Below are 43718 nucleotides of genomic sequence, written 5' to 3'. Positions count from 1 at the left end.
CCGCGCGCGCCTCCGCCCGCGGGTGCGCCGCCGCCCGCCGGTGTGCCGTTCGGGGCGTCACCCCCCGTCGGCGGCGGGGACGCCGGCGGGTTGCTCGGCGGCGGCGATGCGGGCGGGCTGCTGGGCGGCACGTCCGGCACCGACACGGTGAGGTCGCCGTCGCTCGTGTCCTCGACCTGGGCGTGCGCGGACGGCGGGCCGGCGAACCACGCCAGGCCGGCGAGCAGCATCGCCGCGAGGCCCAGCGTGCGGGTGCGGGCAGTGATGGTCTTCATGTCTCGGTCTGCTCTCCACGTGGGGGTCGTGCGCTGGTCGCTCATGCTCGTCCTGCCGTGTCGCTGCGGGGTACGAAGCCCGCGCCGGCGGGTTCGGGTTGCGGGGCCGCCTGCCCGGCGAGGAGCTGGTCGGTGTACTCGGCGAGCTCGGCCGCCAGCCGGGCGCGGATGCGACGCCGCCGCCAGATCGTCAGCGCCACGAGCGCGGCGACGACGAGGATCACGGCGAGCCCGGTCCATGGCACCGCCCACGCGGTCAGCGACGCGCTCACCGCGGCGGGCAGGGGATCGTCGGCCGCGCTGCCGCCGGCCGGCGCCGCCGTGAGCGTGAGCTCGGCGGTGAGCAGCAGCAGCGGCGGCACCCCGGGCAGCTCGGCGGTCACGTGCGTGGTGGCGCCGGGCACGAGGTTCTCGATCTCGTCGAGCACGACCGTGCCCAGGTCGATCCCGAACGGGCCGGTCAGCCGCGCCTCCGGGATCACGTCGACGCGGGTGTTCCCCACGTTCACGACGTCGAACCCCGCGTACGCGGTGCCGGGGGCGAACGGCACCCACGAGGCGTCGAAGCCACCGGTCGCGCCGGTGATGCCCATGCCCGGCGAGAGCGGGCCGTCCACGCGCAGGTAGATGCGCGCCCCCACGCGGTCCTCGCGCCGCACGGTCTGCCCCTCCCCCGCGCCCTCGGTCACGTAGCCGGCGACGATACCGGCGGCGTGGTCGCCCGGGGCCGCGTCGTGCGGCACGGTGATGGTGAAGGGCAGGTCGGCGCGCGTGCCCGGCTCGAGGGTGATCGAGGTGCCCACCGCGATGGCGCACGCGGCCTCCGCGGCGTCGTTCGTGTCGTCACACGCGGCGGGAGCGCCGTCGACCGACGTCCACGCGCCCAGGTCGGTGGAGGCGATGTCGGCGCCGACGAGCGTGAAGGCGCCCGAGGCGTAGTCGGCGGTCGCGTCGGCGCCGTAGACCCGCACGGTCACGGGGGCGCTGCCGCGGTTGGTGACGGCCACCCAGTCCTCGATCACGCTGCCGGGCGCGACCTCGTACTCGAAGGACGTGCGCCCGTCGGGGCCGTCGGGCGTCGAGGGCTGCACGCCCCACGCGAGTGCGCCGTCGGCCGCCGACGCGGGGCCGGTGGCGGGAACGGCGAGCAGCGCCGCCAGGAGCGCGGCGCCGAGGAGCCCGATCACGGGCGTTCGCTTCGTCATGTGCTGTGTTCTCGTGGGCCGGGCAGGGTCCCGGCGTGATGGGCGGGCGTGCGTCGGCGGATGCCGACGCGGATGACGTCAGATGAGCGTCAGGGTGAGGGTGGAGGTGTAGTCGCCGCCCGGGGTGCCTGCGGGCACCTTGAGCGTGAGCCCGGCCTTCACCTCGGTCGTCACGTTCGCGTCGGCCGATGCTCTGCCCGATGCGAGCGGCTTCCCCGTGGAGAGACCGCCGTCGACGCCGGGGGTGACCGTGGCGCCGGCCGTGCCCGCACCGTCGACCTTCTCGGGCTGCCACCCGAGGTGGGTCGCCGCGATCGGATCGCCGCCGCCGTTCTTCGCGAACGGCGAGGCGCTGCCGGTGAGGCTCCATTCCTCGCCATCCGGGTCACGGCGGTCATCGTTCACGCGCACGTTGCCGAGCTCGCCCGTTGCCGTCCAGTCCTGGCCGGGCTGGCGCGTCGGCGTCTCGCCGGTGAGGGTGATCTTCGAAGCCGGGTCGAGGGCGATCGTCAGACCCGAGGGCTCCGAAGGCGCTTCCTCGTCGGGCACGCTGACCTCCAATTCCGGCTTCTTTTCGTCCGCCGGGGTAGCCGCGTTGGTCGGATCCGCCGAGGACTCCGCATAGACGTCGGCGTCGGCCGGCACGAAGCGCGCACCGAACCCATACTCCGTGGCCGGAGCCAGCCCGGTCACGTCGTACGTGGCCGTGCCGCCCACGACATTCACCAGGGCGCCGTCGATGTCGACCTCGTTCTGAGTGAACTGCACCTGGCCGGCCGCGTCTGCCGGCATCACGGTCGCGGTGAGCTTCACCGAGGTGGCCGAGGTCGCCTCCGCGGTGACGGTCGTCTCGGTCGGGGTCGCCTCTTCCACGGAGTCGTTGACCCACTTCCACGTCTGCGCCGTGGTGTCGAACTCGATCTCGGTGACGAAGTACTTCGAATCACCGATCGGGTTCGCGGAGCTGGCCGACGTGTACACGGCGTCGCACGTGATGACGAACTTGGCCGGCCCGCTGACGAACAGCGTGTACGCGTTCGACCAGGTGCTCGCGTAGTTGTTGGTGAGCGAGATCGGCGCGCCGGTCAGCCCGAAGTTCGCCACACTGACGTTGGAGCGGAGGAGCGCCGCCCCCACGCGCTCGCCGTTCGAAAGCAGCAGGACGGTGCGCGAGCTGGCGCGGAAGCCCTCCGGGCAGCCCTTGCTCACCGTGACCGTGGTGGGGCCCGTCCTGAGCGCGGTGGCTCCGCTGCGCTCCGCCGGGTCGAGGGTCATGGTGTAGCCGCCGTCGATCTCGTTGGCGGGGTTGAGCGTCTCGGTGGCGGCGTGGGCCGGCGCCGCGACGAGTGCGGCCGAGGCGGTTGCCGCGGCGAAGGTGATGGCCGCAGCGAGCGTGCGGAGGCGACGGTGCGTTCGGGTGACGCGACTCATGGGTGGGTTCCTTCTTCGGGTCGGATCGTGATGCGCACCGCGATCGACGCGCACGAGGGTGCCCGGGGCTGCGGCCGAGCGGTGGCGCCGCAGCCCCGGGACTTGGATGGTGCGATTACGGGTTGGCGCGGAGGCGGTTGCTGACCTCGCCCGCCGTGACGTCGGTGTAGAGCTGGCCGGCGATGACGAAGTCGGCACCGAACTCAAGGCTGCCGAACCCGAAGTCCTCGATCACCGAGATCGGGTTGGCGGGGTCGGGACGCAGCGCCTGGTACGCCTTGCCTCCGGTGCCCGCGAACGTGGCCGCGAGCTCCCGTCCGCGGATGCCGTCGTCGTTCAGCTCGGCGGCGTAGACCACGGTGAACACCGGCCGCGTCACCGCGAACTGAGTGTTCAGGGTGCCGTTGTTCGTGACCGGCTCCACGCTGTTGATCTCGCCGAGCGCCGCGCCGTGCAGGCGGTCCGCCACGGTGATGCCATAGACGTCGTAGTAGGCGTCGTTGACCGCGACCTTGCTCTGCGCGATGTGCTGCGCGACCGAGAACGGCACGATGGCACGCTGCGGCAGCGCCTCGAGCACCGCACCGTCGTGCTCCTGCACGCTGGCGTCGGAGGCACCGTAGACGTCGGAGACCTGGGCACCGAAGGCGATGCTGCTGCTTCCGGTGATCGTGGTCTGCCAGAACGAGCGGGTGCCCGAGCCGGCCTGCGGGATGAACGGCACGATCTGCGCCGAGGAGTCCTCGTTGCCGACCGTGCGCGCGATGCCGCCCGACTCCGCCGAGTACAGCGTGGCGATGCCGTTGCCCGTGATGCCGATGTTGCCGTAGATGTTCTTCAGCGTGAGCTTGAGCTGACCGGCGTTGGCGCCGGAGGCCCACCGCTCACCGACCGAGGCACCGAGCGGGAGGTCGTAGTTCCCCCCAGCGTCGGTGGGGATCACCGCGTTGCTGTCGTGCGCCGCGAAGCTCACGGCGTCGGCCGCGAGCGGGATGTAGTAGTAAGCCCCGTTCACGTCGAGGGCCGAGGCGCTCGGCGCGCTCGAAGAGCGGGCGAACTGCAGCGCGTCGTAGGGAAGGTTCACACCGTTCCAGAGGGTGGTGGTGTCCTTCGCCGACTTCAGCGCCGTCACGCCGTTGCCCGACCCGTTCGGGCGAGCGAACGGCCCCGTACCGGTGTCGATCGTTCCGCCACCGGTCGCGTCCCACGAGCCGACGATGAGCTCGTCGGCCGTGTTCACGTTGTCGTCGTGGTCACCCTCGATGACCGCGGCGAGGCCGTTGTTGACATCCTGGGAGGTGTCCGAGCCAGACCCGTTCAGCAGCCGGGGGCTGGTCGGATCCGCGTTCGCCGCGACGGACCCGCCGGCGGCGAGCGCGAGGCCCAGGATCGTTGCCGTGGCTCCGAGGAGCCACTTCTTGGTGGTGCTGTTTTGCATTACCGTACCCTTTCTGGGTATTGTTTCGGTTCGTTGCGCCTGCTGGCGCCCGGCCCCCTGCCCCCGTTCACAAGCCGAGGCGGGGGGCCTCCTCGTTCGGCCATCGGGACCGAGCGAGTGTCTGTGTGGAGTTGTCGGTGGCGACGACGTCGCCGTTTCGCCGATCAACTCATCCGCCCGCACCCCTTCGCCGCAGAAGGAGGAGGGAGGAGATGAGGGCGGCGAGGCTCGCCGCCAGCGCGGCGCCCACCGCGGCGCCGCCCGGCGCGGTCACGGCCGCGGTCAGCACCACGGCCTCCTCCACCGCGCCGGAGACCTGGGTCTGAGTCGCCGCGTCTTCGCCGGGGTTCGTCGGGGCACCGGCGGTCGCGGCGCCCCCCGGCCCCGTTGCCCCGGGAGCGCCGGCGGCGTCGCCACCGTTGTCGTTGCCGGCGTCATCGCCGGGGGTCGCGCTGGCGGGGGCGACCAGCTCCGCGGCCACCGCGCGAGTGACGGCACGCTGGGCATCGGTGAGTGGCGCGTAGCCGGCGGGGAGCTGCCCGCGCCCCTCGCCGGGCATCTGGCCGTCGCCGGCGGCGTACTCCAGCAGGCGGGCATACTCCTTCCGGGCCGTCTCGTCCAGCGCGGGCGCGTTCAGGTCCACCGCCCCGTACACGGTCGTCGTGAGCGGGTACGCGCCGTCGGGCAGGTCGCCGATGGCGGCGTCGGCGATGCCGGTCGCGGAGGGCTCGGGCTGCGCGGCGAGCGCCTGGGCCAGCGAGCTCGAATCGGGAGCGGCGAACGTGCGGGCAGTGGCGGCGTTCTCCTTTGTGGTGCGCTCCGAGAGCGGCAGGCCGAGCGCGACGGCGTCGAGGTCGTATCGCTCCGACGCCGCGAGGCTCGTCGGCCCCAGGATGAACTGCCCGCTGGCGAGCGACTGTACCCCGCGAGCCACGAAGTTGCCCGCCTCGAACGCGCTGTTCACGACGTACGGGTCCCAGTCGGCGGTGTACTTCGTGTCGCCGCGGAACACCCGCTGCGCGTTGGCTTCCAGGCTGATCGAGTAGGGCAACATCGTGATCGAGTCGATGGTCTGCCCCTTCCAGTTGACGTAGCTCAGCGTCTGCCCCTCGCCGGGCAGGACGGTCTGGTCGGCGCGCAGGAAGCTGTCGGGCGGTGTGGTGAGCAGGTCGATGCCGCCGCCGAGCGCGTCGCGGTGTCCGGGGGGAAGGTAGTAGGGGTTCACGGTCATCCCCCACGGGTCGGCGGTGCCCTGCAGGAACGCCACCGCGTCGGCGTCGGCGAGCACGTACTCCCACAGCAGCCGGATGGCGTCGTCGCCCTGCGGCCCGCTGACGACAAACTGCCCATCCGCCGAGACCGTGCCGGGCTGGATGGTCGGGTTGCCCAGCGCCGCCCATTCCGGGTCGGTGAAGACATGCTCCGGGCGGCCTGCCCGGTGCGGGGCCGTGACGCCGGAGTTGGGAATCGTGGGAATGAGAGTGAGATAGGACTGGGTGAGCAGCTTTGCGACCATCCGCGGGCTGAGCTTGACGTCGCGGATCCTGACGCTGCCGGCCGAGTGGTTGGCGACGAAGGAGATGGTGAGCGCCGTGTTCGCCAGGGGCGCGTAGCGCAGCCGGGCGCCCTGCAGGAGCGCCGGGTCGGCGGAGCCGATCGTGCCCTCGGTGAGCGGTTCGGAGACTGCGGCGAACGGGACCGTGCCGTCCAGCAGCTGGCTGCGGGTGAGGCCGCCGGAGTTGGTGGTCATGCTGAACGCCACCGGATCGGTCGCCGCGGTGCACAGCGCCGACTGCCACGAGCCGATGGCGTCGGCGATGAGCTCGCTGCCCGACACGCGGCGCTCCGCTCCGCCCGAGGTGCACGACTGGTAGGGATCGTCGAAGTCGAGGGGCACCACGATCCGGTTGCTCCAGGCCGTGCACGCGGGGTTGACGGGAGAGCCCTTCTGCGCCGAGGTGACACTGCCGTAGAAGTCCTCACGCCTATTGACGTTGGGGCCCACGCACGCGGCAGCGTCGCCCCCGTCCGGCACGTTGGAGTGGGCGCCGCGTGGGACGATCGCCAGCCAGCACCGCTCCCCGGCGCCGATCTCGGACGTGTCGCCGCACCCCAAGTGCGGTGCCGCGGCCGCCGATTGCACCTCGAAGGCGACCTCGGCGGTGCCGTCGGCGCTGATCGGCACCGCCACGAGCTCGTTCGTGGTGGCGTCGGTGAAGAACGACTGGGTGCCGTTCCACGTTCCGTATGCGTCGGTCTGGACCGGCTCGTTGTACTCGTTCCACACGGTCTGGAACCGCTGATCGAAGACGTTCTGGGAACGGTGGATCACGCTCGCGGCCACGAAATTGTCGTAGGATGCCATGCTCTTGCGCGCGCCCGCCTGGGACGAGAAGCCGCCGTACTGGCAGGTCTCCTGGAAGTCGTCCGAGAGCGGGTCGGGGCCCCAGCACTGGAACATCTGCAGGAAATTGCTCGCCAGGCCGTTGTCGGGTTTCACCGTGGGCGCCATGCCCGACGCGCGGACGGTGACGGCCTCGTCTCCCAGCCCTTGCGTTTTCGCCACGGTGACCTCGAGGTTCTTGAAGTCGTCCCAATGGCCGCCGCCCGCGTCGTTGCCGGCGCCGTCGCTGGTGAGCCCGGCGTGGTCCGGCTGGTACGGCTGGATCGCGGAATCGTTGCCGCCGGCCCACTTCACGGTCACGGCCGAGTCGGTGTCTTCGGCTGCCTGTGCGGGCGCCGACGACGCGGCGGCGATGAGCCCTGCCGCGAGCGCCGCGACGACGGCGAGCGCAGTCCAGCGACGCAGCGCGGGGGCTGCGGTGCGGGCGGGGAGTGCGATCACGGGGTGGTCCTTCTCAGCGGGTGCGCGGCGAACCGCGCGTGGGGGTGGGCAGGAGGGTCTTGCGCTGCCGACTGCCGAGCAGCGGCGGCATGATGGCGGCGAGGAGCAGGCCGGCGCCCGCCACGAGGATCGCGAGGGCAGGCAGCACCCCGGCTTGGGAGAGCGGCAGAGCCTGCGGGCTGCCGGCCACGACGATCGGGCCCGAGGATGCGCCGTCGACGCCGACCGTGTCGGCATCGAGCGCCTCAGCGCCAGCGGCGTCGACAGAGCCCTCGCCCACGGCACCTCCGCCCTCGGCGCCCTGGCCACCGCCGTTCTGCCCGCCGTTCTGGGCGCCGCCGGCGCCACTCGCGTCGGTGGCCGTGTCCTTGGCGCCACCGGTGCCGCGGGAGCACTGGACGGGCCCCTGGCGATCGCATTCCTCCGGGTACGGGGCGTTCTTCGCGAGCGCGTTGCCGTTCGGATCATTCGGGTCCAGCGTGGGGTTGTTGCAGGATCCCACCGAGAAGCCCGTCCGTGCGGGGTCACCTCCCGGCACCTTCTGGAGCTGCCGCTGGGCCCCGAGGACGAGGTTGACCGGGAGCGGCGAGTATCCCAGCACCTCCGCAGACTGCTGACCCTCACAGAGGAAGTACGAGCCGAAGGCCCCGAGGGTCAGCCCCTTGTTCTCGGTGAATCCGGACTCCAGCGCGGTGGGCAGGATGATGTAGCTGTACGAACTGAGCGGGTACGTACGAGGATCGCCGTTCGTGTAGACGTCGCGCAGGTCCTGCGTCAGGTAGTCCGGCGAGGACTGATCCTCGTTGATGTGCGCCTGCAGCAGGGCGACGGCCACGTTGCCCGCCGTCGGCTCGGTGTAGTAGCCGGCGCTGTTGAGCAGCTTCGCGACGGGGAACCCGGAATTGAGCGCGTAGCTGTACTCCACGAAGGTGATGGAACCGACCGCGTAGCTCTGCGCCACGTAGCCCGAGACGCCCTCGGAGCCCTTCTTCGAGATGAAGCCGCTGCCCGGCACGGCGGGATAGTTGCTGGTGACGCCGCAGTGGCCGTTGATCATCGGACGACCGACCTTGCCGCAGTACGCGTCCCACAGCGCCGTGTGCTCCTGCCGCATCCAGATCGACACCTGCGCGGTCGCGCCGGAGCCGTCGGAGCGCACGACCGGCACGATGGGGATGTCGGGCAGGGCGAGCTGCGGGTTGTCCGCCACGATCTGCGGGTCGTTCCAACGCGTGATCACGCCCGTGAAGATCTTCGCGACGGTGTCGCCCGACAGGCGCAGGTTGGTGACGCGCTTGCCGCCGATCTGCAGGTTGTACATGAACGCCGTGCCGCCGGCCACGATCGGCATGTAGGCGAACTGGCGCGCCGGGCGCTGGTCGGCCTCGTTGGAGTTGGCGATGCCGTAGGGGATCTCGCTGACGCCGAAGTCCTTGACGCCGTTGGCGAAGTCGGTGCGGCCCTGGGTGGAGCCGCCGCCGGAGTACTCGATCTTCCACTGGTAGTTGGCCCACACGTTTCGGATCCACGCGGCGAGGGCGTTCTCCGACCAGGTCGATCCCGACCCCGTGATGGGCACGTGCACCGTGCCCACCGCCTGCGCGGGCGTGACCGCGCCGAGCGAGCCGACGGCCACCATCAGCACGCCGAGCAGGATCGCGGCGATCCGGCCGGCGCCGAACCGTCGAGGGGCGGATGCGCGCATCATGCCGTCTCCCTCTCGCGCGTCTCCTCAGGCTCGTCGGCCGGAGTCGCTGTCTCGCCCGCGCCCTCGTCGGCGCGGAACTCGTCATCCATGTCTTCGTCCTCGTAATCCGGGAATGTGTCCTCCCAGTGGAGGGGTTGGACGGTGTCGGAGCCGATCCAGCTCGGAGGCAAGTTCGAAGGCAAGATCGGGTAGACCGGCGTGCCGCGATCGCTGGAGCGGTCGCGGCGCACCAGCGTCTGAACGCCCAGCACGATGCAGACGGTCACGAGGATGCCGTGGAGCACGGCCATCGCGGCGACGGCGAGCCTCACGCCGCGCCCCACACGGCGGATGCGCACGAGCACCATCATCGCTGCCCTCCCTCATCGCTCAGAGACTGTTGGAGTCGGTCCCCGCCGTATGCGACGGGATCGATCGTGCGTGCGGCGCGCCGGGCGTCGAAACGCTCGGCATCGTGGCGGCTGGCGCGCGCGGCACGCGCCAGCTGCCGCGGCGAGAGGATGCCGGCGCCCTTGCCGCCGATGATGCGGGCGAGCGCGAACAGGATGAACACGAGCACCATGAGCACGGCGGCGGCGCCGAACCCTCGGGCGATCTGCGTCTCCTCGGGGCTCTTCACCAGGGTGAACGTGGCGAACGGCAGCGTGACCATCGCCCCCTCGAACGGGTTGAGGTTGAAGAAGGTCGTCCAGCCGGCCGTCAGCAGCACCGGGCTGGTCTCGCCGATGCCGCGCGCCGTGCCCAGCACGATCGCCGTCATGAGGCCCGACTTGCTGGTGGGCAGCACCACGTGCCACACCGTGCGCCAATGGCTCGCGCCCGTGGCGAACGAGGCCTCCTTGAGCGTCTGCGGCACCAGGCGCAGCACCACGTCGGCCGAGCGGATGATGATCGGCAGGATCATGATCGTCACCGCCAGCGCTGCCGCGAAGCCCGACTGTGGCAGCCCGAACAGCAGGATGTAGGTGGCGTAGATGAACAGGCCGCACACGATCGAGGGCAGCGCCGTCATCGCCTCGGACACCGTGCGCACGACCCGCGTGAAGAGCGAGGGGAACTCCGCCATCATCACGGCCGTGAGCAGGCCCAGCGGGATGGCGATGGCGAGCGCGATGGAGATGACGATGAGCGTGCCGATGGCGGCGTGCGCCATCCCTCCCACCGTCACGGGGTCGAGAGGCCCGGCGAGCGAGAGGTCCTCGACCCAGAAGTTCGGCTGCAGGTAGGCCTCGGCCCCGCGGATGAGCGTGAACACCACGACGATCGCCAGCGCGAGGAGCAGCAGCAGCGCCGTGGTGTGGATGACCACGGCCATCACGCGGTCGCGGATCGTGACCTTGTCGTCGTCGAAGCTGATCAGCACGACGAAGAACACCAGGAACAGCGCGTACGCCACCAGGACGAACGGCAGCGGACCCTGGAACGGCACCAGATGGGAGAAGAGCGTGCCGGTCGCGGTGAGCGCGGCGGCCAGCGCGCCCACGATGCGCAGCACGTCCTCGCGGCGGATGGTGGAGAGCTCGCGGCGCGTCTCGGGCCGGCTCACGTGAAGCCGCCCGTCGCGCCCCGGCACGTGCGTGCGCGTCACCCGGCCCGGGAGCGTGGCCCGGCGCCGCACCGGGTCGGTGATGATCTCTGTCGTGGTCATGTCGATGGCCTCAGCTCGATGCCCCGGAGCGGGAGCGACTGACGATGAAGCCGGCGATGAAGTTCACGGCCATCGTGATGAGGAAGAGCACGAGGCCGGCTGCCATGAGGCCCGACAGCTCGAGGGCCGAGGCCTCGCCGTAGCGCAGCGCGATGAGGGCGCTGATGGAGTTCGTGCCGGCAGAAAGCACGTGCCAGTTGATGACGAAAATCGGCGAGATCACGATGTACACGGCGATCGTCTCGCCCAGCGCCCGGCCGAGGCCGAGCATCGTGCCGCCGATGATGCCGCCCAGCCCGTACGGGTAGACCACGTTGCGGATCATGCCCCACTTGCTCGAGCCGAGCGCGAGGGCCCCCTCGCGCTCACCCAGCGGCGCCTGCGCGAACACCTCGCGCATGATCGACGCGGCGATCGGGGCGACCATGAGCGCCACCACCAGGCCAGCCAGGAACGCCGACGCGGTGAACACCGTGGGGGTGGCGAGCGGGTCGCTCGGGTCGAACTGCGACACCGCGAAGATCGGGATCCAGCCCAGGTAGGTGCTGAGCCACTCGGCGACCGGAATGAGCTGCTCCTGCAGCCAGTACGCGCCCCAGAGTCCGTACACGATGCTGGGGATGGCGGCCATGAGGTCGACGATGTTCGTCAGCAGCCGCTTGAGCCCGTCTGGCGCGTACTCGGAGATGTAGGTGGCGACGCCCAGTGCCAGCGGCAGTGCGACGCTGATCGCGATGAGCGCGATCACCACCGTGCCGAACAGCACCGCCGCGATGCCGAAGCGGCCGCTCGCGGGCTCCCAGTCCTGCTCCGTGAGGAACTCGGGGCCGGCGACGCCGATGGCCTCCGCCCCACGGATCGCGAGGAACAGGCCCACGAGCGTCATGATCACGAGAACGATCACGCCGCCCGAGTGCGAGCCGGCCCGGAACAGGTTGTCCGAGAGCCCGCGCACGGCGCGGAGGCTTCGCGGCCTGTCCTCCGCCGGGGAGGAATCGGGACGAGCGGCAAGCGCCTCGTCCGTCGTCTGGGGGGTTGTCACGGGACACAAGCATGTCCGGGTCTGCCGGGCCGCAGAAGGGGTAGTTTCCCGAATAGTCAAGGGCGAACTGAGGTCGACTCAGTGAATATTCAGGTAGGGGGTAAGGACCGCGTTTCGGCGGACATACCGCGGTTTCTGGGGGCCGTTGGTGGGTTGCGGTGGTCGCTTCATCTCCGGCGCTTCGCGCCTCCGTTCAGCAACCGGATGGGGCGCCCCGCACACCCATCGGTCGGCGGAGGCCGCACAGCCCATCGGTTGCTGAACGAAGCGGCCGCAGGCCGCGAAGATGAAGCGACCACCGCAGCCCGCGTCCGCCGGTGCGCCCCGCCTCACTCCCCGGGCGTGTACAGCCCGAGGTCGCGGCAGAACTCCTCCGCCGGGGCCGCGGAGTCGTCACGGGGGAACGCGAGCAGCGAGAGGTCGGCCCGGCGGCACAGCACGAGCTCGGGCGCCGCGTCGCGCGCGGTGCCGTCGACCAGGCCCTGCTCCCACAGGTTCTCGCACATCGACAGCGCGTACGCCTCGCGGTCGCCCACCGGCTCGGCGCCGTCGCGCACGCCCGTGGCGTACGGCGACGACAGGTCGGCCTCGGGGTAGCACTCCACCCAGCGGTCCTGCACCTCCTGCGGCGCGAGCACGATCGCGGCGGCCAGGCCCAGCGTGAGCACGCCGGCGCCGGCCGCGCCCGCGATCGCCAGGCGGCGGCGCCGGCGGCGGCGCCTGGCGATGTGGCCCTGCAGCCACTCGCCCATGGCGGCGCGGCGCTCGGGACTCAGACGCGGCTGATCGCTCATCGTCCTCCCCCGAATCGTTGCCCGATGCGCTTGCGCACGCGGTTCAGTCGTTTGCCCACCGACGCGACGGAGATGCCCAGTCGCCGTGCCGCCTCGTCGTAGCTGAGTCCCTCGACGATGACCGCCTGGTACGCCTGCTGGTCGAGCGCCGGCATCGCCGAGATCTCCTCTTCGACCCTCTCGAGCAGCTCGCGATCCTCGATGCGCTGCCGCTGCCGGGTCTCCAGCATGGTAACCGCGCGATCGTCCAGTCCCTCGAAGGCGGGCCGCCGCCGCAGAGATCGCAATCGGTTCGCCGCGTGGTTGCGGCACGTCACGAGCAGCCAGCCGAGCGCCGATCCGTTCGCCAGCCGCACGTGCCTGGCCTTGTCCCACGCCGTGGCGAACACCTGCTGCGCCACCTGCTGCGCCTCGTCCTCGTCGCCGAGCTCCTCGAGGGCGGCGACGAACACGTCTTCGATATAGCGGTGATAGAGCACGGCGAAGGCGCGGTCGTCGTCGCGGGCGGCGGCGTCGAGCAGCTCGCGGTCACTGCGCTCGCGCCAAGGCCCGCGCCCGCTCCACTCGCCCATCACGCGCCGAGTGTAGCCATGCCCGCGGAACACCCGGCGCCGCTGTACGGAAACTCGTTTTCCTTACCTTCGACACCCGATGTTCGCCGCATCGACACGTCGCACCACAGGCCGACGCCCAAGATTCACCCCCTCGTTGCCCGGGGTGGGGTGGGGATCGGTTGACTGTGGCGCATGAACAGCCTCTCGCTCTCGTCCCTCGGCGCCACGGCCGGCCTGCTCGCCGCCCTCGCGCTCGCGCCCACCGCTACCGCCGCCACTGCGGCCGCCCCCGCCGACGCGCAGTCGTGCTGGGTCAACGTCGACACCGGCGAGTCGGCGTGCTTCGACGCCTCGCTCGACCCCATCGCGCAGATCGAGGCCGACACCGGCACGACGGTCGTGGCCGTGCCGACCGGGTCGATGAGCGTCGCGTCCGCGCGCTCGGCCGCCGCGGGGGCGGCCGACGCCGAGACGTACCTGCTGGCGACCGGATGGGACGAGGTTGGGTATGCGGGCGCGAGCGTGACGTACGTCACGACGAATCCGCTCATCTGCAACGGCATCGCGCATGACTTCGAGACGCTGCAGACCTGGAACAACCGACTGGAGTCGTTCCAGGCGTACAACGGTTGCCAGGGCTGGCTCTTCGACGCCGTCCAGTTCTCCGGAGAGGAGTTCGGTCCCGTGACGGCGTCGAGCGATCTTGGTTCGTTCCGCAACCGAGCCGAGTCGCTCTCCATCGATTGAGCACGAGGCAGCGTTCGCCGCGACGTTCAGTTTCCCCCGCCGGGGAAGGTGAACTCGACGCCCGAGATACGCAGGCGAAGTAGGACATCGCTCGCGGGGAGCGGCTCGGACATACGGCAGTACGTATCTCCGCGCTCTGCCTGTCCGCCACCCACCGAGACCGTGAGGCAAAACACTCGCGCAGATTGCCCTCCGTTGTCGGGCAGCCCGCTCCACGTCCACGTTCCCGTCGCCTCGTCGTAGGCGAGGTCGGCGAGCGTGAAGTCGAGCGACGGCTCGGGCGCGGTGAACGCCGCCCATTCTCCGCAGCGCGCCTCGCTGCCCCAGGCGGTGCAGGCGCGCAGCTCGTACGCCACGGGCTGCCCGAACGATCCGCCCAGCAGCTCGCGCGGCACCGCCGATCCGGTGAACGCCACCGCGTCGCCCGCCCCGGGCGCGCGCAGCTGGTAGAAGCCGGCGAACGCGGCCGGCGCCGCCACGTACTCGTAGCGCGTGCCGATCCATGCCATCGCGCCGCCATCGTGCGCCACGGCGCCGGGCAGCGGATCGGCGTGCACGGTGACGGCGTCGCTCGCCACGCACTCGTCGTCGGTGTAGCCCCACACGATGAGGCGGTAGCCGCCGTCGGGCGGCGCCGCTCCCCCGAACGCCGCCGCGAGCGCCGCGCCCGCGTCGAGCACCTCGCCCCCGGCGGGCGCCGTGACCTCGCCGCCGTCCGCGCGGCACGATCCTGGGCTCTCGCCGGGGCGCAGGCGCTGCGCGAAGTAGCCGCGCACGGGCGCGCCGGCGGTGAACGGCGACCACTCCACCGCCACCGCGCCCGCGGCGGGGTCGGTGAAGGCGCGGACCGATCCGGGGCGCAGCGGGGCCGGGGCTGCGTCGGGGCCTGGGGCGGTGGGGTCGGGCGCCTCGGGCTCTCGGGCGTCGGGTTCCGGGGCGTCGGGTTCCGGGGCGTCGGGCTCCGGGGCGTCGGACTGGGTGCCTTCGGTCGCGTCGGGCTGCTGCGGTGCGTCCGGGTCATCCGGCAGCGTCGGCGCGTTCGGGCCCGGCTGCTGCGGCTGCAGCACCGGGGTCTTCGGGGCGACGGGGTCGGCGGAGCCCGCGGGCGAGGGCTGCTCCTCCCGGGGAGGATCCGCCGGCTCGCCGATCCCGCCGTGCCACGGCACCGCCGCCGCGCCGGGCTCCGCCACGTTCCACACCTCGCCGGTCGCGGGCGCGTTGAGCACCACCGCGGCGCCGTTGACGCGGAACACCAGCTCCGCCGACGCCGCGCCCTCCGCGCGATCCAGCGCCGTGACCCGGGGCGCGTCGTCGCCGCACCACGACAGCGCGGCGCCCGGCCACGCAGCGTGCACGCAGTCCCCCACCCGGACGGGACGCGCCGGGCCGGCGGCGGGGGTGGCTGCGCCGGGGGCTGGGTCGGCGGTCGCGCCGGGGATCGCGGACACGCGGCCGTCGCGCACCGCCAGCACCCGCCGATCCGTCGCGATCAGGACATCCGCCGGCGGGGCGCCCGCCGTCGCCACGGCCGCCGATCGCTCGAGCGCGACGGCGCCGCCCCACGAGCTCAGGTCGACCGCGCCGTCCGCCGTGTGCAGCCGGCCCGAGCGCGGGTCGAGCACCGCCCATCCGCCCGCCGTCGCCGCGACCTGCACGGGCCGCGTGGCCGATCCGCGGAACGGCGCGAACTCGCCGATCCGCTCGATCCCGCCCGACGTGAGGCGGTACGCGCGGCCCTCGCGCGGCGACACCACGACGACGCCGCCCGATCCGTCGGGCGCCATGCCGGCCCCGGCCCCGAACCGCCGCAGCGGGGGCGCGTCGGCGTCGAAGGCGCCGAGCTCGTCGGCGGGCACGCGCCACAGGCTGCCGGACCGCGCATCGAGCAGGGCGACCGAGGCGGGATCGGGTGCGTTGTTGGGGGCGTTGTTGTCGGGTGCGTTGTCGGGCGCGGGGAGAATCTCGATCTGCGTCGTGGGGCCGGGCAGCCAGGCGGCGTCGCCGAGCGCGACGCGCGCCGGGTCGAGCGACGCGACGGCGGCATGCTCGCGATCGACGACGAGCACGGTGCCGGCGGCCTGCGCCACGTCGAGCGCGGCGGCCGCCACGGGCAGCACGGCGTCGAACTCGCCCACGGCCACGTTCACGCGCCCCACCCCTCCGGCACCGGTGCTGGCCCACACGAGCGTCTCGCCGCCGCCCACCCGCACGGCCCCGGTGGGGGCACCGGCGACGAGCGCCAGCCCCGCCACGACCCCGGCGACCGCGAGCGCCCCGACGAGCGCGTGGCGGGTGCGGCGGGGGGCGGGGGTGGTGTGGGTTGCGGCAGTGGGGCGGGTTGCGGCGGCGGTTGCGCGCTCGGGTTGCGGCGGGAGGGCGCGCGGCATCGGCGACGCGGCGGCGTCCGCTGCCGCGCGGTCGCCGTTCGTCCAGATCGAGCCGGGCATGCTCTCTCCACAGTGGGTCTGGTCGCATCGCCCGCGCTGCACGGGCCACGACGCGGGTCACTGTACCGGCCCCAGACGAACACCCGGTGACGCACGGGTGTCCACCCGCCCGCGCGCGTGATCGACGATCCGTGCTCGCCGCCCGAGGCCACGCGGTGCGACTCCGCCGTCACACGATCGCGTCGAGCGCCTGCGGCAGCGCGGTGACCCCGTCGCCGGCGAGGAAGTGACCGGCGCCGGGGACGATCCGCGCCGACGTGCCGAGCATCCGGGCCAGCCGATCCGTGTGCCCGGTGGGCACGTAGGCGTCGGCGTCGGAGCGGAGCACGGTGAGCGACCCGATGCGCTCGGGCAGGCCCGCCACGTCGACGCCGCCGCCGACGAAGCCGTCGAGCTCGGGCAGCGCGGGCAGCCGATCCGCGAACCCGGCGACGAGCACGAGTGCGTCCAGGCGCCACGGCCCCGCGAGCGACGCGAGGTGGCGCAGCACGGTGAGGCAGCCGAGGCTGTGGGCGACCACGATCGAGCCCGGTCCCGGTGCCCCGATCGCCTGGGCGGCGGCCGCGGCCCAGCGGTCCGGATCGGGGCATCCGGGGTCTGGGAGCGCGGGAACCCGTGAGGGGACGCCCGCCTCGCGCAGCCGCCGGGCGAGCCAGCCGAACCAATGGTCCTCGGGAGTGGCGCCGTAGCCGTGGAAGATCACGGCCCGCCGCGGAGTTGTCGCTGTCATGTCGCGGGAGCGTAGGGGTTCACGCCAGCGAGAAGGTCAAGTCGAAGGGATGCGCATGCTGATCGGCGAGCTCGCCGAGCGCGCCGGGGTGTCGGCCCGGGCGCTGCGGCACTACGAGGATCGCGAGCTGCTGGTGCCGGATCGCGACGTCAACGGATACCGTCTCTATTCCGAGGCGGACGTCGTGCGTGTGCGCCAGATCAAGACGATGATCGACGCCGGGCTGCCGACGGCGACCATTCGCCGCTACCTCGACTGCGCGAGGACGGGCGACCACGGCATGTCGCTTGAGATGTGCCCCGACCTGCGCGCCGAGCTCGACGCGATCGCCGCACGCCTCGACGCACAGCAAACGGCGCTCGCGCGCACCCGCACGCGCCTGTGCGCCCTTGTGACGGCGGGCTGAGCGGGGCGGTTGGTGCTCCGTTGGTCGCTGGACGGTTCGGTTGCTGAACGGAGCGCCGAAGCGCCGGAGATGAAGCGACCACCGCAACTCCTCCTGCATGCGCTCGGGGGTGTCGGTTCGTCCACACCCGCCGTTTCCACCGGCTTATCCACAGAACGGCCGTTTCGGGTCCTGGCCGGGGCTTCCGCGGGTTCCGGTGTCGGTGGTCGGTGAGACGATGCGGGTATGACATTCCTCAGCGATTTCCAGGACCGGGCAGGCGCAGTCGCGTCATTGCCGCCGGTGGATGTCGCTGTGGTGGCGGCCCTTCCAGACGAGGACGTGCTCGCCCTGCTGACCGTCGCGACCGACCTGGCCAAGACCGCCGAACGCGTCCGAGCGGTCGCCGCGGGAGTCGTATCGGCGCGCTCGTCACGGGCGGCGGGGCACAAGGGTCTGGCGCAGGGTCGGGGGCATCGCAACGCGGTCGCTCTCGTGCAGGAGCTGTCCGGAAGCACCCGCGGCGACGCCGCCCGACAAGTACGCGTCGGTCAGTCGCTGGTGGAATCTGCGCTGGGCGGGAACGGCGCGGGCGCCGAACCGGCTACGGCACCGGAGGGCCTGGACCCCGCCGCTGCGGCCGAGCAGAGCGTCCCGCCGGCGGTGCCGTGGCATGACCCGGTGGATCAGGCGCTGCTGAGCGGGGTGGTGACGGCGGCGCAGATGGACGCGATCCTCCGCGGCCTCGGCCACCCACCCACCGGCGCGTTCCGGATGTGGACGGACGCGGACGGCGTCCAGCACGCGAAGATCGTGTTCGACGACGAGGGTGCGGCGTGGATGCGGACCGTGATCGACGCGGCCCTGCGGCCCCGCCGCGGCGGTCCCCGGTTCGTCGACCCCGACGAGGCTCGCGAAAGCGCAACAGCTCACCGACGACCCGCGGACGAACGACCAGCTCACCTACGACCTCATCCTCGGGGTGCTGCGCGCCGGCGCCGTCGCCGACGCCGAAACGGTGTTCGGTGCCCGCCAGCCCGGCGTCCGCGTCGTCACCATCGACCCCACCCGCAACGCCGCCGGCGGCGCCGGCAGCGGGGGCGACGCTCCCAGCGGGGTCGGCAGCGACGGTCCCGTCCAGCCCGGTCCCGGCCGGCCCGATCACGGCCGGCCCGGCCCCGGGTACACCGAGGACGGCGGCCACCCGCTCCCCGCCCCGGCGGTCGAGCAGGCCATCTGCACCACCGGGCACACCCCGGTCACCGTCGACGTGCACGGGAACCCCCTCGACGTCGGGCGGGAACAGCGACTGTTCACCCCGAAACAGCGCATCGCCCTCGCCATCCGCGACGGCGGCTGCCGATGGCGCGGATGCGGCATGCCCGCCTCCTACTGCGAAGCCCACCACATCGACACCTGGGCCACCCACGGTGGACGCACCGACATCGACCGCGGCATCCTCCTGTGCAGGTTCCACCACATGAACCTCCACCACCACCGCTACCGCATCACCCGCGACCGCCACGGCCCCTTCCTGCTCCACCCACCCGACAGCAGCGAACCCACCGAACTCCCCACCCGCTCCCCCCTCCGCTGGGCCTTGGGGCCGCCGCCACGCGCCGCCTGACCCCGCCCCGGGGATCGCGCGCATGAGCCACCCCGGGCCCAGCGGACCGGACCGAGCCGTCCCCCGCTCCTACAGAAACCGCGCGGCACACTCGACCGGTCGCTGAACAGAACCGCCCAGCAGCCGATCGGCCGCCGAACGAGCCGCACACCCCCACCGGCTGACGAACGAAGCCGCGCACGTCCCGGTCTGTCGCCGAACGGATCCGCGCACCACCTAATCGGCTGCCGAACGAGCCGCGCACAACCCAATCGGCTGCCGAACGGATCCTCGCACCACCCCCATCGGTTGCTGAGCGGAGGCGCGAAGCGCCGTAGATGAAGCGACCACCGCGACCCGCCCGACACCGACAACCCTCTGGCAAGCCACCACCGCACCGCTCGATACCGTGGACACATGCAGGTCTGCCTCGCCTCCACGTCGCCCGCCCGCCTCATGCTCATGCGCCAGGTCGGCATCGAGCCGCGCCTCGAGGCGCCCGGCGTGGACGAGGAGGCCGAGATCGCCGCCATCGAGGCCGCCGAGGGGCGCACGCTCCCGCCCGCCGAGCACGTGCTCGTCCTCGCCCGCCTCAAGGCGCAGGACGTCGCGACGCGCCTCGCCCGCGAGGCCTTCGACGGCATCGTCATCGGCGGCGACTCCATGTTCGAGCTCGACGGGGTCGTCTACGGCAAGCCGTACACCGCCGAGAACGCCACCGCCCGCTGGCGCGAGATGCGCGGCCGCACGGGCGTGCTGCACTCCGGCCACAGCGTCATCCGCGTCGCCCCCGGCACCGAGCCGCGCGAGGTGCACAACGTCGCCGAGGCGTCCGTCTCGTTCGCGGCCGACGTGGACGACGCCGAGATCGCGACCTACGTCGCCACCGGCGAGCCGCTGCACGTCGCCGGCGCCTTCACCGTCGACAGCCTGGGCGGCGCGTTCATCGAGCGCGTCGAGGGCGACCCCTCCACGGTCATCGGCATGTCGCTCTCCACGATCCGCCGCCTGGTCCGCGACCTCGGCATCACGTGGACCGACCTCTGGAACCGCACGTCGTAGACATCACGACACGAATCCCGCGCTTTGTTGTCGGGGGCGCTCAAAGGAGCGGGGGCGGCCGTTACTAGGCTGAAATCCATGTCCGTCCCCCGTGCGCTCAGCAAGGTCCTCATCGCCAACCGCGGCGAGATCGCCGTCCGCATCATCCGGGCAGCCCGCGACGCCGGGCTCGGGTCCGTCGCCGTGTACGCCGACCAGGACCGCGACGCCCTCCACGCCAAGCTCGCGGACGAGGCCTACGCGCTGGGCGGCGAGACGAGCGCCGACACCTACCTGAAGATCGACAAGATCCTCGCCGTCGCCCGCCGATCCGGCGCCGACGCCGTGCACCCCGGGTACGGATTCCTCGCCGAGAACGCCGAGTTCGCCCGCGCCGTCATCGGCGCCGGGCTCGTCTGGATCGGCCCCTCGCCCGAGGCCATCGAGGCCCTCGGCGACAAGGTCACCGCGCGCCACGTGGCCGAGAAGGTCGGCGCGCCCCTCGCCCCCGGCACGCCCGGCCCCGTCGACACCGCCGACGAGGTCGTCGCCTTCGCCGAGCAGGTCGGCCTGCCCATCGCGATCAAGGCCGCATACGGCGGCGGCGGCCGCGGCCTCAAGGTCGCCCGCACCCTCGAGGAGATCCCCGAGCTGTTCGAGTCGGCCACCCGCGAGGCGATCGCCGCCTTCGGCCGCGGCGAGTGCTTCGTCGAGAAGTACCTCGACAAGCCGCGCCACGTCGAGACCCAGTGCCTCGCCGATGCCGAGGGCAACGTCGTCGTCATCTCCACGCGCGACTGCTCGCTGCAGCGCCGCCACCAGAAGCTCGTCGAGGAGGCGCCCGCGCCCTTCCTCACCGACGAGCAGAACCGCATCCTCTACGACGCCTCCAAGGCGATCCTGCGCGAGGTCGGCTACACCGGCGCCGGCACGTGCGAGTTCCTCATCGGCGCCGACGGCACCATCTCGTTCCTCGAGGTCAACACGCGCCTCCAGGTCGAGCACCCGGTCTCCGAGGAGGTCACGGGGATCGACCTGGTCCGCGAGCAGTTCCGGATCGCGGCGGGCGGCACGATCGACTACGACGACCCCGCACCGCAGGGCCACTCGATCGAGTTCCGCATCAACGGCGAGGACCCGGGCCGCGGATTCCTGCCCCAGCCCGGCCCGATCCACGTGTTCAAGACGTTCGGCGGCCCCGGCATCCGCCTCGACTCGGGTGTCACGGCCGGCGACAGCGTGAGCGGCGCCTTCGACTCGCTGCTGGCGAAGATCATCGTCACGGGCAAGGACCGCGCCGAGGCCCTCGAGCGCTCCCGCCGCGCCCTCGACGAGTTCGAGGTCGCCGGGCTCCCCACGGTGCTGCCCTTCCACCGCAAGGTCGTGCGCGAGCCCGCCTTCACGGCGGAGGACGGATCGTTCGGCGTCTACACGCGCTGGATCGAGACCGAGTTCGACAACGACATTCCCGCATGGGACGGCGAGCTCGAGCCGCCCGCCGCGCCCGAGCCGCGCCACACCGTGGTCGTCGAGGTCGCGGGCAAGCGCCTCGAGGTGAGCCTGCCGGATCGGATCACCGCGTCGGTCGCGTCCGCCGGCCGCCCGGCCGCCGCTCCCCCGTCGCGCCGTTCGCACAGCGGCGGAGCGGTCTCGACCGGCGCCTCGGGCGACACGCTGAAGTCGCCGATGCAGGCGACGGTCGTCAAGGTCGCCGTCGAGGAGGGCCAGGAGGTCGTCAAGGGCGACCTGGTGGTCGTGCTCGAGGCGATGAAGATGGAGCAGCCGCTGCAGGCGCACAAGGACGGCGTCATCGCCGCCGTCGACGCCACCCCGGGCACCACGGTCCCCGCCGGCCACCAGCTGCTGCAGATCGTCTGACGTTCCGCGCGCCCGGGAGTTGCGGAGGTCGCTTCATCTGCCCTCGCTCCGTTCAGCAACCGTGGGGTTCATCCGATCGGTTGCTGAACGGAGCGGCCGGAGGCCGCGGAGATGAAGCGACCACCGCAACCGCTCGAGCAAGGCCGCGTCAGGCGCGGCCGCGGAGGTCGACGCCGTGCATCGCGCGGGCCGCGTCGGTGATCGAGGTCGTCAGCGACGGGTACGCGGCGAAGACGCGGCCCAGCTGATCCACCGTCAGGCGGCGCTCGACCGCGATCGCGATCGGGAAGATCAGCTCGCTCGCCTTGGGGGCGACGACGACGCCGCCGATGATCGTGCCCGATGCCTCGCGCGCGAACAGCTTCACGAAGCCGTCCTTCACGCCCATCATCTTGGCGCGCGCGTTGGCCTCGAGCGGCAGCTTGTAGACGGCCGCGCCCTCCTCCTGCGTCCAGCCGACCGTCGCGATCTCGGGGCTCGTGAAGATGTTCGACGCGATCCGGCGCTCCGAGAACGGGATGACCGCATCGCCCATCGCGTGGAACACCGCGGTGCGGCCGAGCATGCCGGCGACCGAGGCCAGCGGCACGAGGTTCGTGCAGTCGCCCACCGCGTAGATGTTCGGCACCGACGTGCGCCCCACCTTGTTGACCATGATGTGACCGGAGTCGGCCAGCTGCACGCCCGCCGTCTCGAGCCCCAGATCCTTCGTGTTCGGCACCGCGCCGACCGCCATGAGGCAGTGCGAGCCCTCGACGGTGGATCCGTCGGAGAGCGTCACGACCACGCCGTCGCCCGTGTTCACGACCTTCTCGGCGCGCGACTTGGCGAGCAGCTTCATGCCGCCGCGGCGGAACACCTTCTCGAGCACCTTCGCGGCGTCGGGGTCCTCGCCCGGCAGCACCTGCTCGCGGCTGGAGACGAGGGTCACCTGCGAGCCGAGGTTCATGTACGCCGACGCGAACTCGGCCCCCGTCACGCCCGATCCGACGACGATGAGATGCTCGGGCACCGACTCGAGGTCGTACAGCTGCTTCCACGTGAGGATGCGGTCCCCGTCCGGCTTGGCGCCCGGCAGCTCGCGCGGCGAGGCGCCCACCGAGATGACGAACGTGTCGGCCTCGATCCGGTCGAAGTCGGTGCCCTTCGGCCCCGTCGACACGACGACGGCCTCGTCGCCCTCGAGCCGGCCGTGGCCCGAGATGACCTTGACGCCCGCCTCGAGCAGCTGCTCGCGGATGTCCTCGGACTGCTGCCCGGCCAGCGCGAGGATGCGCTTGTTCACGGCGAGCAGGTTGATGGCGACCTCGGGCTTGAGGGGCTTGCCGTTCTCGCCCTTGGCGTAGAACTGCACGCCCAGGTCGCCCGCGTCGCCGATCGAGCGCGCGGCGTCGGCCGTGGCGATGAGCGTCTTCGAGGGCACCACGTCGGTGAGGATCGCGGATCCGCCCACGCCGGTGCTCTCGATGAGCGTCACCTCGGCGCCGAGCTGCGCGCCCGCGATCGCCGCCTCGTAGCCGCCCGGTCCGCCGCCGATGATCGCGATCCGCTGCTTGCGCTCGAAGTCGAAGGTCATGCGGCCCATTCTTCCCTATCCGCCGCGGGGGCATCCCCGACTCTCCCGACCGCGAACCCGCCCTCGATCCGCGAGCCCGCCCTCGATCCGGCGCGGGTTCGCGGATCGGGCGCGGGTTCGGCGACACCGGCGGCGTCAGCCCGGGCCGGTCTATCCTCGTGTGATGACGCATCCCCTCGATCCCCCGGCCGACCCGTTCGTGGTCGCGCGCCGGGCAGCGGACGACATCGCACGCCTCACGGGCGTGGAGCGGCACGACATCGCCGTCACCCTCGGCAGCGGCTGGGGCAAGGCCGCCGACCTCATCGGCGAGACCGTCGCGACGGTCCCGGCCACCGAGGTCACCGGATTCTCGCGCCCCGCGCTGGAGGGCCACGTCGGCACCCTGCGCTCGGTGCGCACGGCCTCGGGCCGGCATGTGCTCGTCATCGGCGCGCGCACCCACTACTACGAGGGCCACGGCGTGCGGCGTGTGGTGCACAGCGTGCGCACGGCCGCCGCGGCCGGCGCGACGACGATGGTGCTCACCAACGGCGCCGGCGGCATCCGCGAGACGTGGACGCCCGGCCAGCCCGTGCTCATCAGCGACCACCTCAACCTCACCGCCGACACCCCGCTCGAGGGCGCGACGTTCATCGACATGACGGATCTGTACGCCGCGCGCCTGCGGGCCGTCGCGCGCGAAGTGGATCCGTCGCTCGACGAGGGCGTGTACTGCCAGTTCCGCGGGCCGCAGTACGAGACCCCGGCGGAGGTGCGGATGGCGAGGGCGATCGGCGGCGACATCGTGGGCATGTCCACGGCGCTCGAGGCGATCGCGGCGCGCCAAGCCGGCATGGAGGTGCTGGGCTTCTCGCTCATCACCAACCTCGCCGCCGGCATCTCGGCCACCCCGCTCAGCCACGAGGAGGTCATCGAGGCCGGCCGCGAGGCGGAGGGGCGGATCTCGCGCCTGCTGGCGGATGTGATCGGACGGATCGCGTCGTGACGGCGGTCGATCGGGCGCGCGCCTGGGTGGCGCAGGATCCGGACGCGGTGACCCGCGCCGAGCTCGAGGCGCTCATCGCGGCGGCCGAGGGCGGCGACGCCGACGCCGCGAACGACCTCGAGGCGCGGTTCGCGGGCCGGCTGCAGTTCGGCACGGCCGGGCTGCGGGGCGCGCTCGGCGCCGGGCCCCTGCGCATGAACCGGGTGCTCGTGTCGCAGGCCGCCGCCGGATTCGCCGCGTACCTGCGCGAGCGCATCCCGGATCGCGCGCCGGTCGTGGTCGTCGGCTACGACGGGCGCCGCAACTCCGACGTGTTCGCGCGCGACTCGGCCGAGCTGTTCGCGGGCGCGGGCCTGCGGGCCGTGCTGCTGCCGCGCCTGCTGCCCACGCCCGTTCTGGCGTTCGCGGTGCGGCACCTCGGTGCCGACGCGGGCGTCATGGTCACCGCCAGCCACAACCCGCCCGACGACAACGGCTACAAGGTGTACCTCGGCGGCGACGACGCCGGATCGCAGATCGTCTCCCCCGCCGACGGCGAGATCGCCGCACACATCCAGCGCGTCGCCGACACCGCCCGCGTCGGCGAGCTGCCGCGGGGCGAGTTCGAGACGGCGCCGGAGGATGTCGTCGACGCGTACGTCGCCGCGACGGCGGCCGTCGCCCCCGCGCCGCATGCCGCTGCCGGCATGAACTGGGCGTACACGGCGATGCACGGCGTCGGCTGGCATACCTTCGCGCGCGTGCTCGACGCGGCCGGCTACCCCCGGCCGGCCCTCACGGCCGCGCAGATCGATCCGGACGGCACGTTCCCGACCGTGTCGTTCCCCAACCCCGAGGAGCCGGGGGCCATGGACCTGGCCTACGAGACGGCGACCGCCGCCGGGGCGGAGTTCGTGCTCGCGCACGATCCGGATGCGGATCGGCTGGCCGTGGCGATCCCGGACGGCGGCGGCTGGCGGCGACTCACGGGCAACGAGATCGGCCTGTTGCTCGGCCTGCGCGCGGCCCGCGCGGCCCAGGGCACGCCGGGGGCGACGCTCGCGTGCTCGCTCGTGTCGTCGCCCGGGCTGAGCGCGATCGCCGAGCGCTACGGCCTCGGCTTCCGCGAGACCCTCACGGGCTTCAAGTGGATCTCGCGCGCGCCCGGGCTCGTGTTCGGGTACGAGGAGGCGCTGGGCTACCTCGTCAACCCCGAGACGGTGCGTGACAAGGACGGCGTCTCGGCCGCCGTGGCCGTGCTGGGCCTGGCCGCCGAGGCGCGCGGCCGCGGCGCGACGATCGCCGACCTGCTCGACGAGCTCACGGCCGAGATCGGCGTCTACCGCGACGGCCAGGTGTCGATCCGCGTCGACGACGTGGCGGTCATCGGGCGGATCATGGCCGCGCTGCGCGCCGATCCGCCCACCACCTTCGGCGAGCGCGCCGTCACGCGCGCCGACGACCTCGCGGCGGGCGCGCCCGGCCTGCCCTCGGGCGACGTGCTGCGCTACGCGCTCGACGACGGCTCGCGCGTCATCGTGCGCCCGAGCGGCACGGAGCCCAAGCTCAAGGTCTACCTCGACGTCCGCGGCGCGGACACGCCCGACGCCGCCGCCCGCCTCGCCGCGCTGGACGCCGCGGTGCGGGAGCTGCTCGCCGAGTTGTCCTGACCCCTCCTCCGCCGAACCCGCGCTCCTTCGCCGAACCCGCGCTCCATCCGGGGCGGGTTCGCTGATCGAGCGCGGGTTCGCGGGGCCGGAGGAGGGCGCGGCTGCTCGTCCACAGGCGGCCGGAGCGAGCGGCGCGGGAGAACCGGCTGTGGAGAGGCGGCCCGGCGGCGGCGCGTCGGGCAGGGTCTGGGCATGGGCCAGAACCTCACCGTGTACAGCCGCACGGATCTCGAGCACGCCGGGGCCAGCGATCACGCGATCCGCCAAGCCGTGTCGGCGGAGCGCCTCCACCGGATCCGGCCCGGCGCCTACGTCGACGCGGCCGACTGGACCGCGGCCCCGATCGAACAGCGCCAGCGCGCCGCCGCGGCGACCGCCCTCCGCGCCAGCCGCGGACCGCTCGTGCTCGCGGGCATCACCGCCGCGGCCGTGCACGGGCTCCCGCTGTTCCGCCTGCGGGACGAACGCGTCCACGTGCTCTGCCACGCCGACCGCGTCGCCGCGAAGAACCCCTTCGTCATGCGCCACGAGGTGCCGTTCACGGACGACGATCTGACGCTGGTAGACGGCATGCCCGTCACATCGCTCGACCGCACGGTCTGCGACGTCATCCGCTCGATCCCGCTAGAGGCCGGCGTCGCCCTCGCCGACGCCGCGCTCGCGATGGCGCCCGACGGCGCGGACGAACTCCGCGCGCGATTGGTGCGGCGCATCGCCTGCCTTCCCGGGGCGCGCGGCATCCGGCGGGCACGGGAGGTCGCGGCCTTCGCCGATCCGCGATCCGGTTCTCCCCTCGAGAGCGCAAGCCGGTGGTTCCTCCACGTTCTCGGCTTCCGGAACGTCCGGATCCAAGAGCCCTTCCCCGGCCCGAACGGCGCGGATTACCTGCTCGATTTCCGCTTCCGACGCGGGATCGGCGAGGTGGACGGCGCGACGAAGTATCGCGATCCGGCCTTCCTCGCGGGGCGCACTCCGCAACAGGCTCTCATCGACGAGAAGCGCCGCGAGGACTGGATCCGGGGGCGCACCCAGGAGCCTTTCGCCCGGTGGATGGATCGCGACATGCCGAACGCCCGCGCGCTCGGCGCGCACCTGGCCTCCTTCGGCATCCGCCCCTGACGCCGAACCCGCGCTCGATCGCCGAACCCGCCCCGGATCCGGCGCGGGTTCGCGGATCGAGGGCGGGTTCGCGGATCGAGGGCGGGTTCGCGCAAAGAGGGCGCCGTCGCCAGCGTGGGGCGGCCGGTAGCGTGGGGGCGTGCAGCGGAACATCGTGGTGACGGCGGCCGACGGGCTGCACGCGCGCCCCGCCGCGCAGCTCGCCCAGCTCGCGCGGCAGCTGCCCGGCACGCTGCACCTGCTGATCGGGGGCCGCGTGGTCAACGCCGCCAGCGTGCTCGCGGTAATGGACCTCGAGCTCTCCCCCGGCACCCCGGTCACCCTCGAGGCCGAAGGCCCCGCCGCCGAGGCGGCCCTCGCCGCCGCCACAGCGATCCTCGCGCCCCCGCACTGACGCCGAACCCGCGCTCGTTCACCGAGCCCGCGCCGGATCCGGCGCGGGCTCGCGGATCGAGGGCGGGTTCGCGGAAGGAACGGGGGCCAACCCAGCCCGGCCCCAACCCGGCCCCAACCCCGCTCAGCCGTCGATGACGGCGGCGAGCTCGTCGAGGAAGGATGACAGGTCGGTGCCGCGGCGGATGAGGCGCTGCGCGCTCTCGGGCTCGCCGAACACCTCGACGAACTGCTCGAACACCGTCTGGAACGCCGCGCGGTCGCTCTCGCTGAACGCCACGAGCGCCACGACGTTCACGCGCCCGTCACCCCACGCGATCGGCTGATCCGCGATCCCCAGCGCGATCGCCGTGCGCCTCGCCGTCATGCGCAGCGCGTGCGGCACCGCGAGCGTCTCGGTGAACGCCGTCGACGACAGCCGCTCGCGCTCGATCGTGCTCTCCACATACTCCTCGCCCACCACGCCCTGCGCCACGAGCATCGCGCCGAGGCGCCGGATCACGCCCTCCTCGCCGCCGGCCGCGTCGATCCCGCGCACGAACGCGCCGGGCGCGAAGTAGCGCGCCAGCTCCGCGCGCAGCCGGCCGAGCCGCCGGGCCCGCCGCACGCGCGCCGCGGCGGCCGTGACGCGCTCGACGTCGACGTCGGTGAGGAACGGCTGGATCCGCACGATCCGCTCCGACGGCACGGGCGGATCGATCGTCGTGAGCACAAGATCCGTGCCCATCCCGTCCCAGTCGACGTCCACGCGCGTCTCGACGTTCGTCACCTCGATCGAGCGGCCCAGCGAGCGGACGACGCTCGAGCGCAGCAGCTCGTGCAGCTCGTAGTAGCCGGGGCACACGATCGTCGCGGTGAGCGTCGTCTCGGCGCGGCGGCTGCGCTCCAGCCGCCCGCCCACGTGCATCGCGATGTAGGCGATCTCGTCGTCCCGGATCGGCACCCCGAGCGTCTCGGACAGCTCGCCGGCGATCGAGACGGCCACGTCGAAGATCATCGGATACGCCGACTTCAGCGTGCGCGTGAGCGGGTTGCGCGACCACGCCTGCTCGCGCGCGCGGTGCACGAGGTTCTGCACGTGCAGGGCGAGTCGCTGCACGAAGTCGTCGTGCGCGATGTCGACGAGGTAGTCCTCGGCCGCACGCGTCACCGCCGCCGAGACGGTCGCCGCAATCTGCGGATCCGGGCGCGCCCCGCCCGGCTCGCCCGGCGCCCCCGGCACCACGATGCGGGTGAGCACGAGCGCGGCCAGGTGCAGCCGGTCGCCCCGCCCCAGCTCCACGCCGAAGTGCGTGCGGGCGAGCTCGCCGATCGCGTCGGCGACCCGCTCGCGGGTGGGGTCGGCCTCGCCGTGCGCGGCCTCGAGGGCGTGCCCCTGCGCCACGCGGTCGGCGGCGATCGCCCCGTGCAGCACGACGTCGGAGGCGGCGAACTCGTTCACGAAGAACCCGAGCCGCCCGAGCTCTGCGACGAGATCGGCCTTGAACGCCCCGAGCGCGCCGGACGGGATCGCGAGGGCGTCGGCCGCGCGGCGCAGGGACGCCAGGTCGAACGCGCCGTCGTCCATCTCGTCGTGCACGAGGCGGCTGACGAAGCGGCGCCTGGCCAGCTCCGTTCCCGTCAGCCACAGGCGCGATCCCTGCCGCTCGAGCGCGAGCCCCGACCCCGCGGCCCCCGCACCGGGCCCGCCCAGCAGCGCGCGCACGCGCCCCAGGTCGGCCTCGAGCGTGGCCGAGCTCACGTGCAGGCGGTCGGCGGTGTCGAACACGTCGATGCCCTCGTCGGCGTCGAGCAGCGCGCGCACGATCGCGTGCAGCCGCTGCCGCGGGGTGCCCGGCTCGGCGTCGGCGTGCAGCGCGGCGGCGGCGCCCGGCAGCGCGCGGTAGCCGGCGGGACCCGACTCGATGGCGTCGCCGCCGGGCACGCGCGCGTTCACCGCGGTGACGTACGAGCGCACGCTGCGCGGCGTGACGCCGAGCTGGTCGGCCAGCGTCGCCGCGGTCATCCAGTCGCCGCGGCGCAGCAGGATGCCGAGCATCCGATCCTGCCGTCGCCTGGTCATGTGCGCCTCTCTCGTCCCCTCGTTCAGTCAATCACGCGGCGCCGCGGGCCGATCCTCCGCGCCGAGCCGATCTTCCGCACGGGGGGAAAGAACGCTGGTTGCTCCGCCCCCTCGCGCCCGCGCAGGATCGATCGGAAGGGAAAGTTGGAGATCGATGAGGATCCTTGTGGTGTGCGGCGCCGGCGCGTCCAGCACGTTCGTCGCCCTTCGCATCCGTCGCGCCGCCCAGGCCGCGGGACTCGAGCTCGCCGCGTTCGCCGGCACGGAGCTCTCGCTGCCGATCGACCTCGACTCCGCCGACGTCGTGCTGCTCGGCCCGCACCTGCATCGCTCGCTCGATGACGTGCGCGCCCTCGCCGCCCCGCGCGGCGTGGCCGTCGGCGTCCTCCCGGACGACGTGTTCACCGACCTCGACGGCGCCCGCGCGCTCGCGCTGGCCCGCGCCGTCGCCGATCAGGGCGCCGACCCGGCGTCCGCCTGACGAAGGGATGCCCATGAGCACCATCTCCCGCACCGTCCGCATCGCCGCCTCTCACGGCCTGCACGCGCGCCCCGCGAAGCTGTTCGCGCAGGCCGCCAAGGACTCCGGCGTCGAGGTCACGATCGCCAAGGGCGACGGCAAGCCCGTCAACGCCGCCAGCATCCTCGGCGTCATCGCTCTGGGCGCCAACACGGGCGACGAGGTCACCCTCGAGGCCACGGGCGAGGGCGCGGAGGCCGCGCTCGACCGCCTCGTCGAGCTGCTCGAGACCGACCAGGACGCCGAGTGACCGCCATGACCGACATCCGCGGCGTCGGCATCGGCCAGGGCGTGGCCCACGGCCCGATCGCGCGCATGGCGCCGCGGCTCGAGGCGCCGAGCGACGCGCGCAGCACGCGCACGCCGGACGACGAGAAGGCCGCGGCCGCGCAGGCCGTGGCCGCCGTGGCGGCCGAGCTGAACGCCCGCGGCGAGCGCGCCGGCGGCGCCGCTCAGGAGGTGCTCGAGGCGCAGGCCATGATGGCCGAGGACCCCACGCTCGAGGAGCAGGTGAGCGCGCTCATCGACGAGGGCCACACGGCCGAGTACGCCGTGCACACGGCGTTCGCGCGCTTCGCCCAGACCCTGCAGGAGATGGGCGGCTACCTCGGCGAGCGCGCCGCCGATCTCGCCGACGTGTCGCAGCGCGTCATCGCGCAGCTGCGTGGCGTGCCCGCGCCGGGCGTGCCCGAGCTCGACCACCCCTTCGTGCTCGTGGCCGACGACCTCGCCCCCGCCGACACGGCGCTGCTCGACCTCGACAAGGTGCTCGCCGTCGTCACGACCGAGGGCGGCCCCACCTCGCACACCGCGATCCTCGCCGGCGACAAGGGCATCACGGCCGTCGTCGGCACGGGCGAGCACCCCGGGCTCGTCGACGGCGCCACGGTGCTCGTCGACGCCGCCGCCGGCCTCGTCGTGCTCGATCCCACCGACGCCCAGCGCGCCGAGGCCGACGAGCGCACGGCCCAGCGCCTCGCCGCCGCGGCCGCGCCCGTCACCCCCGGCGAGCTCGCCGACGGCACGGCGATCCCGCTGCTGGCCAACCTCGGCAACCCCGATGCGGCGGCCGAGGCGGTCGAGCTGGGCGCCGAGGGCGTCGGCCTGTTCCGCACGGAGTTCCTCTTCCTCAGCGCCGACGAGGCGCCCACGGTCGAGGCCCAGCGCGCCTCGTACGAGAAGCTGCTCGCGGCGTTCCCCGGCCAGAAGGTCGTCGTGCGCGTGCTCGACGCCGGCGCCGACAAGCCGCTGAAGTTCCTCACCGACGGCGACGAGCAGAACCCCGCGCTCGGCCTGCGGGGCCTGCGCAGCCTGCGCGCGCACGAGCAGATCCTGCGCGACCAGCTCACCGCCCTCGCCCAGGCCGACGCGGCGACCGACGCGGACCTGTGGGTCATGGCGCCCATGGTCTCGAACGTCGAGGAGGCGGCGTACTTCACCGCCCTCGCGCACGAGCACGGGCTGAAGACCGCCGGCGTCATGGTCGAGGTGCCCGCCGCGGCGCTGCTGGCCGACGCGATCCTGCAGCAGACGGACTTCGGATCCATCGGCACGAACGACCTCGTGCAGTACACGATGGCCGCCGACCGCCTGCTCGGCACGGTGTCGTCCTTCCAGGACCCGTGGCACCCCGCCGTGCTGCGGCTCATCGCCGAGGTCGGCGCCGCGGGCGCCCGCCACGGCAAGCCGGTCGGCATCTGCGGCCAGGCCGCGGCGGATCCGCTGCTCGCGGTCGTGCTCGTGGGCCTCGGCGCCACGACGCTGTCGATGTCGCCGCGCTCGCTCGTCGACGTGCGCGCCGAGCTGAAGCGCCACACGCTCGACGACGCCCGCCGCATCGCGCAGGCCGCCCTGGCCACCACCGACGCCGACGCCGCCCGCGAGGCCGCGCGCGCCGCCGTCTCCTGAACCTCTCCTCCCCCTACCCGAAACCCACACATCAGAAAGACGAGTCACCCATGACTGACACAGCAGCTCCGGCGAAGTCGCCGGGCGCCGTTCGCGTGGGCGTGCAGAAGTTCGGCACGTTCCTCTCGGGCATGATCATGCCGAACATCGCGGCCTTCATCGCCTGGGGTCTCCTCACCGCCCTCTTCATCGACACCGGCTGGCTGGGCAACACCGGCCCCGTCGAGGCCTGGCGCTGGGCCGACTCCGCCATGCTGGGCGGCGGCACCACGCCCGACGGCACCGAGTGGCTGGGCCTCGTCAGCCCGATCATCACCTACCTCCTGCCGCTGCTCATCGCCTTCACCGGCGGCAACGTCGTCTACGGCCACCGCGGCGGCGTCGTGGGCGCGATCGCGGCCTTCGGCGTCATCGTGGGCGCGGCCGGCACGGTCATGTTCCTCGGCGCCATGATCGCCGGCCCGCTGGCCGCGTGGATCCTGAAGCAGGTCGAGAAGCTCTGGGCCGGCAAGGTCAAGGCCGGCTTCGAGATGCTCGTCGACAACTTCTCGGCCGGCTTCGTCGGATTCTTCACGGCGCTCGCGGCGTTCTTCTGGCTCGCGCCCGTCATGAAGTGGCTGACCGACCTCCTCGGCGCAGCCGTGGGCTGGCTCGTCGACACCGGACTCATCCCGCTCGCGAGCATCATCGTCGAGCCCGCGAAGGTGCTGTTCCTGAACAACGCCATCAACCACGGTGTGTTCACCCCGATCGGCACCCAGCAGGTCGAGGCCACCGGCCGCAGCCTGCTGTTCCTCGTCGAGGCGAACCCCGGCCCCGGCGCCGGTCTGCTGCTCGCGATCGCCGTGTTCGGCGTCGGCGCGGCGCGCGCGACCGCTCCCGGTGCGTGGATCATCCAGTTCCTCGGCGGCATCCACGAGGTCTACTTCCCCTACGTGCTCGCCAAGCCGATCCTGCTCCTCGGCCTCGTCGCCGGTGGTGCCACGGGCGTGCTGACGAACGTGATCTTCCAGTCGGGCCTCGTCGCCCCCGCCTCGCCGGGATCGATCTTCGCCGTGCTCATCCAGACGGCCCCCGGCAGCCACATCGGCGTCATCCTCTCGGTCGTCCTGTCGGCCGGCGTCACGTTCCTCGTGAGCATGATGTTCCTGCTCGGCAGCCGCAAGCGCGACCTCGCCGCCGAGGCCGCCGGCTCGGACGGCTTCGCGTCGGCCATCGCGCAGACCGAGGCCAACAAGGGCCGCAAGTCGAGCGTGCTCGGTGGCCTCGCCGCCGGCGGCGCCACCACCGCCACGAAGACGATCGAGAAGGTCGTGTTCGCGTGCGACGCGGGCATGGGATCGTCGGCCATGGGCGCCAGCGTGCTGCGCAACAAGTTCAAGGCCGCCGGCATCCAGGGCGTCACCGTCACCAACAAGGCGATCGCGTCGCTCGACGGCACGGCCGACCTCGTCGTCACCCAGCAGCAGCTGACCGATCGCGCCAAGCAGCGCGAGCAGTCGGCCCTGCACGTCTCGGTCGACAACTTCATGAACTCGCCGCGCTACGACGAGATCACGCGGATGCTGGTCGAGCAGCAGCAGGGCGGCGCCCCCCTCGCGGCCGTCGAGGCGGAGACGCCTGCGGCGACGGCCGCCGACGTGCTCTCGGTCGAGCGCGTGCGCATCCACTCCGGCTCGGCCACCCGCGAGGAGGCCCTGCGCGAGGCCGCCGACATGCTCGAGGCCGCCGGTGCCGTCACGCCCGCGTACTACGACGCCATGCTCGCCCGCGAGCGCACGGTGTCGACGTTCATGGGCAACGAGCTGGCGATCCCGCACGGCACCAACGACGCCAAGTCGGCCGTGCTCGGCTCGGCGCTGACCGTCGTGCGCTACGACGGCGGCGTCGACTGGGACGGCGACACGGCGACCTTCGTCGTGGGCATCGCCGGCAAGGGCGACGAGCACCTCGCGCTGCTGTCGAACGTCGCGACGCTGTTCTCGGACGAGGAGCAGATCGCGAAGCTCAAGGCCGCATCGACCCCGCAGGAGCTGTACGCGCTGCTCCAGACGGTGAACGAGGGCTGATCGCATGAAGGCTGTGCACTTCGGCGCGGGCAACATCGGCCGCGGCTTCGTGGGGCTGCTGCTCCACCAGGGCGGGTACGAGCTCGTGTTCTCGGACGTGGCGGCGCCGCTCGTCGACGCCATCAACGCCGCGGACGCGTACACCGTGCACGAGGTGGGCGAGGGCGGCCGCGACCACGTGGTCACCGGGTTCCGCGCAATCGACAGCGCGCAGGATCCGGACGCCGTGGCGGCGGAGGTGGCGGCGGCGGACGTCGCCACCACCGCCGTGGGGCCCACCGTGCTGCGCTTCATCGCGCCGCACCTCGTGGCGGGGCTGCGGCGGCGCGATGCCGCCGCGGCGCCGCTGCAGGTGATGGCGTGCGAGAACGCGATCGGCGCCACCGACACCCTGCGCGCCGAGATGGCGGCGGTCGCCGGCGACGAGTGGGACGAGCTGGCCCCGCGCGCGGTGTTCGCGAACACCGCCGTGGACCGGATCGTCCCCGGTCAGCCGGAGGGCGCCGGGATCGACGTGACGGTCGAGCCGTTCTACGAGTGGGCGATCGAGCGCGCGCCGTTCGGCGACACCCCGCCGCACATCCCCGGCGCGCACTTCGTCGACGATCTCGGCCCGTACATCGAGCGCAAGCTGTTCACGGTGAACACCGGCCACGCGACCGCGGCGTACCTCGGCGCGCGGGCCGGCCTCGAGCGGATCGCCGACGCGCTGGCGGACGAGGCGGTGGCGGCCGGCGTGGCCGCCGCGCTCGAGGAGACCTCGGCGCTGCTGGAGGCCAAGCACGGCTTCTCTGCGGCGGAGCTGGCCGAGTACCGGTCGACCATCCTCGGCCGGTTCCGCAACCCCGCGCTGCCCGACACGGTGCAGCGCGTCGGCCGCCAGCCGCTGCGCAAGCTGTCGCGGCACGAGCGGTTCATCGGCCCCGCCGCCGAGGCCGCCGAGCGCGGGCTGGGGGTCGACGCGCTGCTCGCGGCCGTCGGCGCGGCGCTCGCGTTCGACGACGCCGCCGACGAGCAGTCCGTCGAGCTGCGCCGCCTGCTGGGCGAGCTCGAGCCGGCGGCCTTCGTGGCGCAGGTGACGGGTCTGGAGCCCGCGCATCCGCTGCACGACCGCCTCGTGGAGGTCGTCGCCGCCGCGCGCTGATCCCTCTCGCGCGGACGAAGGCGGCCACCCGGGACTCCGGGTGGCCGCCTTCTCGTGGTGTCAGTAGCCGTACTGCGACAGGGCGGCCGCGACGATCGCGAACCAGGCGATGACCGCGATGATCCCGAGCGCGAGGAAGACGATGCTGAGGATCAGGCCGATCTTCGCCGGGGTGTTCTTGAAGCCGGCCTGCTTGGACTGGTTCAGCGCGATCGCCGAGACGATGAGTCCGGCGAGCGCGAAGACGAACGCGAGGACGAGGCCGACGATGCCGAGCGTCTTGCCCGGGTAGTCGTCCGGCGCGTACTGCTGTCCGTAGGCCGGCTGTCCGTACTGGCCGGGGTAGCCGCTCTGCTGCGGCGCGTACGCCGGCGGCGCGGGGTAGCCGGGCTGCTGAGATCCCCCGGGGTAGCCGGAGTTGTCGGGCGACGGCGGCGGGGGCGGGTAGTCGTTGCTCATGAGTTCTCCCGGATATCGGAGGTGCTGCGGGCGCGCGGTGCGTGCGCGGGACCCTCTCACGGTAGCGCGCGAGGCCGCCCCGCGTCCGCCCGAACGGCGGGGAGAACTCCCCGTGAGTGAAGTTGCCGAGGTCGCTTCATCTTCGTTCGCTTCGCTCACTCCGTTCAGCAACCGTGGGGTCGCACCCGTCGGTTGCTGAACGCCAGGCGCGCAGCGCCGGAGATGAAGCGACCACTCCAACCCGCGTCAGACGCGGAAGCCCGCGCGGATGAGGTCGGCGAGCTCGTCGCGCTCGGGCAGCGGCAGGAAGGCGGCCTCGGCGGCGGTCACCTGGAACCGCTCGAGCTCGGCCAGCCCGTAGCCGAACGCCTCGCTCAGCAGCGTCAGCTCGCGCGTGAGCGACGTGCCGCTCATGAGCCGGTTGTCGGTGTTGACGGTCACGGCGAAGCCGAGGCGGCGCAGCAGGTCGAAGGGGTGATCGCCCAGCTCGCGGCCCCAGTCCGCGAACCCGGCCGTCTGCACGTTCGACGACGGCGACAGTTCGAGCGGGATCCGCCGATCCCGCACCCACGCGGCCACCTCGCCGAGCCGCACCTCGGCGGCATCGGTGCGGCCGGGCCGCGCGGCGCCGGCGCGCTCCCCCGGCACGACGAGGTCGTCGGCGACGCGGACGCCGTGGCCGAGCCGCAGCGCCCGCCCGTCGCGCAGCGCCGAGCGGATGGAGTCGACGCCCGCCGCCTCGCCCGCGTGCACGGTCACCGGCACGAGCGCCTCGGCCAGCAGCCCGAACGCCTCGGCGTGTGCCGAGGGCGGGAAGCCGTCCTCGGGCCCCGCCAGGTCGAAGCCGACCACGCCCGCGTCGCGCGAGGCGATCGCGAGCCGCGCGATCTCGGCCGAGCGCTCGCCGTGCCGCATCGCCGTGAGCAGCTGCCGCGCCCGGACGGGCCGGCCCGCCTCGGCCGCCGCGCGCTCGCCCTGCGCGAAGCCGTCGGCCACGGCCGCCACGGCCTGTGCGGGCGTGAGCCCGCCGGACGTGTGCAGCTCGGGCGCCCAGCGCACCTCGCCGTACACGACGCCGTCGGCGGCCAGATCCTCCACGAACTCCCGCGCGATCCGCTCCAGGCCCTCCCGCGTCTGCATCACCGCGAGCGTGAGGTCGAACGTGCGCAGGTACTCCGGCAGCGATCCGGATGTGCACGCCCCGACGAACCACTCCCCGAGCGCCCGCGGATCCGCCGCCGGCAGCTCCAGACCGATCCCCTCGCCGAGCTCCAGGAGCGTCGCCGGGCGCAGGCCGCCGTCGAGGTGGTCGTGCAGCGATACCTTGGGCAGGTCGCGGATCGCGCCCGTCACGCCGCGATCCGCTCGGCGATGAGGGGGCGCGGCGCGGGCGCCTCGCCCGCGATGTCCCACGCGTCGCCCAGCGCCTCGAGCGCGCGGTCGAAGCGCGCGGCGTCGTCGGCGCTCAGGGTGAACAGCGGCTGGCCCGCCGTCACCCGCTCGCCCGGCTTGGCGTGCAGGTCGATGCCGGCGGCATGCACGACCGGGTCCTGGGCGCGCGCCCGGCCGGCGCCCAGGCGCCACGCCGCCACGCCGAAGCCGAAGGCGTCCATCCGGGCGACCACGCCGTCCCGCGGCGCCGTGACGGTGTGCGTCTCGCGCGGGGCCGGCAGCGTGGCGTCGGCGTCGCCGCCCTGCGCGGCGATCATCGCGCGCCAGGAGTCCATCGCGCGGCCGTCGCGCAGCGCCGCCTCCGGATCGGCATCCGGCAGGCCCGCGAGCGCGAGCATCTCGCGCGCGAGCGCCACGGTGAGCTCGACGACATCCGCGGGGCCGCCGCCGGCGAGCACCTCGACCGATTCGCGCACCTCGTTGGCGTTGCCGATCGCCCGGCCGAGCGGCGTGCTCATGTCGGTGAGCAGCGCCGTGGTGCGCACGCCCGAGTCCTCGCCCAGCGCGACCATCGTGTGCGCCAGTTCCCGCGCCCTCTCGGGATCCTTCATGAAGGCCCCGGATCCGAACTTCACGTCGAGCACGAGCGCCTCGGTGCCCTCGGCGATCTTCTTCGACATGATGCTCGAGGCGATCAGCGGGATCGCCTCGACCGTGCCGGTCACGTCGCGCAGCGCGTAGAGCCGCTTGTCGGCCGGCGCCAGCCCCGCACCCGCCGCGCAGATCACCGCGCCGACGTCGCGCAGCTGCGCCATGAGCTCGTCGTTCGACAGCGCCGCGCGCCAGCCGGGGATCGACTCGAGCTTGTCGAGCGTGCCGCCCGTGTGCCCGAGGCCCCGGCCCGACAGCTGCGGCACCGCCACGCCGAACGAGGCCACGAGCGGCGCGAGCGGCAGCGTGATCTTGTCGCCCACACCGCCCGTCGAGTGCTTGTCGACGGTGCGCTTGCCGAGGCCGGCGAACGACATCCGCTCCCCCGAGGCGATCATCGCCTCGGTCAGGACGCGGATCTCCTCGCGCGTCATGCCGTTCAGCAGCACCGCCATCGCGAAGGCCGACATCTGGGCGTCGGCCACGTAGCCGCGCGTGAACGCGTCGATCATCCATCGCAGCGCGGGCTCGGGTACCGCGCCGCCGTCGCGCTTGGCGCGGATGACGTCGACGGCGTCGAACGGCTCGGTCACCGCACGATCTCCAGGTCGCGCGGCCCGAACGCGTCGGGCAGCACCTCGTCGATCGTGCGGATGCCCGACACCGTCTCGAGCAGCATGCCGGGCACCGAGAACTCGTACAGCAGCTGGCGGCAGCGGCCGCACGGCATGATGACGTCGCCGTCGCGGTTCACGCACACGAACGCCACGAGCTGCCCACCGCCCGTGGCGGCGAGGTTCGAGACGAGCCCGCACTCGGCGCACAGTCCGAGCCCGTACGAGGCGTTCTCGACGTTGCAGCCGGTCACGATGCGTCCGTCGGTCGCGATCGCCGCGGCGCCCACGGGGTAGCGCGAGTACGGAACGTATGCCCGCTCGAGCATGGCGGTGGCCGCGTCGCGCAGCCGATCCCAGTCGATGTCCATCGCTCGATTATCGCCCTTCCGTCCGCCGCGGCGCGGAGCCCCGCGCCGCCGCTACAGCACCGCGTCGCGGCCGCGTGCTTGCAGCGCGCCGACCACGCTCTTCACGCGCTGCGCGTGGGCGCTGTTCGTCACGAGCAGCGCGTCGGCCGTGTCGACGACGATGACGTCGTCGAGCCCCACCACCGCGATCACGCGGTCGGTCTGCGATACGACCAGCCCGTGCGATTCGTCCGCCAGCACGCCCTTGTTCTCGCCCAGGATCGACACATCCTGGCGCCGGCCGTTGGAGACGAGGTTCCACAGGCTCGCGAAGTCGCCCACGTCGTCCCAGTCGAACTGGCCGGGCACCACCGCGAGGCGCCCCTTCTCGGCGGCCGGCTCGGCCACGGCGTAGTCGATCGCGATCTTCTTGAGCGCGGGCCACACCCGGCCGAGCACCTCGTCGCGCGCATCGGTGTCCCACGCGGCGGCGATCTCGAGCAGCCCCGCGTGCAGCTCGGGCTCGTTGGCCTCCAGCTCGCCCAGCAGCACGTCGGCGCGCGAGATGAACATGCCCGCGTTCCACAGGAACGAGCGGTCGGCGAAGTACCGCCGCGCCGTGTCGAGGTCGGGCTTCTCGACGAAGCGCTCCACGGTCGACGCCATGGGAGCGTCCGTCACGTCGAGCTCGTCGCCCGTCTTGATGTAGCCGAAGCCGACCGAGGGCTCCGACGGCGTGATCCCGATCGTGCAGATGTACCCCTCGCGCGCGACGGCCACGGCCTGCCGCACGGCGAACTCGAACGCGCGCTGGCGCTGGATCACGTGATCCGCCGCGAACGATCCGATGATGACGTCGGGATCGCGGCGGTGCAGCACGGCGGCGGCCAGGCCGATCGCGGCGGCCGAGTCGCGAGGGTCGAGCTCGTGGAAGACGTTGGCGGACGGGATGTCGGGCAGCGTCTTGCCCACCGCGGGGCCGTGGGCCACGCCCGTGACCACCGAGATCCGGTCGGGGCCCGTGAGCGGCAGCAGGCGGTCCCACGTCTCGCGCAGCAGCGACACCCCGGAGCCGGTCAGATCGTGCAGGAACTTCGGCGCCTCCGCGCGCGAGAGCGGCCACAGGCGCGAGCCGATGCCGCCGGCGGGGATGACGGCGAAGAAGTCCGGGATCGTGTCGCTCATGCCCACAGGCTAACGGCCGCGGCCGCCGCGCACCCGGGCACGACCTCGCGCCGGCCCCGCGAGGTCACGGATTCATCTCGACGTCGATAGTTAGGGTGCCCTTCGTCGCCGCGCTCGCGGGGCGGGAATAGGATGAAGGCGTTCGGCAGGGACGCTTCGGTTCCGCCGTCCGCGAAACCTCGCATCGACAAGGAGGCCGTCGTGTCCACCACCGCACGCCCGACGCCGTCGGTGTCGGAGACCACCTCGAAGACGCCGCGGGGCACCCTCTACCGCGGGCGCGAAGGAATGTGGTCGTGGGTGCTGCATCGCATCACCGGCGTCGCCATCTTCTTCTTCCTCCTGGTGCACGTGCTCGACACCGCCCTCATCCGCGTCTCGCCGGAGGCGTACAACGCCGTCATCGGGACGTACCAGACCGAGATCATGGGCCTCGGCGAGGTCGCGCTCGTCGGCGCGATCGTGTTCCACGCCTTCAACGGGCTGCGGATCATCCTCGTCGACTTCTGGGCCAAGGGCGCCAGGTACCAGCGCTGGCTGTTCTGGGGCGTCATCGGCGTCTGGGTCGTCGTGATGGCCGGCTTCACGCCGCGCCACCTCATCAACGTCTTCTCGGGAGGTGGGCACTGATGACCGCCGACGCCATCGCCGCCCCGCGCTCGGCGCGAGGCCGCGGCTCCAACTGGGAGAAGTGGGGCTGGCTCTACATGCGCGTCTCGGGCGTGCTGCTGATCGTCCTCATCTTCGGCCACCTCATCTCGAACCTGATCCTGCCGGAGGGCGGCGTGCAGGCGATCAACTTCGCGTTCGTCGCCGGCAAGCTCGCCTCGCCGTTCTGGCAGTGGTGGGACGTGCTGATGCTGTGGCTGGCCTTCATCCACGGCGCCAACGGCATGCGCACGATCGTGAACGACTACATCCGGGGCGCCCGCCTGCGCACCGCGCTGGTGTGGGCCATCTGGATCGCGGCCGCGCTCATGATCGTGCTCGGCACCCTCGTGGTGTTCACCTTCGACCCGTGCCTCGGCGTGACCCCGGACAGCGTCCTGTGGGACTCCTGCCCCGCCGCCTGAACCGACTGAAGAGAGCGGATTCGTGACTCAGAAGTACCCCGACGCCGAGCTGAAGAACGGCGTCTACCACCACCAGTACGACGTCGTGATCGTCGGCGCCGGCGGCGCCGGCATGCGGGCCGCCATCGAGGCCGGCCCCGGCGCCAAGACCGCGGTGGTGACCAAGCTCTACCCCACCCGCTCGCACACGGGCGCGGCGCAGGGCGGCATGGCCGCGGCGCTCGCGAACGTCGAGGAGGACTCGTGGGAGTGGCACACCTTCGACACGATCAAGGGCGGCGACTACCTCGTCGACCAGGACGCGGCCGAGATCCTCGCCAAGGAGGCGATCGACGCCGTCATCGACCTCGAGAACATGGGCCTGCCGTTCAACCGCACGCCCGACGGCAAGATCGACCAGCGTCGCTTCGGCGGCCACACCGCCGAGCACGGCAAGGCCCCGGTGCGCCGGGCCTGCTACGCGGCCGACCGCACGGGTCACATGATCCTGCAGACGCTCTTCCAGAACTGCGTCAAGCTCGGCATCGAGTTCTACAACGAGTTCTACGCGCTCGACCTCATCACCGTGAAGGACGACGAGGGCCGCACCCGGATCGCCGGCATCGTCGCGTACGAGCTCGCGACGGGCGACCTGCACGTCTTCCACGCCAAGTCGGTCGTCTTCGCCACGGGCGGCTTCGGCAAGATGTTCAAGACCACCTCGAACGCCCACACCCTCACGGGCGACGGCGTCGGCATCATCTGGCGCAAGGGCCTGCCGCTCGAGGACATCGAGTTCTTCCAGTTCCACCCCACCGGCCTCGCCGGCCTTGGGATCCTCCTCACCGAGGGAGCGCGAGGCGAGGGCGCGATCCTGCGCAACGCCTCGGGTGAGCGCTTCATGGAGCGCTACGCCCCCACGATCAAGGACCTCGCGCCCCGCGACATCGTGGCGCGCTGCATGGTCAAGGAGGTCCTCGAGGGCCGCGGCGCCGGGCCGAACAAGGACTACGTCTACCTCGACTGCACCCACCTGGGCGCCGAGGTGCTCGAGACCAAGCTGCCCGACATCACGGAGTTCGCGCGCACGTACCTGGGCGTCGACCCCGTCGTCGAGCCGGTGCCGGTCATGCCGACCGCGCACTACGCGATGGGCGGCATCCCCACGAACAACGACGCCGAGGTGCTCGCCGACAACGACACCGTCGTGCCCGGCCTGTACGCGGCCGGCGAGTGCGCGTGCGTCTCGGTGCACGGCGCCAACCGCCTGGGCACCAACTCGCTGCTCGACATCAACGTGTTCGGCAAGCGCGCCGGCATCAACGCCGTGAAGTACGCGCAGAGCGCCGACTTCGTGCCCCTCCCGGACGACCCCGCCAAGGAGGTCCGCGAGATGCTCGAGACCATCCGCACCCGCAAGGGCACCGAGCGGATCGCCGACATCCGCACCACGCTCCAGGAGGAGATGGACAAGAACGCCCAGGTGTTCCGCACCGAGGAGACGCTCACGAACGTCCTCGGCACGATCCACGACCTGCGCGAGCGCTACCAGAACGTGTACGTCGACGACAAGGGCAAGCGGTACAACACCGACCTGCTCGAGGCCGTGGAGCTGGGCTTCCTGCTCGACCTGGCCGAGATCGTCGCCTACGCCGCGCGCAACCGCAAGGAGAGCCGCGGCGGCCACATGCGCGAGGACTACCCCGACCGCGACGACGCCAACTACATGCAGCACACGATGGCGTACCTCACGGGAGACCCGCACTCGCCGGATCCCGAGGACCACATCAAGCTCGATTGGAAGCCCGTGGTGTTCACGAAGGATGACGCCGGCGAGCTCCGCTACGCACCCATGGAGAGGAAGTACTGATGTCGTCCGCCGCACCCGAGGCTCCCGCCGAGGAGCAGGCCGTCCAGTCCTACCTGGTCACGTTCATGATCCGCCGCTTCGACCCCGAGGTCGACAGCGAGCCGAAGTGGGTCGACTACGACGTCGAGATGTACTCGACCGACCGCGTGCTCGACGCCCTGCACCGGATCAAGTGGGACATCGACGGCTCCCTCGCGTTCCGCCGCTCGTGCGCCCACGGCATCTGCGGATCCGACGCCATGCGCATCAACGGCCGCAACCGCCTGGCCTGCAAGACGCTCATCAAGGACCTCGACATCTCGAAGCCCGTGTACGTCGAGGCGATCAAGGGTCTCCCCCTGGAGAAGGACCTGATCGTCGACATGGACCCCTTCTTCGAGGCGTACCGCGAGGTGCAGCCGTTCCTGCAGTCGAAGTCGGCGCCCGAGAAGGGCAAGGAGCGCCTGCAGACGATCGCCGACCGCGAGCGCTTCGACGACACGACCAAGTGCATCCTGTGCGCCGCGTGCACCACGTCGTGCCCCGTGTTCTGGACCGACGGGCAGTACTTCGGCCCCGCCGCGATCGTGAACGCGCACCGCTTCATCTTCGACTCGCGCGACGACGAGGCCCAGGTGCGCCTGGACATCCTCAACGACAAGGAGGGCGTGTGGCGCTGCCGCACGACCTTCAACTGCACCGAGGCGTGCCCCCGCGGCATCGAGGTCACGAAGGCGATCGCCGAGGTCAAGCAGGCCGTCCTGCGCGGCCGGGTGTGAGACCCGCCCGATGAGAAGGGGCTCGGCTTCGGCCGGGCCCCTTCTTTTCAGAAGCGTCTGCGCCGCTCGGGCACCCGCTTTGCGGTTTTTCTTTTCAGAAGCGTCTGCGCGCGGTCGGGCACCGCTTCGCGGTGCCGCTCGCGTGCTCGCGCTCTCGCGTCCCGCGAGAGCGAGGCGGCGCTTCG

38 protein-coding genes and 1 pseudogene are annotated in these 43718 nt (G+C 72.5%); 18 read left to right on the top strand and 21 right to left on the bottom strand.

The window, feature by feature from the left end; translation table 11 throughout:
- From ACODR5_RS08675 to ACODR5_RS08625, 11 genes and pseudogenes are all read right to left on the bottom strand, one after another.
- Nucleotides 1–275, bottom strand: a pseudogene (locus ACODR5_RS08675) (hypothetical protein); the annotation flags it as partial.
- Between the two features lie 41 nt (nucleotides 276–316).
- A complete protein-coding gene (locus ACODR5_RS08670) occupies nucleotides 317–1480 on the bottom strand; it encodes a hypothetical protein (protein WP_460818257.1) in 1164 nt (387 codons plus the stop codon).
- A gap of 78 nt (nucleotides 1481–1558) precedes the next feature.
- The gene (locus tag ACODR5_RS08665) at nucleotides 1559–2911 is read right to left on the bottom strand and encodes a hypothetical protein (RefSeq protein ID WP_488983353.1); all 1353 of its coding nucleotides are present in this window, start codon (nucleotides 2909–2911) and stop codon (nucleotides 1559–1561) included.
- Between the two features lie 115 nt (nucleotides 2912–3026).
- Complete coding sequence (locus ACODR5_RS08660; RefSeq protein WP_488983352.1) at nucleotides 3027–4349, bottom strand: hypothetical protein; 1323 nt, start codon at nucleotides 4347–4349, stop codon at nucleotides 3027–3029.
- 169 nt (nucleotides 4350–4518) lie between these two features.
- Nucleotides 4519–7194, bottom strand: coding sequence for a hypothetical protein (locus ACODR5_RS08655; protein WP_488983351.1), 2676 nt, complete (start codon nucleotides 7192–7194; stop codon nucleotides 4519–4521).
- 13 nt (nucleotides 7195–7207) lie between these two features.
- Entirely contained in the window at nucleotides 7208–8902 is a 1695-nt protein-coding gene (locus ACODR5_RS08650; protein WP_488983350.1) for a phosphate ABC transporter substrate-binding protein PstS, read from the bottom strand.
- Nucleotides 8899–9252: a hypothetical protein gene (locus ACODR5_RS08645; protein ID WP_488983349.1), complete on the bottom strand. Its 354-nt coding sequence runs from the start codon at nucleotides 9250–9252 to the stop codon at nucleotides 8899–8901. Before ACODR5_RS08645 ends, ACODR5_RS08650 begins: the two co-directional genes overlap by 4 nt.
- Nucleotides 9249–10550 (bottom strand): PstA family ABC transporter permease, encoded by a 1302-nt coding sequence (locus ACODR5_RS08640; RefSeq protein WP_488983348.1) that lies wholly within the window; start codon nucleotides 10548–10550, stop codon nucleotides 9249–9251. The genes ACODR5_RS08645 and ACODR5_RS08640 overlap by 4 nt, the downstream gene beginning before the upstream one ends.
- 10 nt (nucleotides 10551–10560) lie before the next feature.
- A complete protein-coding gene (gene pstC / locus ACODR5_RS08635; protein WP_488983347.1) occupies nucleotides 10561–11505 on the bottom strand; it encodes a phosphate ABC transporter permease subunit PstC in 945 nt (314 codons plus the stop codon).
- A gap of 416 nt (nucleotides 11506–11921) precedes the next feature.
- Entirely contained in the window at nucleotides 11922–12386 is a 465-nt protein-coding gene (locus ACODR5_RS08630) for a hypothetical protein (protein ID WP_488983346.1), read from the bottom strand.
- A complete protein-coding gene (locus ACODR5_RS08625; protein ID WP_488983355.1) occupies nucleotides 12383–12958 on the bottom strand; it encodes an RNA polymerase sigma factor in 576 nt (191 codons plus the stop codon). The genes ACODR5_RS08630 and ACODR5_RS08625 overlap by 4 nt, the downstream gene beginning before the upstream one ends.
- Before the next feature lie 174 nt (nucleotides 12959–13132).
- On the opposite strand from ACODR5_RS08625, the gene ACODR5_RS08620 reads away from it, so the two are divergent.
- Complete coding sequence (locus ACODR5_RS08620; protein WP_488983345.1) at nucleotides 13133–13687, top strand: hypothetical protein; 555 nt, start codon at nucleotides 13133–13135, stop codon at nucleotides 13685–13687.
- 26 nt (nucleotides 13688–13713) lie between these two features.
- Here ACODR5_RS08620 and ACODR5_RS08615 read toward each other — a convergent pair whose 3' ends face one another.
- Nucleotides 13714–16134 carry a hypothetical protein gene (locus tag ACODR5_RS08615; protein WP_488983344.1) on the bottom strand — a complete coding sequence of 807 codons (2421 nt, stop codon included), beginning with the start codon at nucleotides 16132–16134 and terminating at the stop codon, nucleotides 13714–13716.
- 169 nt (nucleotides 16135–16303) lie between these two features.
- Entirely contained in the window at nucleotides 16304–16864 is a 561-nt protein-coding gene (locus tag ACODR5_RS08610) for an RBBP9/YdeN family alpha/beta hydrolase (protein WP_488983343.1), read from the bottom strand.
- A gap of 55 nt (nucleotides 16865–16919) precedes the next feature.
- Here ACODR5_RS08610 and ACODR5_RS08605 point away from each other — a divergent pair, with 55 nt between their 5' ends.
- Nucleotides 16920–17270: a MerR family transcriptional regulator gene (locus tag ACODR5_RS08605; RefSeq protein ID WP_488983342.1), complete on the top strand. Its 351-nt coding sequence runs from the start codon at nucleotides 16920–16922 to the stop codon at nucleotides 17268–17270.
- A gap of 411 nt (nucleotides 17271–17681) precedes the next feature.
- Here the strand turns inward: ACODR5_RS08605 and ACODR5_RS08600 are convergent, their stop codons facing one another.
- On the bottom strand, nucleotides 17682–18212 hold the full coding sequence (locus ACODR5_RS08600) for a hypothetical protein (RefSeq protein WP_488983341.1): 531 nt from the start codon (nucleotides 18210–18212) through the stop codon (nucleotides 17682–17684).
- A 19-nt stretch (nucleotides 18213–18231) separates the two neighbouring features.
- Between ACODR5_RS08600 and ACODR5_RS08595 the strand changes: the two genes are divergently transcribed.
- The 3 genes from ACODR5_RS08595 to ACODR5_RS08585 all read left to right on the top strand — a co-directional run bounded on the left by ACODR5_RS08595 (nucleotide 18232) and on the right by ACODR5_RS08585 (nucleotide 21774).
- A complete protein-coding gene (locus ACODR5_RS08595; protein WP_488983340.1) occupies nucleotides 18232–18876 on the top strand; it encodes an HNH endonuclease signature motif containing protein in 645 nt (214 codons plus the stop codon).
- Between the two features lie 396 nt (nucleotides 18877–19272).
- Complete coding sequence (locus ACODR5_RS08590; RefSeq protein WP_449854040.1) at nucleotides 19273–19917, top strand: Maf family protein; 645 nt, start codon at nucleotides 19273–19275, stop codon at nucleotides 19915–19917.
- Nucleotides 19918–19995: 78 nt separating this feature from the next.
- Nucleotides 19996–21774, top strand: a complete 1779-nt coding sequence (locus ACODR5_RS08585; RefSeq protein WP_449854041.1) for an acetyl/propionyl/methylcrotonyl-CoA carboxylase subunit alpha — start codon at nucleotides 19996–19998, stop codon at nucleotides 21772–21774.
- Nucleotides 21775–21922: 148 nt separating this feature from the next.
- On the opposite strand, the gene ACODR5_RS08580 is transcribed toward ACODR5_RS08585, so the two are convergent.
- On the bottom strand, nucleotides 21923–23350 hold the full coding sequence (locus ACODR5_RS08580; protein WP_460818299.1) for an NAD(P)H-quinone dehydrogenase: 1428 nt from the start codon (nucleotides 23348–23350) through the stop codon (nucleotides 21923–21925).
- A gap of 163 nt (nucleotides 23351–23513) precedes the next feature.
- Between ACODR5_RS08580 and ACODR5_RS08575 the strand changes: the two genes are divergently transcribed.
- The 4 genes from ACODR5_RS08575 (at nucleotide 23514) to ACODR5_RS08560 (ending at nucleotide 27500) form a co-directional block, all read left to right on the top strand.
- Nucleotides 23514–24338: a purine-nucleoside phosphorylase gene (locus tag ACODR5_RS08575; RefSeq protein ID WP_488983339.1), complete on the top strand. Its 825-nt coding sequence runs from the start codon at nucleotides 23514–23516 to the stop codon at nucleotides 24336–24338.
- Nucleotides 24335–25987 carry a phospho-sugar mutase gene (locus ACODR5_RS08570; RefSeq protein WP_488983338.1) on the top strand — a complete coding sequence of 551 codons (1653 nt, stop codon included), beginning with the start codon at nucleotides 24335–24337 and terminating at the stop codon, nucleotides 25985–25987. Before ACODR5_RS08575 ends, ACODR5_RS08570 begins: the two co-directional genes overlap by 4 nt.
- A gap of 192 nt (nucleotides 25988–26179) precedes the next feature.
- The gene (locus tag ACODR5_RS08565; protein ID WP_449854047.1) at nucleotides 26180–27106 is read left to right on the top strand and encodes a hypothetical protein; all 927 of its coding nucleotides are present in this window, start codon (nucleotides 26180–26182) and stop codon (nucleotides 27104–27106) included.
- Between the two features lie 139 nt (nucleotides 27107–27245).
- The gene (locus ACODR5_RS08560; protein WP_460818303.1) at nucleotides 27246–27500 is read left to right on the top strand and encodes an HPr family phosphocarrier protein; all 255 of its coding nucleotides are present in this window, start codon (nucleotides 27246–27248) and stop codon (nucleotides 27498–27500) included.
- A 123-nt stretch (nucleotides 27501–27623) separates the two neighbouring features.
- On the opposite strand, the gene ACODR5_RS08555 is transcribed toward ACODR5_RS08560, so the two are convergent.
- Complete coding sequence (locus ACODR5_RS08555) at nucleotides 27624–29561, bottom strand: BglG family transcription antiterminator (protein WP_488983337.1); 1938 nt, start codon at nucleotides 29559–29561, stop codon at nucleotides 27624–27626.
- A gap of 154 nt (nucleotides 29562–29715) precedes the next feature.
- Between ACODR5_RS08555 and ACODR5_RS08550 the strand changes: the two genes are divergently transcribed.
- The 5 genes from ACODR5_RS08550 to ACODR5_RS08530 are packed head-to-tail and all read left to right on the top strand — an operon-like array spanning nucleotide 29716 to nucleotide 35202.
- A complete protein-coding gene (locus ACODR5_RS08550; RefSeq protein WP_449854050.1) occupies nucleotides 29716–30042 on the top strand; it encodes a PTS sugar transporter subunit IIB in 327 nt (108 codons plus the stop codon).
- Nucleotides 30043–30055: 13 nt separating this feature from the next.
- On the top strand, nucleotides 30056–30331 hold the full coding sequence (locus ACODR5_RS08545; RefSeq protein ID WP_449854051.1) for an HPr family phosphocarrier protein: 276 nt from the start codon (nucleotides 30056–30058) through the stop codon (nucleotides 30329–30331).
- A 5-nt stretch (nucleotides 30332–30336) separates the two neighbouring features.
- Nucleotides 30337–31989, top strand: a complete 1653-nt coding sequence (gene ptsP / locus ACODR5_RS08540) for a phosphoenolpyruvate--protein phosphotransferase (protein WP_488983354.1) — start codon at nucleotides 30337–30339, stop codon at nucleotides 31987–31989.
- A gap of 50 nt (nucleotides 31990–32039) precedes the next feature.
- Nucleotides 32040–34058 carry a PTS mannitol transporter subunit IICBA gene (locus ACODR5_RS08535; RefSeq protein WP_449854053.1) on the top strand — a complete coding sequence of 673 codons (2019 nt, stop codon included), beginning with the start codon at nucleotides 32040–32042 and terminating at the stop codon, nucleotides 34056–34058.
- A gap of 4 nt (nucleotides 34059–34062) precedes the next feature.
- The gene (locus ACODR5_RS08530; protein ID WP_488983336.1) at nucleotides 34063–35202 is read left to right on the top strand and encodes a mannitol-1-phosphate 5-dehydrogenase; all 1140 of its coding nucleotides are present in this window, start codon (nucleotides 34063–34065) and stop codon (nucleotides 35200–35202) included.
- 60 nt (nucleotides 35203–35262) lie between these two features.
- On the opposite strand, the gene ACODR5_RS08525 is transcribed toward ACODR5_RS08530, so the two are convergent.
- From ACODR5_RS08525 to ACODR5_RS08505, 5 genes are all read right to left on the bottom strand, one after another.
- Nucleotides 35263–35661 (bottom strand): DUF4190 domain-containing protein, encoded by a 399-nt coding sequence (locus ACODR5_RS08525; RefSeq protein WP_488983335.1) that lies wholly within the window; start codon nucleotides 35659–35661, stop codon nucleotides 35263–35265.
- 246 nt (nucleotides 35662–35907) lie between these two features.
- Nucleotides 35908–37014, bottom strand: coding sequence for an adenosine deaminase (locus ACODR5_RS08520; protein WP_488983334.1), 1107 nt, complete (start codon nucleotides 37012–37014; stop codon nucleotides 35908–35910).
- Nucleotides 37011–38297, bottom strand: coding sequence for a thymidine phosphorylase (locus tag ACODR5_RS08515; RefSeq protein WP_488983333.1), 1287 nt, complete (start codon nucleotides 38295–38297; stop codon nucleotides 37011–37013). Before ACODR5_RS08515 ends, ACODR5_RS08520 begins: the two co-directional genes overlap by 4 nt.
- Complete coding sequence (locus ACODR5_RS08510) at nucleotides 38294–38689, bottom strand: cytidine deaminase (RefSeq protein ID WP_449854058.1); 396 nt, start codon at nucleotides 38687–38689, stop codon at nucleotides 38294–38296. Before ACODR5_RS08510 ends, ACODR5_RS08515 begins: the two co-directional genes overlap by 4 nt.
- Before the next feature lie 51 nt (nucleotides 38690–38740).
- Nucleotides 38741–39853, bottom strand: coding sequence for a mannose-1-phosphate guanylyltransferase (locus ACODR5_RS08505; RefSeq protein WP_449854059.1), 1113 nt, complete (start codon nucleotides 39851–39853; stop codon nucleotides 38741–38743).
- 201 nt (nucleotides 39854–40054) lie between these two features.
- Between ACODR5_RS08505 and sdhC the strand changes: the two genes are divergently transcribed.
- From sdhC to ACODR5_RS08485, 4 genes are read left to right on the top strand one after another with little or no spacing between them, the layout of a single operon-like run.
- Complete coding sequence (gene sdhC, locus ACODR5_RS08500) at nucleotides 40055–40483, top strand: succinate dehydrogenase, cytochrome b556 subunit (RefSeq protein ID WP_449854060.1); 429 nt, start codon at nucleotides 40055–40057, stop codon at nucleotides 40481–40483.
- Nucleotides 40483–40926, top strand: coding sequence for a succinate dehydrogenase hydrophobic membrane anchor subunit (locus ACODR5_RS08495; RefSeq protein WP_488983332.1), 444 nt, complete (start codon nucleotides 40483–40485; stop codon nucleotides 40924–40926). Before sdhC ends, ACODR5_RS08495 begins: the two co-directional genes overlap by 1 nt.
- 22 nt (nucleotides 40927–40948) lie before the next feature.
- Nucleotides 40949–42775: a succinate dehydrogenase flavoprotein subunit gene (gene sdhA / locus ACODR5_RS08490; RefSeq protein WP_449854062.1), complete on the top strand. Its 1827-nt coding sequence runs from the start codon at nucleotides 40949–40951 to the stop codon at nucleotides 42773–42775.
- Entirely contained in the window at nucleotides 42775–43533 is a 759-nt protein-coding gene (locus ACODR5_RS08485) for a succinate dehydrogenase iron-sulfur subunit (RefSeq protein WP_488983331.1), read from the top strand. Before sdhA ends, ACODR5_RS08485 begins: the two co-directional genes overlap by 1 nt.
- Nucleotides 43534–43718 lie beyond the last annotated feature (185 nt).

This window comes from Microbacterium sp. FG3 (assembly GCF_057809335.1).
This window is presented reverse-complemented; position numbering and strand designations above follow the sequence as displayed.

What these genes read in the sequence shown, in the direction of transcription:
- ACODR5_RS08585 (WP_449854041.1), top strand. Translation starts at nt 19,996, where the DNA reads ATGTCCGTCCCCCGTGCGCTCAGCAAGGTCCTCATCGCCAACCGCGGC.
- ACODR5_RS08535 (WP_449854053.1), top strand. Translation starts at nt 32,040, where the DNA reads ATGACTGACACAGCAGCTCCGGCGAAGTCGCCGGGCGCCGTTCGCGTG.
- ACODR5_RS08550 (WP_449854050.1), top strand. Translation starts at nt 29,716, where the DNA reads ATGAGGATCCTTGTGGTGTGCGGCGCCGGCGCGTCCAGCACGTTCGTC.
- ACODR5_RS08670 (WP_460818257.1), bottom strand. Translation starts at nt 1,480, where the DNA reads ATGACGAAGCGAACGCCCGTGATCGGGCTCCTCGGCGCCGCGCTCCTG.
- ACODR5_RS08590 (WP_449854040.1), top strand. Translation starts at nt 19,273, where the DNA reads ATGCAGGTCTGCCTCGCCTCCACGTCGCCCGCCCGCCTCATGCTCATG.
- ACODR5_RS08555 (WP_488983337.1), bottom strand. Translation starts at nt 29,561, where the DNA reads ATGACCAGGCGACGGCAGGATCGGATGCTCGGCATCCTGCTGCGCCGC.
- ACODR5_RS08620 (WP_488983345.1), top strand. Translation starts at nt 13,133, where the DNA reads ATGAACAGCCTCTCGCTCTCGTCCCTCGGCGCCACGGCCGGCCTGCTC.
- ACODR5_RS08625 (WP_488983355.1), bottom strand. Translation starts at nt 12,958, where the DNA reads ATGGGCGAGTGGAGCGGGCGCGGGCCTTGGCGCGAGCGCAGTGACCGC.
- ACODR5_RS08495 (WP_488983332.1), top strand. Translation starts at nt 40,483, where the DNA reads ATGACCGCCGACGCCATCGCCGCCCCGCGCTCGGCGCGAGGCCGCGGC.
- ACODR5_RS08640 (WP_488983348.1), bottom strand. Translation starts at nt 10,550, where the DNA reads ATGACCACGACAGAGATCATCACCGACCCGGTGCGGCGCCGGGCCACG.
- ACODR5_RS08545 (WP_449854051.1), top strand. Translation starts at nt 30,056, where the DNA reads ATGAGCACCATCTCCCGCACCGTCCGCATCGCCGCCTCTCACGGCCTG.
- ACODR5_RS08510 (WP_449854058.1), bottom strand. Translation starts at nt 38,689, where the DNA reads ATGGACATCGACTGGGATCGGCTGCGCGACGCGGCCACCGCCATGCTC.
- ACODR5_RS08665 (WP_488983353.1), bottom strand. Translation starts at nt 2,911, where the DNA reads ATGAGTCGCGTCACCCGAACGCACCGTCGCCTCCGCACGCTCGCTGCG.
- ACODR5_RS08530 (WP_488983336.1), top strand. Translation starts at nt 34,063, where the DNA reads ATGAAGGCTGTGCACTTCGGCGCGGGCAACATCGGCCGCGGCTTCGTG.
- ACODR5_RS08565 (WP_449854047.1), top strand. Translation starts at nt 26,180, where the DNA reads ATGGGCCAGAACCTCACCGTGTACAGCCGCACGGATCTCGAGCACGCC.
- ACODR5_RS08645 (WP_488983349.1), bottom strand. Translation starts at nt 9,252, where the DNA reads ATGATGGTGCTCGTGCGCATCCGCCGTGTGGGGCGCGGCGTGAGGCTC.
- ACODR5_RS08660 (WP_488983352.1), bottom strand. Translation starts at nt 4,349, where the DNA reads ATGCAAAACAGCACCACCAAGAAGTGGCTCCTCGGAGCCACGGCAACG.
- ACODR5_RS08630 (WP_488983346.1), bottom strand. Translation starts at nt 12,386, where the DNA reads ATGAGCGATCAGCCGCGTCTGAGTCCCGAGCGCCGCGCCGCCATGGGC.
- ACODR5_RS08605 (WP_488983342.1), top strand. Translation starts at nt 16,920, where the DNA reads ATGCTGATCGGCGAGCTCGCCGAGCGCGCCGGGGTGTCGGCCCGGGCG.
- ACODR5_RS08505 (WP_449854059.1), bottom strand. Translation starts at nt 39,853, where the DNA reads ATGAGCGACACGATCCCGGACTTCTTCGCCGTCATCCCCGCCGGCGGC.
- ACODR5_RS08575 (WP_488983339.1), top strand. Translation starts at nt 23,514, where the DNA reads ATGACGCATCCCCTCGATCCCCCGGCCGACCCGTTCGTGGTCGCGCGC.
- ACODR5_RS08615 (WP_488983344.1), bottom strand. Translation starts at nt 16,134, where the DNA reads ATGCCCGGCTCGATCTGGACGAACGGCGACCGCGCGGCAGCGGACGCC.
- ACODR5_RS08580 (WP_460818299.1), bottom strand. Translation starts at nt 23,350, where the DNA reads ATGACCTTCGACTTCGAGCGCAAGCAGCGGATCGCGATCATCGGCGGC.
- ACODR5_RS08610 (WP_488983343.1), bottom strand. Translation starts at nt 16,864, where the DNA reads ATGACAGCGACAACTCCGCGGCGGGCCGTGATCTTCCACGGCTACGGC.
- ACODR5_RS08525 (WP_488983335.1), bottom strand. Translation starts at nt 35,661, where the DNA reads ATGAGCAACGACTACCCGCCCCCGCCGCCGTCGCCCGACAACTCCGGC.
- ACODR5_RS08485 (WP_488983331.1), top strand. Translation starts at nt 42,775, where the DNA reads ATGTCGTCCGCCGCACCCGAGGCTCCCGCCGAGGAGCAGGCCGTCCAG.
- ACODR5_RS08650 (WP_488983350.1), bottom strand. Translation starts at nt 8,902, where the DNA reads ATGATGCGCGCATCCGCCCCTCGACGGTTCGGCGCCGGCCGGATCGCC.
- ptsP (WP_488983354.1), top strand. Translation starts at nt 30,337, where the DNA reads ATGACCGACATCCGCGGCGTCGGCATCGGCCAGGGCGTGGCCCACGGC.